At 64.8% G+C, this 56,343-nt stretch carries 52 protein-coding genes and 1 tRNA gene (1 of these 53 only partly in view); 25 read left to right on the plus strand and 28 right to left on the minus strand.

All coding sequences use genetic code 11. The annotated features are described in order from the left end of the window. Positions 1–325: 325 nt before the first annotated feature. From AAC645_RS01560 to glmU, 3 genes are all read right to left on the minus strand, one after another. Entirely contained in the window at positions 326–955 is a 630-nt protein-coding gene (locus AAC645_RS01560; protein ID WP_340313332.1) for a sugar transferase, read from the minus strand. A 424-nt stretch (positions 956–1,379) separates the two neighbouring features. Continuing rightward, on the minus strand, positions 1,380–3,206 hold the full coding sequence (glmS, locus tag AAC645_RS01565; protein ID WP_340313334.1) for a glutamine--fructose-6-phosphate transaminase (isomerizing): 1,827 nt from the start codon (positions 3,204–3,206) through the stop codon (positions 1,380–1,382). A 386-nt stretch (positions 3,207–3,592) separates the two neighbouring features. Next, positions 3,593–4,948: a bifunctional UDP-N-acetylglucosamine diphosphorylase/glucosamine-1-phosphate N-acetyltransferase GlmU gene (glmU, locus tag AAC645_RS01570; RefSeq protein WP_340313336.1), complete on the minus strand. Its 1,356-nt coding sequence runs from the start codon at positions 4,946–4,948 to the stop codon at positions 3,593–3,595. Between the two features lie 59 nt (positions 4,949–5,007). Here glmU and AAC645_RS01575 point away from each other — a divergent pair, with 59 nt between their 5' ends. After that, the gene (locus AAC645_RS01575) at positions 5,008–6,393 is read left to right on the plus strand and encodes an HAD-IA family hydrolase (protein WP_340313338.1); all 1,386 of its coding nucleotides are present in this window, start codon (positions 5,008–5,010) and stop codon (positions 6,391–6,393) included. 31 nt (positions 6,394–6,424) lie between these two features. On the opposite strand, the gene AAC645_RS01580 is transcribed toward AAC645_RS01575, so the two are convergent. Further along, positions 6,425–7,822, minus strand: a complete 1,398-nt coding sequence (locus AAC645_RS01580) for a cytochrome P450 (protein WP_422785777.1) — start codon at positions 7,820–7,822, stop codon at positions 6,425–6,427. Continuing rightward, a complete protein-coding gene (locus tag AAC645_RS01585; protein WP_340313339.1) occupies positions 7,812–8,942 on the minus strand; it encodes a hypothetical protein in 1,131 nt (376 codons plus the stop codon). The genes AAC645_RS01580 and AAC645_RS01585 overlap by 11 nt, the downstream gene beginning before the upstream one ends. Before the next feature lie 20 nt (positions 8,943–8,962). Between AAC645_RS01585 and AAC645_RS01590 the strand changes: the two genes are divergently transcribed. From AAC645_RS01590 to AAC645_RS01600, 3 genes are all read left to right on the plus strand, one after another. Further along, positions 8,963–9,247: a hypothetical protein gene (locus AAC645_RS01590; protein ID WP_340313341.1), complete on the plus strand. Its 285-nt coding sequence runs from the start codon at positions 8,963–8,965 to the stop codon at positions 9,245–9,247. 71 nt (positions 9,248–9,318) lie between these two features. Then, positions 9,319–10,053: a hypothetical protein gene (locus AAC645_RS01595; RefSeq protein ID WP_340313342.1), complete on the plus strand. Its 735-nt coding sequence runs from the start codon at positions 9,319–9,321 to the stop codon at positions 10,051–10,053. Positions 10,054–10,204: 151 nt separating this feature from the next. Then, a complete protein-coding gene (locus AAC645_RS01600) occupies positions 10,205–11,923 on the plus strand; it encodes an amidohydrolase (RefSeq protein ID WP_340313344.1) in 1,719 nt (572 codons plus the stop codon). A 27-nt stretch (positions 11,924–11,950) separates the two neighbouring features. Here the strand turns inward: AAC645_RS01600 and gyrA are convergent, their stop codons facing one another. The 3 genes from gyrA to yaaA all read right to left on the minus strand — a co-directional run bounded on the left by gyrA (position 11,951) and on the right by yaaA (position 15,849). Beyond that, positions 11,951–14,701, minus strand: a complete 2,751-nt coding sequence (gene gyrA / locus AAC645_RS01605; RefSeq protein WP_340313346.1) for a DNA gyrase subunit A — start codon at positions 14,699–14,701, stop codon at positions 11,951–11,953. Positions 14,702–14,842: 141 nt separating this feature from the next. Continuing rightward, entirely contained in the window at positions 14,843–15,010 is a 168-nt protein-coding gene (locus AAC645_RS01610; RefSeq protein ID WP_340313347.1) for a hypothetical protein, read from the minus strand. Between the two features lie 62 nt (positions 15,011–15,072). Then, positions 15,073–15,849 carry a peroxide stress protein YaaA gene (yaaA, locus tag AAC645_RS01615; RefSeq protein ID WP_340313679.1) on the minus strand — a complete coding sequence of 259 codons (777 nt, stop codon included), beginning with the start codon at positions 15,847–15,849 and terminating at the stop codon, positions 15,073–15,075. 198 nt (positions 15,850–16,047) lie between these two features. Here yaaA and AAC645_RS01620 point away from each other — a divergent pair, with 198 nt between their 5' ends. Beyond that, positions 16,048–17,313, plus strand: a complete 1,266-nt coding sequence (locus tag AAC645_RS01620) for a tetratricopeptide repeat protein (protein WP_340313348.1) — start codon at positions 16,048–16,050, stop codon at positions 17,311–17,313. 49 nt (positions 17,314–17,362) lie between these two features. Here AAC645_RS01620 and AAC645_RS01625 read toward each other — a convergent pair whose 3' ends face one another. Further along, entirely contained in the window at positions 17,363–17,839 is a 477-nt protein-coding gene (locus tag AAC645_RS01625) for an Lrp/AsnC family transcriptional regulator (protein WP_340313350.1), read from the minus strand. 171 nt (positions 17,840–18,010) lie between these two features. On the opposite strand from AAC645_RS01625, the gene AAC645_RS01630 reads away from it, so the two are divergent. The 3 genes from AAC645_RS01630 (at position 18,011) to AAC645_RS01640 (ending at position 21,003) form a co-directional block, all read left to right on the plus strand. Next, positions 18,011–19,849 carry a sensor histidine kinase gene (locus tag AAC645_RS01630; protein WP_340313352.1) on the plus strand — a complete coding sequence of 613 codons (1,839 nt, stop codon included), beginning with the start codon at positions 18,011–18,013 and terminating at the stop codon, positions 19,847–19,849. Positions 19,850–19,919: 70 nt separating this feature from the next. Further along, positions 19,920–19,996 (plus strand) — tRNA-Ile (locus AAC645_RS01635). A 227-nt stretch (positions 19,997–20,223) separates the two neighbouring features. Continuing rightward, positions 20,224–21,003 carry an SDR family oxidoreductase gene (locus AAC645_RS01640; RefSeq protein ID WP_340313354.1) on the plus strand — a complete coding sequence of 260 codons (780 nt, stop codon included), beginning with the start codon at positions 20,224–20,226 and terminating at the stop codon, positions 21,001–21,003. Between the two features lie 252 nt (positions 21,004–21,255). On the opposite strand, the gene AAC645_RS01645 is transcribed toward AAC645_RS01640, so the two are convergent. Then, complete coding sequence (locus AAC645_RS01645; RefSeq protein ID WP_422785778.1) at positions 21,256–21,999, minus strand: glutaredoxin family protein; 744 nt, start codon at positions 21,997–21,999, stop codon at positions 21,256–21,258. 70 nt (positions 22,000–22,069) lie between these two features. Between AAC645_RS01645 and AAC645_RS01650 the strand changes: the two genes are divergently transcribed. The 3 genes from AAC645_RS01650 to AAC645_RS01660 all read left to right on the plus strand — a co-directional run bounded on the left by AAC645_RS01650 (position 22,070) and on the right by AAC645_RS01660 (position 24,343). Further along, a complete protein-coding gene (locus tag AAC645_RS01650) occupies positions 22,070–22,474 on the plus strand; it encodes a MerR family transcriptional regulator (RefSeq protein ID WP_340313356.1) in 405 nt (134 codons plus the stop codon). Positions 22,475–22,628: 154 nt separating this feature from the next. Then, positions 22,629–23,618, plus strand: a complete 990-nt coding sequence (locus AAC645_RS01655) for an L-histidine N(alpha)-methyltransferase (RefSeq protein ID WP_340313358.1) — start codon at positions 22,629–22,631, stop codon at positions 23,616–23,618. Between the two features lie 47 nt (positions 23,619–23,665). Beyond that, positions 23,666–24,343, plus strand: coding sequence for a ribonuclease HII (locus AAC645_RS01660; RefSeq protein WP_340313360.1), 678 nt, complete (start codon positions 23,666–23,668; stop codon positions 24,341–24,343). Here AAC645_RS01660 and AAC645_RS01665 read toward each other — a convergent pair. After that, positions 24,306–24,638 (minus strand): hypothetical protein, encoded by a 333-nt coding sequence (locus AAC645_RS01665; RefSeq protein WP_340313362.1) that lies wholly within the window; start codon positions 24,636–24,638, stop codon positions 24,306–24,308. The genes AAC645_RS01660 and AAC645_RS01665 overlap by 38 nt on opposite strands. 248 nt (positions 24,639–24,886) lie before the next feature. Here AAC645_RS01665 and AAC645_RS01670 point away from each other — a divergent pair, with 248 nt between their 5' ends. After that, positions 24,887–26,026 (plus strand): site-specific DNA-methyltransferase, encoded by a 1,140-nt coding sequence (locus AAC645_RS01670; protein ID WP_340313363.1) that lies wholly within the window; start codon positions 24,887–24,889, stop codon positions 26,024–26,026. Between the two features lie 140 nt (positions 26,027–26,166). Beyond that, entirely contained in the window at positions 26,167–27,282 is a 1,116-nt protein-coding gene (gene folP, locus AAC645_RS01675; RefSeq protein WP_340313364.1) for a dihydropteroate synthase, read from the plus strand. Positions 27,283–27,327: 45 nt separating this feature from the next. On the opposite strand, the gene AAC645_RS01680 is transcribed toward folP, so the two are convergent. Continuing rightward, positions 27,328–28,038, minus strand: a complete 711-nt coding sequence (locus AAC645_RS01680; RefSeq protein WP_340313366.1) for an alpha/beta fold hydrolase — start codon at positions 28,036–28,038, stop codon at positions 27,328–27,330. A gap of 170 nt (positions 28,039–28,208) precedes the next feature. On the opposite strand from AAC645_RS01680, the gene AAC645_RS01685 reads away from it, so the two are divergent. Together AAC645_RS01685 and AAC645_RS01690 are read left to right on the plus strand one after the other, a co-directional pair. Then, positions 28,209–28,988 carry an SDR family oxidoreductase gene (locus tag AAC645_RS01685; RefSeq protein WP_340313368.1) on the plus strand — a complete coding sequence of 260 codons (780 nt, stop codon included), beginning with the start codon at positions 28,209–28,211 and terminating at the stop codon, positions 28,986–28,988. A 53-nt stretch (positions 28,989–29,041) separates the two neighbouring features. Then, positions 29,042–29,698, plus strand: coding sequence for a glutathione S-transferase family protein (locus tag AAC645_RS01690; RefSeq protein ID WP_340313369.1), 657 nt, complete (start codon positions 29,042–29,044; stop codon positions 29,696–29,698). Between the two features lie 12 nt (positions 29,699–29,710). Here AAC645_RS01690 and AAC645_RS01695 read toward each other — a convergent pair whose 3' ends face one another. From AAC645_RS01695 to AAC645_RS01705, 3 genes are all read right to left on the minus strand, one after another. Beyond that, complete coding sequence (locus AAC645_RS01695) at positions 29,711–30,376, minus strand: hypothetical protein (protein WP_340313370.1); 666 nt, start codon at positions 30,374–30,376, stop codon at positions 29,711–29,713. A 177-nt stretch (positions 30,377–30,553) separates the two neighbouring features. Further along, positions 30,554–32,542, minus strand: coding sequence for a DNA topoisomerase IV subunit B (parE, locus tag AAC645_RS01700; RefSeq protein ID WP_340313371.1), 1,989 nt, complete (start codon positions 32,540–32,542; stop codon positions 30,554–30,556). A 277-nt stretch (positions 32,543–32,819) separates the two neighbouring features. After that, a complete protein-coding gene (locus tag AAC645_RS01705) occupies positions 32,820–33,476 on the minus strand; it encodes a GcrA family cell cycle regulator (protein WP_340313372.1) in 657 nt (218 codons plus the stop codon). A 79-nt stretch (positions 33,477–33,555) separates the two neighbouring features. Here AAC645_RS01705 and AAC645_RS01710 point away from each other — a divergent pair, with 79 nt between their 5' ends. Then, positions 33,556–34,383 carry an ABC transporter permease gene (locus tag AAC645_RS01710; protein ID WP_422785779.1) on the plus strand — a complete coding sequence of 276 codons (828 nt, stop codon included), beginning with the start codon at positions 33,556–33,558 and terminating at the stop codon, positions 34,381–34,383. Positions 34,384–34,677: 294 nt separating this feature from the next. Here the strand turns inward: AAC645_RS01710 and AAC645_RS01715 are convergent, their stop codons facing one another. Together AAC645_RS01715 and AAC645_RS01720 are read right to left on the minus strand one after the other, a co-directional pair. Then, entirely contained in the window at positions 34,678–34,968 is a 291-nt protein-coding gene (locus tag AAC645_RS01715) for a hypothetical protein (RefSeq protein ID WP_340313374.1), read from the minus strand. 130 nt (positions 34,969–35,098) lie between these two features. Continuing rightward, on the minus strand, positions 35,099–36,097 hold the full coding sequence (locus AAC645_RS01720; protein ID WP_340313375.1) for a 2-hydroxyacid dehydrogenase: 999 nt from the start codon (positions 36,095–36,097) through the stop codon (positions 35,099–35,101). A 110-nt stretch (positions 36,098–36,207) separates the two neighbouring features. Between AAC645_RS01720 and AAC645_RS01725 the strand changes: the two genes are divergently transcribed. The 3 genes from AAC645_RS01725 to AAC645_RS01735 all read left to right on the plus strand — a co-directional run bounded on the left by AAC645_RS01725 (position 36,208) and on the right by AAC645_RS01735 (position 38,128). Further along, on the plus strand, positions 36,208–36,684 hold the full coding sequence (locus AAC645_RS01725; protein ID WP_340313377.1) for an SH3 domain-containing protein: 477 nt from the start codon (positions 36,208–36,210) through the stop codon (positions 36,682–36,684). 177 nt (positions 36,685–36,861) lie between these two features. After that, entirely contained in the window at positions 36,862–37,332 is a 471-nt protein-coding gene (locus AAC645_RS01730; protein ID WP_340313379.1) for a VOC family protein, read from the plus strand. Between the two features lie 13 nt (positions 37,333–37,345). Next, entirely contained in the window at positions 37,346–38,128 is a 783-nt protein-coding gene (locus AAC645_RS01735; protein WP_340313380.1) for a VOC family protein, read from the plus strand. A gap of 30 nt (positions 38,129–38,158) precedes the next feature. On the opposite strand, the gene AAC645_RS01740 is transcribed toward AAC645_RS01735, so the two are convergent. The 4 genes from AAC645_RS01740 to AAC645_RS01755 all read right to left on the minus strand — a co-directional run bounded on the left by AAC645_RS01740 (position 38,159) and on the right by AAC645_RS01755 (position 41,144). After that, positions 38,159–38,758: a TIGR02466 family protein gene (locus tag AAC645_RS01740; RefSeq protein ID WP_340313381.1), complete on the minus strand. Its 600-nt coding sequence runs from the start codon at positions 38,756–38,758 to the stop codon at positions 38,159–38,161. 164 nt (positions 38,759–38,922) lie between these two features. Then, positions 38,923–39,849, minus strand: a complete 927-nt coding sequence (locus tag AAC645_RS01745) for a S41 family peptidase (RefSeq protein WP_340313382.1) — start codon at positions 39,847–39,849, stop codon at positions 38,923–38,925. After that, positions 39,850–40,809 carry a hypothetical protein gene (locus tag AAC645_RS01750; protein ID WP_340313384.1) on the minus strand — a complete coding sequence of 320 codons (960 nt, stop codon included), beginning with the start codon at positions 40,807–40,809 and terminating at the stop codon, positions 39,850–39,852. Positions 40,810–40,823: 14 nt separating this feature from the next. Further along, positions 40,824–41,144: a hypothetical protein gene (locus AAC645_RS01755; protein ID WP_340313385.1), complete on the minus strand. Its 321-nt coding sequence runs from the start codon at positions 41,142–41,144 to the stop codon at positions 40,824–40,826. Positions 41,145–41,316: 172 nt separating this feature from the next. On the opposite strand from AAC645_RS01755, the gene AAC645_RS01760 reads away from it, so the two are divergent. Beyond that, on the plus strand, positions 41,317–41,709 hold the full coding sequence (locus tag AAC645_RS01760) for a hypothetical protein (RefSeq protein ID WP_340313387.1): 393 nt from the start codon (positions 41,317–41,319) through the stop codon (positions 41,707–41,709). A 139-nt stretch (positions 41,710–41,848) separates the two neighbouring features. Here the strand turns inward: AAC645_RS01760 and rpsI are convergent, their stop codons facing one another. From rpsI to AAC645_RS01775, 3 genes are all read right to left on the minus strand, one after another. Continuing rightward, positions 41,849–42,406, minus strand: a complete 558-nt coding sequence (gene rpsI, locus AAC645_RS01765) for a 30S ribosomal protein S9 (protein ID WP_340313388.1) — start codon at positions 42,404–42,406, stop codon at positions 41,849–41,851. Further along, the gene (rplM, locus tag AAC645_RS01770) at positions 42,406–42,885 is read right to left on the minus strand and encodes a 50S ribosomal protein L13 (protein ID WP_340313389.1); all 480 of its coding nucleotides are present in this window, start codon (positions 42,883–42,885) and stop codon (positions 42,406–42,408) included. The genes rpsI and rplM overlap by 1 nt, the downstream gene beginning before the upstream one ends. Before the next feature lie 106 nt (positions 42,886–42,991). Continuing rightward, positions 42,992–44,062: a COX15/CtaA family protein gene (locus AAC645_RS01775; protein ID WP_422785780.1), complete on the minus strand. Its 1,071-nt coding sequence runs from the start codon at positions 44,060–44,062 to the stop codon at positions 42,992–42,994. Positions 44,063–44,144: 82 nt separating this feature from the next. Here AAC645_RS01775 and AAC645_RS01780 point away from each other — a divergent pair, with 82 nt between their 5' ends. From AAC645_RS01780 to AAC645_RS01795, 4 genes are all read left to right on the plus strand, one after another. Continuing rightward, positions 44,145–46,400, plus strand: a complete 2,256-nt coding sequence (locus AAC645_RS01780) for a xanthine dehydrogenase family protein molybdopterin-binding subunit (protein ID WP_340313392.1) — start codon at positions 44,145–44,147, stop codon at positions 46,398–46,400. Continuing rightward, on the plus strand, positions 46,397–47,437 hold the full coding sequence (hemH, locus tag AAC645_RS01785; protein ID WP_340313393.1) for a ferrochelatase: 1,041 nt from the start codon (positions 46,397–46,399) through the stop codon (positions 47,435–47,437). Before AAC645_RS01780 ends, hemH begins: the two co-directional genes overlap by 4 nt. Positions 47,438–47,499: 62 nt before the next feature. Continuing rightward, the gene (gene phbB / locus AAC645_RS01790; RefSeq protein WP_340313394.1) at positions 47,500–48,222 is read left to right on the plus strand and encodes an acetoacetyl-CoA reductase; all 723 of its coding nucleotides are present in this window, start codon (positions 47,500–47,502) and stop codon (positions 48,220–48,222) included. Positions 48,223–48,233: 11 nt separating this feature from the next. Further along, positions 48,234–48,461 (plus strand): ribbon-helix-helix domain-containing protein, encoded by a 228-nt coding sequence (locus tag AAC645_RS01795; protein ID WP_340313395.1) that lies wholly within the window; start codon positions 48,234–48,236, stop codon positions 48,459–48,461. Between the two features lies 1 nt (position 48,462). Here the strand turns inward: AAC645_RS01795 and AAC645_RS01800 are convergent, their stop codons facing one another. After that, on the minus strand, positions 48,463–49,449 hold the full coding sequence (locus tag AAC645_RS01800) for a ferredoxin reductase domain-containing protein (protein WP_340313396.1): 987 nt from the start codon (positions 49,447–49,449) through the stop codon (positions 48,463–48,465). Between the two features lie 578 nt (positions 49,450–50,027). On the opposite strand from AAC645_RS01800, the gene AAC645_RS01805 reads away from it, so the two are divergent. Further along, positions 50,028–50,474: a hypothetical protein gene (locus AAC645_RS01805; RefSeq protein ID WP_340313397.1), complete on the plus strand. Its 447-nt coding sequence runs from the start codon at positions 50,028–50,030 to the stop codon at positions 50,472–50,474. A 43-nt stretch (positions 50,475–50,517) separates the two neighbouring features. On the opposite strand, the gene AAC645_RS01810 is transcribed toward AAC645_RS01805, so the two are convergent. From AAC645_RS01810 to AAC645_RS01820, 3 genes are all read right to left on the minus strand, one after another. Next, a complete protein-coding gene (locus AAC645_RS01810) occupies positions 50,518–51,072 on the minus strand; it encodes a DUF4337 family protein (protein ID WP_340313398.1) in 555 nt (184 codons plus the stop codon). A 46-nt stretch (positions 51,073–51,118) separates the two neighbouring features. Beyond that, positions 51,119–55,780: an NAD-glutamate dehydrogenase gene (locus AAC645_RS01815; protein ID WP_340313399.1), complete on the minus strand. Its 4,662-nt coding sequence runs from the start codon at positions 55,778–55,780 to the stop codon at positions 51,119–51,121. Between the two features lie 190 nt (positions 55,781–55,970). Then, on the minus strand, positions 55,971–56,343 hold the final stretch of the coding sequence (locus AAC645_RS01820) for a PAS domain-containing protein (protein ID WP_340313400.1). Its footprint extends 863 nt past the window's final position; 373 of the gene's 1,236 nt are visible here — the last part of the coding sequence; its start codon lies beyond the right edge, outside the window; its stop codon occupies positions 55,971–55,973.

Raw genomic sequence — 56,343 nt, forward strand, 5'->3', positions numbered from 1 at the left:
CATGGCCGAACTCGGAAAAGCAGGCCCCCGAAACCAGACCGACATAACCCGTGCCGATGATCGCTAAACGCATGTTCGCTCCTTGTTCATGACCTCTCCCGTCCGAAAGCACATCCATGGATCATGCCAGCCGGTGCGGGACGCGTGATGCGCCATATCACGCGGGATCGGTTCGTAGGTTTGGGGATTGCCGGATGCATGGCAGCTACGCAACATGCATGCCGATCTTACGCGGTGGATTGCGACATAACTCACGCGGAACGGGACGGCACAGTTTCGCTCCGAGCATGCCGATATCCGAGAGAAGCCACGCCGGCCAAGGTTGCTAGAAGCTGCCTCTTGCCAGCAGCACGGCCGGTACGGTCATCGCGAGGATGCGAAGGTCGAGCCCCAGGCACCTGTTGCGCGCATAGCTGACATCCAGTGCCACGCGACGGCGATAGTGGATATTGTTCCGCCCGCTGACCTGCCACAAGCCGGTAATGCCTGGTTTGACGCTGCTATATTCGGCGAAATAGCGGCCGTAACGCGGGATCTCGCCCTCGACGATCGGACGAGGGCCGACAATGCTCATTTCACCGCGCAGCACATTAATGAACTGCGGCAGTTCGTCGATGCTCGTCCGGCGCAGGAAATTGCCGATCCGGGTGATGCGCGGATCGCGGCGAAGCTTGAAATCGCGCGCCCATTCCTCGCGCGCTGCTGCATCGCTCGCCAGCAGGTGGCTGAGCCGCTGCTCGGCATCGACGACCATCGACCGGAACTTCAGGCAGGGGAAGGTGCGGCCGTCGCGGCCCAGCCGCCGATGAGCGAAGAATATGGGTCCGGGATCCACGAGGTACACGAGCGCCGCCACGACGAGCATCAGCGGTGCGAGAAAGATCAGTAGTGCCAAGGCGGTGACGACATCCAGCACGCGCACTGCCAAGGCATCGAACTGAGTCGATCTGCGCACAGTATTTCTGTCATCCGCCACGAAGCTAACCCCTTGAATCGCCCCCGATTCAATACCAGCAAGCATATCCACCCCGTTTCTGCTGCACTGCGGCAAGCTGGTCTACCTCTAATGGCATCGCCTCAATCGCCTATCAACGACTTGGCGACCAATCGACCGATACAAGAGGCTGGCCGATAAATTCATGGCTGTGTAACATTCCCCAATTTCGGCCAGTTTTTTGGCATCGGCCGATGGTCTGCTCTGGCGCAGCGATTGAGCTCACAGCCGAAACGATGTTCCATCAGTAACTATTAAGGCTAGGTTAACCGCACGGCATTTATTCCGCAACTGCGAAAAATAGTGGCGTGATTGCGCCGAACACATCGCGGATTGGCCTCTCTCGGAGCCTCTGAGCCGCTGCCGGGCCCAGCATGCGGCCTCGTTACTCGACTGTAACCGACTTCGCGAGGTTGCGGGGCTGATCCACGTCCGTGCCCTTGGCGACGGCGACGTGATAGGCGAGCAGCTGAACCGGAATGGCATAGACGATCGGTGCGATCAGCGGATGCACCTTGGGCATGGTGATCGTCGCCATACAGCCTTCGCCCGCCGCGGCGATACCGTCATAGTCGGAAATCAGCACCACCTTGCCGCCGCGCGCCTGGACCTCCTGCATGTTGGACACGGTCTTTTCGAACAGCGGGCCCGACGGCGCGATCACGATCACCGGCACATTCTCGTCGATCAGCGCGATGGGACCGTGCTTCATCTCGCCGGCGGCATAGCCTTCGGCATGGATATAGCTGATTTCCTTGAGCTTCAGCGCGCCTTCAAGCGCCAGAGGATAGTCGGTGCCGCGCCCGAGATAGAGCACGTCGCGTGCCACCGCGATCACGCCCGCCATGGACTCGATAGCCTGGTCATAAGCCAGCGCGCCGTTGATCGCGGCCGGAGCCTCGGACAGGTGGCGGACGATTTCCTTTTCCTCGCGAACGCTCAGGCGCCCCTTGGCGCGCGCGATGTTGGCCGCAAGCGCAGCGAGCACCGCCAGCTGGCAGGTGAAGGCCTTGGTCGACGCGACGCCGATCTCGGGCCCGGCATGCGTCGGCAGCAACAGATCGGCTTCGCGTGCCATGGTCGAGGTCGGCACGTTGACCACCACCGCGATCTTCTGTCCTTCCGCCCGCGCATGGCGCAAAGCCGCGAGCGTGTCGGCGGTCTCGCCCGACTGGCTGATGAAGAGGGCCAGGCCGCCGTCCTCCATGACCGGCTCGCGGTATCGGAATTCCGAAGCGACATCGAGGTCCACGGGTACGCGCGCGAATTGCTCGAACCAGTATTTCGCGACCATGCCGGCATAGAAGCTGGTACCGCAGGCGACGATCGTGACGCGCCGGATCGCGCTCAGGTCGAAGTCGGGAATAGGCAGCGAGACTTCACCCTCGAGCCGGCGGAGGTAGGATTTGAGGGTCTGCGCCACCACGATCGGCTGCTCATATATCTCCTTGAGCATGAAGTGGCGGTGATTGCCCTTGTCGATAGTGAGGTTCGAAACTCCGGAATTGACCACCGCGCGGTCGACCGGCTGGTCTGCGCGATCGTATATCTGGGTCTTCTCGCGAGTGATGACGACCCAATCGCCCTCCTCCAGATAGGAGATCTGCTGGGTGAGCGGCGCAAGCGCGAGCGCATCCGAGCCGAGATAGGTTTCGCCATTCTCGCCATAGCCGACCACCAGCGGCGATCCCAGCCGCGCGCCGATCAGCATGTCAGGATCCTGCCGGAACAGGATCGCCAGCGCGAAGGCACCGTGCAGCCGCTTCAGGTTCGTGCGCACCGCCTCGACCGGATCGACCCCGGCTTCGACATCCGCGGAGATCAGATGAGCGACGACTTCGGTGTCGGTCTGGCTCTCGAAGACCCGCCCCTTGGCGATGAGTTCGTCGCGCAGTGGCTTGAAATTCTCGATGATGCCGTTGTGAACCAGGGCAACCTCGCCGGTTGCATGAGGATGGGCGTTGTCCTGCGTCGGCGCGCCATGCGTCGCCCAGCGGGTGTGCGCGATGCCGATCAGGCCAGCGAGCGGTTCGGCGTCCATCTTGCGGGCGAGATTGTCGAGCTTGCCCTCGGCCCGGCGACGGTCGAGCCGATCATCGTGGACGGTACAGACGCCGGCCGAATCATAGCCGCGATATTCGAGCCGGCGAAGACCTTCGACGAGCCGGGCCGCCACGTCCTGCCTGCCCACTATACCGATAATGCCACACATCGACGAACGCCCCACTTACCCGCGATTTCAGCTCGCTGATGGTCAAAGCACTATTAATCGCGGCTGACAATCGAGGAGCGGTATTGGCCAGGGCAATCGGGTGAAAGGGGTGCGAGAGTCCTTTGGCGCTGGATTTGCCGCTTTCAAGTTCGTCATCCCGATGAAAATCGGGACCCAGACCCGCAACGCCCAAGAGCGTGAGCCGACCGGTCGGCATTCCTACCCCGTTTCCCGCGCATATGGGGCCCGATTTCCATCCGGATGACGCGGTGGGCTTGTCTGTCCCCTTTCACCCGATATTGCCACTTGTGTCGCGATCCGACCGGACGCGGCCTTTCCGGCGGGCTGCTGGGAGGCAGTGCATTCCGATCGGCGACGGCCGCGGATTACCTGCCCGCCTTCTTCGCCTTCATCGCCGCCCGAAAGCGCACGGCCCAGCCCGGCCGCGTCTCCTGTTTGCCGCGTGCCACACCCAGCGAGTCGGCTTCGACATCCCGGGTGATCACCGACCCCGCCGCTACGATCGCTCCGTCGCCGATGCTGACGGGGGCGACCAGCGCGCTGTTCGATCCGATGAACGCGCCTTCGCCGATGGCTGTGCGATATTTGAGGAAACCGTCATAGTTGCAGGTGATTGTGCCGGCGCCGATATTGGCCTTGGCTCCGACATCTGCATCACCGATGTAGGACAGGTGATTGGCCTTGGCGCCCGGGCCGAAACGGCCGTTCTTGACCTCGACGAAATTGCCGATCTTCGCGCCCTCGCCGATGTCGGCGCCGGGCCGCAGCCGTGCATAGGGCCCGATTTCCGCGCCGCTGCGCACCGTCGCGCCCTCGATGTGGCTGAAGCCGTGAATCGTGACGCCATTGCCGATCCGCACCTTTGGCCCAAAGAAGATATGAGGTTCCAGCACGACATCGCGGCCGATGACCGTGTCGTGGGCGAACCACACCGTTTCGGGGGCAATCAGCGTGACGCCCTCGGCCATCGCGGAAAGGCGGCGGCGGCTTTGCCATTCGCCCTCGACGGCCGCGAGTTCGGCGCGGCTATTCACCCCGGCGACCTCCCAGGCCTCGGCCTCGATCACGGCCGACGGCCGCCCGTCTGCCCCGGCGATCATGACGATGTCAGGCAGATAATATTCCTGGGCGGCATTGTCGTTGCCGACGCGGGCGAGCAGCGGCCACAGATCGGCGGCACGCACCGCCATCAGCCCGGAATTGCACAGGTCGATGGCCCGCTCCGCGGAGCTTGCGTCCTTATATTCGACCATCTTGTCGATCACGCCGTCTGACCGGGCGACAATGCGGCCATAAGCGAGCGGATCGGCCGGGCGGAAGCCGAGGACGACGCAGGCGGGCTGGTCCGCGGCGTTGAGCCGGTCGAGCATGCGCGTCATCGTCTCAGACCGCACCAGCGGCACGTCGCCGTACAGGACCAATATGTCGCCCTCGAAGCCGTTCAGCGCCGCTTCGCCCTGCTGGACGGCATGAGCGGTACCGAGTTGCGGCTCCTGCGTGACGACATCGACGCCGAGCGGCGCCACGAATGCCTCGACCTGCTCGCGCCCGGCGCCGGTCACCACGACCTTCTGTGCGGCGCCCATCTGGTCGACGGCCGCGATCAGGTGGCCGAGCATCGGCCGGCCCGCGATGGGGTGAAGCACCTTGTGGAGATCGGATTTCATGCGCGTCCCCTTGCCGGCGGCAAGGATCAGCGCGGCGAAGGAGCGCGTTTGCATCTGCGTCGTCTGCCACGAAGCGCTTGCCTTTTCCATATCGGCCGGGGATGGAACGCGCGATGACAGCCGATTTCCCTTTCGACGTGGTGGCCTTCGATCTCGACGGCACGCTCGCCGACACCGCCCCCGATCTTACCGCCGCGCTGAACCACGCGCTGTCGGTGCTCGGACGCCCGCCGGTACCCGCCGAGGACGTGCGCCACATGGTCGGCCATGGCGCTCGCGCGCTGCTCCAGAAGGGACTGGCGGCGACCGGCGAGATGACCGAGGCGCTGGTCGACGAAGGTTTCCCCATCTTCATCGACTATTATCTCGACCATATTGCCGATGGTTCGACGATTTTCCCGGGCCTCGACGCCGTGCTGGACCAGCTCGCCGCGCGGGGGGTCAAGCTCGCGGTCTGCACCAACAAGGCCGAGCTGCTGGCGCGCCGCTGCATCGATGCGCTCGGCTGGGAAAGCCGCTTCGATGCACTTGTCGGGGGTGATACCCTGCCGGTCCGCAAGCCTGATCCGGCACCGCTTTTCGAGGCGATTGCACGAGCGGGCGGGGGCAGGGCGGCCTATGTCGGCGATTCGATCACCGACACCGATACCGGCCGCAACGCGAACATTCCCACCGTTGCTGTGACCTTCGGCTTCTCGGATCGGCCGCCTCAGCAACTCGACGCGACCGCGCTGATTGATCATTTCGACGAGCTTATTCCGACGCTCCAGCGGCTGGGTCAGGACGAAAGCTGGCAGCGCTGCAATATCTGTGGCTCGACCGAGTTCGTCGCGCGACAGAAGCGCGGCTATGTCCAGTGCGCGGGCTGCGGATCGAACGAGCGCGGGCGGCTGCTGTGGATGATGCTCGAAAAGCATGATCTGTTGAAGCCGGGCCTGCGAGTTCTCCACCTTGCGCCCGAGCGCGCCTTCGCCGAGCGGCTCCATGCCCTCTATGGCGACGGCTATGAGCCGGTCGACATCGACCCCACCCAATATGATTTCGCCCCCAATATCCGGAAGATCGACCTGGTCGAAGATGCGGCGAAACTGCCGTCAGACCATTATGACCTGATTATCCATTCGCATGTGATGGAGCATATTCCCTGCAACATCACCGCGGTTCTCTATCATCTCCACCGGTCGCTGAAGGACCACGGCAAGCAGATTTGCTGCATCCCGGTTATCCGCGACGGCACGTCGGCCGAGGATCTCGGCCGATTGACCGCCGAAGACGCCATCGCGCGTTTCGGCCAGGACGACCATGTCCGCACCTTCGGCGGCAAGGATATGCAAAAGACCCTCGGCATGCTCTTCGCACTGCCCGATCGCTATGATCTTACCCGCGACATCGATGAGGCGACACTGATCCGCAACGTCATCCCGCGCATCAACTGGCGCGGCTGGTCACCCAATTCGGTGCTGGTGATCGAGAAGGATGATCTTTTGCTGAAGCCGTGACATTCATCGCGCCAGCGCATGAAGGCTTGGGTCAGCGTTCCTCGAACCACAGCTGCACGGCCTTCTTCGGCCGAAGCGTCAGCCGGCTCACCGGCTCGGGTTTCGCGATATCGGGATAGCGCAGCCGGAACGCGCGGATCAGGCTGGCGAGGATCAACATTCCCTCCTGCTGCGCGAAGCCTGCGCCGATACAGATGCGCGGTCCCTTGCCGAACGGTAGATAGGCGCGGCGGCAGGCCTCGGCCTCTTCGGGGTCATCGAAGCGATCGGGCGCGAAGTCGTGCGGGCACTTCCAGTTGTCGCGGTTGCGCTGGATCAGCCAGGGAGAAACCACGATCATCGCGCCGGTCTGGACCAGCTTGTCGCGGAATGTCGTCGGTGCGGTGACCTCGCGGACCAGGAAGCTGACCGGCGGATAGAGGCGCAGCGTCTCACGGAACAGATTCCGGATGCCGTTCATCCCTCGCAGATGTTCGAAGGCGATCGGACTCCCGCCGGTCTCACGCTCGATCTCGGCGACCAGCGCTTCCTGCAGATGCGGGCATTCGGAGAGCAGGTAGAGTGACCATGTCATCGCAGACGCGGCGGTTTCATGGCCGGCCAGGAAGATCGTCGAGACCTGCTCCATGATCTTTTCATAGGTGAAGGTTTCGCCGGTCCGCGGGTGACGAGCCTCCAACAGCGACTGGAGGATGTCGTCCCCTGCCTCACCGCCACTATGCCAGGCGTCGTAGCGCGCCCTCACGATCGGGCCAAAGACGCCGTGGATCTCTGCGGCGGCACGTTTGGCGCGCCTGCGATAGCCCAGCATCGGCAGGCCGTAGAGCCGGAGCATCGCCCCCGGCTGGATGTTCTTCTGATAGCGATGGAAGGAATGATAGATATGGTCCGCGCTCGACTGATCGAGCTTCACCGAGAAGATGGTGCGATAGATGATGTCCGCGGCGACGTGGGTCATCAGCGGATCGGCCTCGAGAGGCCGCGACCGATCGAGTGTTGCGATCTGCGCCAGCAGATCGTCGACCGCCGCCTGCATCGCGGGGAAGACGCGCTTGAGGTTCGTGTGCGCGAAGGCCGGGTTGACCATTTCGCGCTGGTCTTGCCAGTCCTGCCCGTTGGCGGAGAACACGCTGTTGCCGATCAATGGATCGAGCAGATCGTTGAGGAAACGATGTTTCGGGAAAACCTTCTCCCTGTCGTCCATCACGCGGTCGACGACTGAGAGATCGTTGGCGATGAAGAAGTCGAGCCTGGGCAGGCGGATTTCGCCCATTTTCATGGTGTAGCTGCGGTCGAACAGCGTGTGGATCCAGCTGTTCCAGCCCGTCAGGAAACGCTTGAGCAGCGATGCCTTGCTCTTGTGCGGTATGGGATAGGGGGGCGTGAACAGACCCTGTTGCCCACTATCGCGCGGGCGGTCAGTCATCATTCTCGGCCTTGAAAGCCTCGATCGACTGCTCGATAGGCCGCGCGCCCGAAGCTATCGCGATATAGTCTAGGGGGGAGATCCGCTCGAACGTCCGCAGATAATCGAAGTGGGTCTCGTATTTGTTGCGACGGCGTGCCTGGTAACTGGCCGGATCGCAATATTTGAACCAGCGCGGGCTCGTCTGGAACAGGCGCGCCTTGCGCGGCCGGGGACAGCTGATGCACGGATCGATGCCCGCTATGCAGGCACCGTCGGTTATCGACCCGATGTCCAGCCAGCGGAAATCGCCCTGGCCGACGGTATCGAGCGATCCGTGGAAGCGCTTGCTGTCCTTGCGATTGCCGATCAGCGCGATGCACGAGCCCAGCGTCACCAGGCTGAAGCGATCCGGCAGTATTCCGCCGCTGGCAGCGAGCAGCCGCGCCATGATCGGCACCGCCATGATCGACCCGTTACTGTGGGTGACGAACAATATCTCGTCCCAGTCCTCATCGAGGCTGGCGCGGATCTGATCTGCGAACTCGTCCATGCGCGCGTCGACGTCGGGCGGGAGGCGTTCGCCGGCCAGCGTGTCGTTGAAGATGATGAATCGCAGCAGCCAGAAGCCCTGGATCTTCTTCACCACGAACATCGCCACCGCCGCGCCGATCAGCGCGGCTGCAAGCAATCCCCACCGCCAGCCGAGCAGCGCGGCGAACGGCAGCCACAGCAGGATGCCGAACAGGATCGGCAGCAATATCGTCGAGACGCCAGGATAGTAGAAGGCGAATCTGACGCCGAACGGAAAGGTGCGCACGATCGGCCAGTCGAGCAGGCGGGTGAAGTTCCAGTAAGCCGCTACCGAGCGCTTGAGCAGCGCCAGCGGATTTTTCACCCAATGGGTACGAACCACGTCATCCCAGCCGAGGAAGACATAGTCCGTCTCGCTGTCCTGGCTCTCGTCACGGATCGTCCAGGCCGTCGAGTGCGGCGGCTCGCGGCGGCGCTTGCCGATGCCGACCTGCCGGCCCGTAACCCGATTATACGCTTCGGCCTGCTCGGCGAAGAGTTGGTGGTAGAAGCGTGCACCCCTGGGATCGAAACCGCTGAGATAGAAGATTTTGCGCTTGAACGCCGGCATTGCCGCTGCTTACTCGCCTGATGGCTGACAAAGAGCGTCACTATTGCATCTTCATGGACGGCTCCAAGCATAATCGGAACGCCGGCTGCCGCGCCCATGACAATGCCTATGGCATCTATGGCGGCGGCACCGAGCGCGACCGTCGCGCTGCGGATCTCGCGCTCTATCGTCACATGCGCGCCAACAGGGACTGGCTGGCGCCGGTCGTGCTGTTCTTCACGACCTTCTACGGCTGGTTCTTCTTCAACTATCATGGCCGCCCCTGGCGGGGGCAACTGATTCGCAGGATTTTTCCGCGCTATTGAGTTCGGGAGACGGAACCGCGATAATGGCCCCGGGGACGAGCCCGCTGACGCGGGCCGGGGGGATGCGGAAAATGGGCTCGGCAATAGGGGCGATCTATCGTCGCGCATATGGATTTGCGCGCGCCAATCCTGTGTTGATCGGATTGCTGTTCGCCCTGCAATTGCTGCGACGGGCGCTGATCGTTTTTGGTAGCCTGCCCGCCGGCTACAGGCAGCCATTCCTGATCGGCACGAACATCGTCGATACCGTCACGATGCTCGTCGTGATGATCTATGCGCTGCGCTGGTGGCGCTTTCGCGGCGATCGCCACCATATGATCAGGCTGAACCTTCGGGTTGTCTGGGGCGCGACGGTGATGATGGCGATCCAGCTGACGAGCAAGTTCCTGCTGACCAGCCTCGGCGATGCGCTGGCCCCGCTCTACCGCACCGGACGCATGTTGATCCCGGCCGGCGCCCTGCTGTTATGGCTGTTCATCTCGATTCCGCTGCTGCCCTGGTATGTGGCGCTGTTCACGGACGATCGGCGGATGACGTTGCGTAGATCTCTGGGGCATGCGCAGGCCGGCTGGATTCCCGCCTTCGGTCTGGTGATCGGCGCCATATTGCCGTTGCTGGCGGCGGGAATAGCGCTTCGCCTCGGGCTCAGGCTCATCGATGCCCAGTTCGCGTGGCTGTTCCGGATCGGCGAAGCCGCAATGGTGCCGGTCGTGATCGCGACCACCGCATCCGCCTTCTTCGCCGCCTATCGGCGCGTCTATCGAGAGCCGGTGATGTGGGGAACGGGCAAGCTCGGCGCCGCCTGAGCGCGAATAGTCGCGACCGCCGTGCCCCCATTGGCAAGGCCGCCGCTGGTCGATGGCGCGGCGTGGTGCCGCGGGCGGCGTGGTCCGAAATGATCACTTGTCAACGCTGTCGGTGAGGATAGCCTGAGTCCGCGCTTCTGGGGGGCTGGGCATGCGACTTTCGGTGATTTCGTTGCTGGCCGCATTGGCCGTCCCCGCCGGGGCGGCGACACGTCCCGCCGATACCGTGCTGGTCCATGGCGTCGTTCTGACCGTCAATGCCAGGGATGAGATTGCGCAGGCGCTTGCGATCAGGGATGGCCGTGTCGTGGCGGTCGGTAACGAGCGGGAGATCGACGCATTGATCGGCCCGGCTACGAAAATAATCGAGCTTGACGGCCACACGGTGACACCGGGACTCATCGACTCCCATGCCCATATCCTCGATGGTGCGATCAATCAGCTTTTCCATGTCGACCTGAGCCGCGCATCTACGATCGCCGAGCTTCTGGCCCAGGTGAAGGCGAAGGCCGACAGTGCGGAGCCCGGCGAATGGATATTAGGTGGCGGCTTCAACGAAGGCCTGCTCGCCGAGCACCGCGCGCCGACCCTGGCCGAACTGGATGTGGTGTCGGGCGGGCATCCGCTGATGTTGACGAGCACGACGGGCCATTATGTCGCCGTCAACGGCGTGGCGCTTACCATGGCGCATATCGACGACCGCACGCCCAGCCCACCCGCAGGGACGATCGACCGCGACGCTGCCGGCCATGCGACGGGGCTGCTCAAGGAAACCGCCGCGATGGCGCTCGTCCGCGACCTGGTACCGCCAACCACGCGCGAACAGGACAAGGCGGCATTGCGCGCGATCATCGCGAAGATGCACGAGGAGGGCATGACCGGCGTCAAGGATCCCTTGCTGTCACCGAAGAAGTGGGCATCCTATCTCGACCTCGCCCGCAGCGAAGGCCTGTCGATACATGCGTGCGGATTGATATTTGCCGGCGCCACGATGAAGAGCGGCGTCGAGGCGCTGGCGGCGATCCGACAGGCGCGCCGCGACGTCGCCACGCTACCGGCCGGCGACCTGGGAATATGCGGCGCGAAAATCCTGCTCGACGGTGCTGTAATGGCGCGGACATCGTGGATGCATGCCGATTTCGCGGCAGACGCGGCGCATCCCATGCCGACCGGTCATGGCTATCCGACGGTGGAGCCCGACGTCTATCGCCAGATGGTGCGGCTGTTCGTTCGCGCGGGCGTCCCGCTCGGCACGCATGTCATCGGCGATCAGGCGATCGATCTCGCCGTCGATGCCTATGCCGATGCGCTCAAGGCGTTCCCCCGGCAGGGGCTGCGGCTTAGTCTGATCCATGCGCATATTCCAAGCGGGCACGCGCTCGACCTGATGGCGGATCTCCAGCGCCGTTATGATTCCGGCATCCCCGAGGTGCAGGGCGGTTTTCTGTGGTGGCTGGGCGACGCGTTGCCCAGCGCGCTGGGGCCCGACCGTTCGGCGCACACCATGCCCTTCGCCACGTACCGCAAACGCGGGATGATCTTCGCGGGTGGCTCGGATTTCCCGGTCACACCGCTACCGGCCCGCTTCGGCCTTTGGGCATCTGTCGCGCGTCAGCCGCTCAAAGGCGTCTTTGGAGCGCAGCCCTTCGGCCTCGACGAGGCGATCGACGTCCGCACGGCGCTGCGCAGCTACACAATCTGGGCAGCCCGGCAGCTATTTATCGAACAGCAGAGCGGATCGCTCGAGGTTGGCAAATGGGCCGACATCGCCGTATGGGACCGCAATCCCTATACCGTCCCGACGGCGGCACTCGAAGACATGACCTGCCTTATGACGTTGTATAAGGGGCAGGTCGTGTTCAGCCGCTAGCGCGGCCGAGGCGCAAGAACCTGGGCGTCAGGCGTCCGGCCCCTCGCCGCCATCGGCCAGATCGTCGCCGATCTCGGCATCGTCGGGCGGTACGATCTCGGTCGTTCCATCGCCCAGATCGACCTCGGCTTCCTCTTCGCTTTCCTCGATGCGCGCAGCGCCCACGACATGCTCGTTGTCCGCGACATGGAACAGGCGGACGCCGGCCGAATTGCGCCCGATCACGCGGGTGTCGCCGACGGACATGCGGATCAGCTTGGCCTGGTCGGTGACAAGGATCAGCTGTTCGCCATGATGCGCGGGGAAGCTTGCGACCACCGGGCCGTTGCGCTCAAGATTGTCGATGCTGGTGATGCCCTGGCCGCCGCGGCCGGTGCGGCGATATTCATAGGCCGAACTGCGCTTGCCATAGCCATTGGCGCAGACGGTAAGGATGAACTCCTCGGCCTCCTCGAACTCCTTCATCCGCTCGGGCGGCAAAGTCGGCTCGGCGCCGTTGTCCTTCCAGGGTGCCGCGCGGAGATAAGCGTCGCGTTCTTCGGTGGTCGCCTCGAAGCCCCTCAGGATCGAAAGCGAGATCACCTCGTCACCGTCCTTGAGCAATATGCCGCGGACGCCGGTCGAAGTACGGCTCTGGAACTCGCGGACATCGGTGGCGGAGAAGCGGATCGCCTTGCCGCCGCGGGTCGCCATCATCACGTCGTCGGTCTCGGTCAGCAGCGCGACGCCGATCAGTCGATCGGTCGCGTCCTCGTCAAAGCGCATCGCGAACTTGCCGTTGGTCGGCACATTGGCGAACGCATCCATGGAGTTGCGGCGGATGCCGCCATGGGCGGTCGCGAACACGACGTGCAGCGCCCCCCAGCTTTCCTCGTCCTCCGGCAGCGGCAGCACCGTGGTGATCTTCTCATCCTGCGCCAGCGGCAGCAGGTTGATCATCGGCCGGCCGCGCGCCTGGGGCGCGCCCTCCGGCAGGCGCCACACCTTCTTGCGATAGACCTTGCCGTGATCGGAGAAGAACAGGACGGGCGTATGCGTGCTCGTCACGAACAGCTCGGTGACGGCGTCCTCATCCTTGGTCGCCATGCCCGAGCGGCCCTTGCCGCCGCGCTTCTGCGCGCGGAACGCCTCGAGTGGGGTGCGCTTGATATAACCGCCATGGGTGACGGTGACGACCATGTCCTCGCGCTCGATCAGGTCCTCGTCGTCGATCGTATCACCGGCAGGGGCGATCTCGGTCTTGCGAGGGGTCGCGAACTCGGTGAGGATCGCGTCGAATTCCTCGAGCATTACCTCGTAGAGCCGCGCGCGGTCGCCCAATATATGGAGCAGTTCGGCGATCGAAGACGCGAGCGTCGCCAGCTCTCCACCGATTTCGTCGCGCCCGAGCGCGGTGAGGCGGTGCAGGCGCAAGTCGAGGATGGCGCGGACCTGGATCTCGGTCAGCTGGTAGGTCGGCGACGTGCCGACCGATTCCACCGCCTCGACCAGCTTGATATAGGGTTCGATCTCCCCGCGCGGCCATTCGCGCGAGATCAGCGCGGCACGCGCTTCGGCGGGGCTTGCCGAACCGCGGATGATGCGGACGACCTCATCGAGATTGGTGACGGCGATGACGAGGCCGAGCAGGATGTGGGCGCGATCGCGCGCCTTGGCCAGTTCGAACTTCGAGCGCCGGGTGATCACCTCCTCGCGGAACTTCACGAAGGCTTCGATGATGTCGCGGAGGGTGAGCACTTCGGGACGGCCGCCGCGGATCGCGAGCATGTTCGCCGGGAAGCTGGTCTGCGCCTGGGTATGGCGCCATAGCTGGTTGAGCACGACTTCCGGCGTGGCGTCGCGCTTCAACTCGATGACGATCCGCACGCCCAGCCGACTGGATTCGTCGCGGATGTCGCTGATGCCCTCGATCCGCTTGTCCTTGGCCGCTTCCGCGATGCCTTCGACCAGGCCGTTCTTGCCGACCTGGTAAGGGATTTCGGTGAGCACGATCGAGCGCTTGTCGCCGCGGCCTTCCTCGATCACATGGCGCGAGCGCATGATGATCGAGCCCTTGCCGGTGTGGTAGGCATTGCGCGCGCCACCCTTGCCGAGGATCAGGCCGCCGGTCGGGAAGTCGGGTCCCGGCACGATCTCGTGCAGTTCCTCGATGCTGATCCCGCCATTGGCAATGTACGCCTTGCAGGCCGCGATCACCTCACCCAGGTTGTGCGGAGGAATATTGGTCGCCATGCCGACGGCGATGCCGCCGGCGCCGTTGACGAGCAGGTTGGGGAAGCGGGCCGGCAGGACCAGCGGCTCCCTGAGCGAGCCGTCATAGTTCGGGCCGAAGTCGACAGTGTCCTTCTCGATATCCTCGAGCAGCGCCATCGCCGGTTTGCTGAGCCGCGCCTCGGTATACCGCATCGACGCCGGCATATCGGGATCCATCGATCCGAAATTGCCCTGGCCATCGATCAGCATAACGCGCATCGCCCAGTCCTGCGCCATGCGGGCAAGCGCCATGTAGATCGAGCTGTCGCCATGCGGGTGATAATTGCCCATCACGTCGCCGACGATCTTGGCGGACTTGCGATATGGCCGGCCGGGGACGAACCCGCCTTCCTGGCACGCGAACAATATACGGCGGTGCACCGGCTTCAGACCGTCACGGACGTCGGGGAGCGCCCGGGCGACGATGACCGACATCGCATAGTCGAGATAGCTCGACTTCATCTCGTCGACGATCGAGATCGGAGAAATATCGCTGTTTTCGATGGGCGGCGGTACGCTGGCCAAAGTCTGTTCGTCCGTATCGTTAGAGCTATTCTGCGCCCCCGAAACGGGGCAAGCAGAAAGCTCCTAACGAAGGACGGTCGGGAAGGCTAGAGCCGATGCAGCATGGCGTTGGCCGCTGGAGGAAGCCTGCGAAAAGCCGGTTCAGGTTCGCAGCATATAATATAGCAGAACGGCCAGAAAACCGATGATGACCAGCGCCAGCCCCCAACCCAGAACGTGACGCGTCATATGCGGCGTCGCACCGGAGCGGGCCTCCTCGGTGCTTAGATGCGCCGGGCTGCCATCGTCATGATGTCGATCGCCGCTCATTGATCAGCTCCCATGAAATTGACCCGGTCAACGGGCGGAAGCCGGCCAAGTTCCTGGCAACGTTACGCAGCCAGCCGGGCACGATCGCGCACGAAGCGCCAGATATCCTCGTCGGAACCATCGGCGGCGAACGAATATCCGTCGCTGTCGAAGCCTTTCAGCCCCTCCGGATCGGTAATCCTGTGCTCGCACATCCAGCGCGCGATCATGCCGCGCGCACGCTTGGCGGCGAAGCTGTTGAACGACAGGCCGCCCGGTCCGTCCTCGCGGAAATCGATCGTGATGATCCGGACGCCCTTGGGCGGCGCCTGCTCGACGGCGTGCCAATATTCCTTGCTGGCGCAATTGACGATCACATCGGAGCGCTCGGACAGGAGATCGGCGGAGAGCGCGTCCGAGATCTTGTTGCCCCATAGCTGATAGAGCGTCTTCTTCCGCCCCGGCGCCCATCGCGTGCCCATTTCCAGGCGGTAGGGCCGGATCAGGTCGAGCGGTCGAAGCAGCCCGTAGAGCCCTGACAGGATCCGCACATGATCCTGTGCGAAATCGATCGCCGGCTGGTCCAAGCTCTTCGCCTCGAAGCCGACATAGACGTCTCCGGAGAAGGCATAGAGCGCAGGCCTCTCCTCCTGTGCGGCGAAGTCGGCATAGCGGTCGGCGTTCAGCCTCGCGAGTTTGTCCGAGATGCTCATCAGCTTGGACAGCTTCTTCGGACCGAGTTTCGCGGCGGCCAACGCCGTGGCCAGCGCCTCGTCGGCGAAACGCGGCTTCGTCGGCGTCAGATCGGGTAAGGGGCTCGTGTAATCGAGTGACTTGGCAGGGGATAGAAGGAGGATCATCATCCTGACCTAGCCTTGCCGCACGGACCGATCAACCGCCCCGGTTCAATCGTCGTTCAGCCAACGGTGCATAGACCGCGACGAGTGAAGCCGGATCGTTTCGCCTGTGCTTGTGCCCGGGCGAGGGACACATTAGTCAACCGGCGTGTTTTATGGGCGGCCGGCCCGTCATCGGCCGCCTTTTAGGAGGCCTGAAGCATGAATTCACCGTCCCGTTATGCGCTGATCGCCGCACTAGGCATGGCTCTCGCCGCGGTTGCGCCGGGTACGCCCGCATTCGCCAAGAAGGGTGAGGCAGCTGCGCCGGCACTCAAGCTCAGCGACGCCGTCCGCAAGCCGCTCTCGGAGGTGGACGCCGCGCTCAAGGCCAAGAACCCCGCGGCTGCTGAGGCCGCCCTCGCAACGGCGCGTTCGGTCGCCAGCACGCCGGACGAGAAATTTGTCGTCGCGCAATATGCGGTCAACATCGCACAGGCCAGTGGCGATCAGGCGAAGCTCGCCACTGCACTGGACGAGATGATCGCGAACGGTGAAGCGGCCAACCAGCTCGACAACGCGCAGCGCGCCAAATTTTATTGGTATCAGGGGCAATTCGCCTACCAGAACAAGAACTATGCGAAGGCTGAGGCCGCGATAACCAAAGCGATCGCTGCCGGATCCACCGAACAGGACGCTTATGCCGTCCTTGCCGACGCCCAGAGCCGAAACGGCAAGCCTACCGAAGCGATCGCTACGCTGCAGAAGGTCATGGATGCGAACGCCGCTGCCGGTAAGCCGGTGCCGTCCGAATGGTACGGCCGCGGCGCCGACATGGCTTCGCGTGCGAAGCTGCCTGGCCCGTTCGTCAAGATGACCACCGCGTGGCTGGCGGCCTATCCGGTCAAGCAGAACTGGCACGATTCGCTGTTCATCTATCGCCAGATCGCCGCGTTGTCGGGCGAACCGGATCTGGACATGCTGCGTCTGGCGCGTGCTGCTGGCGTATTGCCGCTGTCGGCGCAGTCCAACTATGTCGATTACGCACTGGCGGTGTACCTGAAGTTCCCGAACGAAGCTGTGGATGTGCTGAACGAGGGCGTGTCCGCCGGCAAGCTGAACCCGGCCACCAGCCAGAATACGCGTGAAATCCTCGCATTGTCGAAGCCGAAGCTTGCGCCCGACAAGGCATCGATCCCCGCCGCCATAGCTGGCGCAAACGGACCGAAGGCGACGTACAAGTCGGTCATGACGACGGGTGACCTGGTATATGGCTACAAGGATTTCGCCAAGGCTGCGGAGATGTACAAGCTCGCCTTGACCAAGCCCGGTGCCGATGTCGGCCAGGCCAATTTCCGCCTCGGCCTCGCGCTTGCCCAGTCGGGGGACCGGGCTGGTGCTGCAGCGGCGTTCGGGGCAGTTCAGTCCGGCCCTTATGCGCCGCTGGCGGCTTATGGGAAAGTCTGGGCGGAGCACCCCGCCGCCTGATGACGCACTCTCACCCTCGGATGCCGGCATCCGAGGGTGGCAGCGTGATCTAAAGCCCGTCCACCGGAATTCCCGGGATGTCCTTGGAAGTGCGGATCGTCAGCGAGGTCTTGACGCTCGCGACGTTCGGCGCGGTCGTCAGCTGCGATGTCAGGAATTGCTGAAACGCCTGCAGATCGTGCGCGACGATCTTTAGGATGAAGTCGATTTCGCCGTTGAGCATGTGGCATTCACGGACTTCCGCGAGTGCGGCGACATGAGCCTCGAACTGCCGCAGATCTTCTTCCGCCTGGCTGCGCAGCGAAACCAGCGCGAACACCGTTATGCCATAACCTAGCGACGCTGCGTTCAGCCGGGCGTGATAACTTTCGATGACGCCGGCCTCTTCGAGCGCCCGGACCCGGCGGAGGCATGGCGGAGCGGTCAATCCGGCCTTGCGAGCGAGATCGACGTTGGTCTTGCGGCCGTCCTCCTGCAGTTCATGCAGAATCGTCCGATCGATATGATCAAGGGATGGGGCAGCCACAGAGCAACCTTTCAAAATGATAGGGCATTCTTAGAATTAAGTTTCGAAGGAGTGCAATTAAAATAGCGCCGCGCTATTCGCCGAACGCCCCTTTTCCGGGGACGCAATGCGATTTACACTGTGCCGTCGGTTGTGGCCCGGATCATGTCCGTGGCCGAGTGGAGACGGCTTTTGCGTTTCGATGACATGTTGGCCACGTTGCTCGCCCAGCCCGCGCCGACGCCCGAGGCGCGGGCGATACTGTGGCGTCAGGTCGTAGACGTGCTCGCGCAGGGACGGGGCCATCGCGCCGACGATCCACTAGTCGATGCTCCGCGCGCTATGGACGCCTATAATTTCCTGCGCTCGGTTCGTGCGGAGATGCCGGTGGAGCTTCGGCTGGCGGCGGGGCGGGGGCTTGCCGGGCGCCGTGTGCCGCCGGATCTCGTCCTGCTGTTTGCGGAAGACTTGCCGCACATCGCCGCACCGATGCTGGGCCATGTCGTCCTCTCGACCCACCAATGGCTCGACCTTCTGCCGCGCCTCAACCCGAGCGCGCGGAACCTGCTGCGCAACCGGCGGGACCTCGGCGGCGACGTGGAGCAGGCGCTCGAGCGCTTCGGTAGCAGCGACTTCCTGATTCCGGGGCCAGTGCAGACGCCCCAGACCAGCCTCGCACCGCTTGCTGCACCGATCGAGGCATTGGTGGCAGAGTCGCAAAGCGCCGAGCCGCCGCCCGTCGCTATCGAAGCGGTTGCCGTGGCTATCGATACGACCACTGCCGATTCGGAGTTGGCCCCTCCTGAGGTTGTGGCGTCGCCGGTTCGGGCAGCGGCGCCGATGTCGAACAGCGAGAGCCAGATCCGCGAACTTCTGTCCCGTATCGAGACATTCCGGACGCGTCATCCGCAACCAAGCCCGCACGATGGCATCGCGAGCGAACCGGCGCCCACTGTCGGCACCACGGAGCCGGCCGCTTCGATCTCGGGCTTCCGCTTCGAGACTGGTGTCGACGGGGTGATCTCCTGGGTTCAGGGCGCACCGCGCGGGCCACTGATCGGGGAAACCATCGCGGTGGCTGCTCACCAGACCGATCATGGCGTCGACGGCCATGCCGCCGGCGCCTACCGCAGCCGCACGCCGTTTCGCGACGCCCGGCTGACCATCGCGGGGCAGGGGCCCGCCGCCGGCGAGTGGCGCATCTCGGCGGTGCCGTTCTTCGACCAGAAGGATGGGCGTTTCAGCGGCTATCGCGGCACGGCGCGACGGCCGCGGGCAGACGAGAGCGCGACTGCGATGGCCGGCGATTCGGCGATGCCCGACCCGAGCCGCAACGATTCGCTTCGCCAGCTGGCCCATGAACTGCGCACGCCGCTCAACGCGATCATCGGATTTTCGGAGATGATCGAGGGCCAGATGCGAGGGCCCGCCGCGGCGCCCTATCGCAGCCGCGCACAGGAAATACTCGAGCAGAGCAAGAAGCTGCTCAGCGCCGTGGAGGATCTCGATCTTGTCGCCTCCGCGCGCGCCGATGCGACAGTTGCGCCATCGGCGGTCGATGCGGCCTCCATCCTGACCCGGCTTCATGCCAATTTCGAGACGGTCGCCAGGGAGCGCGCCAGCGGTCTCGCCTTCCGTATAGACTCGACGCTGCCGCCGGTGGCGGTGGATGCCCCGACGGTCGAGCGCATGCTGTCGCGCCTGCTTGCCGCGACTATCGCGATGGCAGGCGAGGGCGAGCACATCAGCGTTGATCTGCAGCGTGATCCGCGGCGCACGACCCATTTGCTGCTGACGATCATGCGCCCTCATGCGCTCGAGGGTCGTGACGAGAAGATGCTGCTCGACCCCGGCTATAATCCGGACGGCAACTGGCCGGATGCGCCGGTGCTTGGTCTCGGCTTCGCACTCCGGCTGGTCCGCAACCTCGCCATCGCGAGCGGTGGCATGCTGGAGATCGACACCACCCGCTTCCACCTGAGCCTGCCGCTGTACCATGACGACGGGCGGGCGGAGCAGGGGGCGGTTTGAGTAGCGGCAAGGTCGTGCGAGCCGCTTGCCGCGCGCGAAAGCCTCGGCTATCGCGACGCCGCGCTGGTCGGGGCCTGTAGCTCAACTGGTTAGAGCTGGCCGCTCATAACGGCTAGGTTGCGGGTTCAAGTCCTGCCGGGCCCACCAGCGCTCTTTTCGCCTCGATATGCAGGAAGCACCGGATTTTCCGGGGTTTCGTTTTGCAAAATGTCGTGACGGCGAGTGCATAACCCGAAAAACAACTACCGGTGAGGACGTGCGGATCCTCATCAAGATCCTTGTTCGATGCCGACCCGGCCCCGTTTGCGCACCGATTGACAGCCAGGAGGCCTTGCCCGCAGGATGCCTTCGATAAAACACAGGAGGGGCACTATATGAAGATATCCGGCAACACGGTGCTGATCACCGGCGGTACGAGCGGGATCGGTTTCGAACTCGCGCGTCAACTCTCAGAACGACGCAACCGTGTCATCATCACCGGGCGCGACGAAGCGAGGCTGGAGAATGCGCGGATAACACTTCCGGGCGTGTCTGTAATCAGGAGCGACGTCTCCGATCCAGACAGCATCCAGCAGCTCCACGCCCAGGTTCTCGAGAGGTTTCCGGACCTCAACATGCTGGTCAACAATGCGGGTATTCAGCGCAAGATCGACTTGGTCGGATTCGCAGGCGGGCTCGCGGACATATCCACCGAGATCGATACCAACCTCCGCGGATCGATCCGGATGGTGATGCAATTCCTCCCGCATCTCCTCGCGCAGCCCAATGCGGCCATCGTCAACGTCACCTCTGCACTGGCCTTCGTGCCCTTCGCCATTTCGCCGATCTACGGCGCTACCAAGGCCGGCCTCCACTCCTTCACTCAGGCACTGCGCGCCCAGACGCGGCAATCGCCACTCAAGGTGTTCGAACTTGCGCCGCCGGCGGTCGACACGCCGCTGCAGAATATTTTCAACGAGGATGACCTCAAGGGAAATCCGATGATGGACGTCACCAAGCTGGTCCGCAAGGCGCTCGAGGGAATCGAAGCAGACCGCCTTGAGATCACGCCTGGCGCGAGCGGAGTGCTTCGGATGATGAGTCGGCTAGCTCCCGGCTTCATTCTCAAGCAGCTGAGCAAGCCGGTGGCCGGTCTGGAAGCGGCGCGAGGGTAATAGTTGGGCAAAACGCGCGCTCCGCTCGATCGCGCTCAAACCGCCAACTGGGGCGGCTTCACCCGAAGATGAAGGATGGCCCTGGGCCAGCAAGGGCGATCTGAGCCGGCACCTAGCTGGCGGCTCAGATCGTAACAGACGCTCAGGACGATCGGCCCGGTGAGAACGCCGGCGAGGAACGCCCTATTAAGGCGCCGAGCACCGAGCCGACGGTGCTCCGTCCGGCCGCTATGCGGGGACGGAGCCCGAACGTCACATGGCCAGCATCCAGATTGCCATGGCAACCATCATCAGGTTTTCGGTCAAAGACACGAATCCGAGCGGCACGTTAGATGCGCCGCCGACGCAGGCGCATTTGAGCTGACGCTTGTTGATGTAGACGGCCTTGATAACCGAGGCGGCTCCAACCGTGCCGATGAAGAGCGCCACCGGTATGGAAATCCATCTCAGTGCGCCGGCGATCATCAGTACGCCTGCGAGCGCTTCCGCAAACGGATAGACATACCCATAGCGCACCCAGCGCCTGGCGAGCAGGTCGTAGTTCAGGAACATGGTAGAGAACCGCTCGACATCCTGGAGCTTCAGGATCGCCAGCACGCACATGCTGAACGCGATGAACCACTCGGCGGCCCGGATGCTGAGCGGGGCACCTAGGGTCGCTACGCTCGTCGCCATCGCCATCAACGCGGTCATCGCGAACACGGCGAGGACAGGGCGGTAACTGGTGGCGTCCGGATCAGCGACATGTTGGCCGAAATGGCGGCGCAGGTCGTCATAGCCGCCGATCCGCTGGCCATCGATGAATATCTGCGGCGTCGTCCTAACGTCGTGCTTGGCTTTGAAGGCTTCGGTCGCGGCGCGCGTTCTCAGCCGGTGGTCGTCAACCGCGAATCCATGGCGTCTGAGCAGGTCGAGCGCCTTTAAGCCGTACGGGCAGGTGTGTTCGGGCATGACCATGCGATAGAGTTCGGCAGTCCTGGAATCCGGGATCATCATGTCGGCGGCTCCTTGGCGTGTCGGTTGCACCATACTATATAGGGTCCGTACCATGGTACGGAGTCAACCTATGCCGGACATGACCATCGCCAAGCTCGCCGAGGAGGGAGGCGTCGGCGTCGAAACCGTTCGTTATTACCAGCGCCGCGGGCTCATGTTCGAGCCGGAACGGCCTGGCAGGGCAGGCGTGGCGATAGGTATCCGGCGCTATGGCCCTGAAGACGTGCGACGGCTCCGCTTCATCAAAACCGCGCAGGCCGCAGGGTTCACTCTGCGGGAAATCGGCGAGTTGCTGGCGCTGGACGCCACTGACGACCGATTGCGTGTGCGGGCGCTGGCGCAGGCGCGGGTCGCTGCCCTCGACGCAAAGATCGCGGAACTGCAAGCGGTGCGCAAGTCGCTCGGTCGTCTCGCCGACGAGTGCGCCTCGGGATCAGGGGGCCCGTGCCCCATCCTGACGGCATTCGAGAATTGATGCCATTTCGATCAGCGCTCGCCCTATGCGCATGTCCATAAGTAGAATTCACAGCACAACGAACTGTCTCATACCGTAGCCATCTGTTACGGATCCGGTCGGGGGCTGGGAAAATGGCAGGGCGTGTTGCGCTCTCCAGGTGCGGAGACGTTGCTTGACCGATCATCCTGCGGCTGACGCGCCGCGGCGGACGGAGATCGCCGCTTTTCACGATCATGGCCTGCCGCCGGCCGACTTCCGGACTCTTTTCCTCGCCGGGCTGGAGCGCGAAGAGAAAAGCGTTGCCGACCAGATGCTGCTCGACCGGCGCTCTCCTGCATTTCGGCGCATCACCACCTTGCCCGAATATTATCTCGTTCGCGCCGAACTGGAGATCCTGCAGGCCAACGCTGCGGCGATCGCGCAGGCGACGGGACCGGGTGCGCAAATGATCGACCTTGGCCGCGGCTTCGGTGCGCAGGCGGCGCTGCTGCTCGCAATGCTCGACAGTCCGTGGGGCTATGTCGCGGTCGATCACGAGCACGCCGCCCTGCTCGAGGATGCCCGCCGTATCCAGGCGCGATATCCAAAACTCTGGGTCGAAGCAGTGTGCGCCGATATGCGCCAGGCGTTCGATCTGCCGCCAAATGCGGGTGGGGGGCGCCGCCTGGCTTATTTGCCGGGCAGCGCGATCGGCGACTGCGCGCCTACCGACGCCTTGGCGTTGCTGTCGCTCTGGGCGCGCGAATTGCGTCAGGGCGCACTGATGCTGGTCGGGGTGGATCTGCGCAAGAGCGTGCTGATTCTCGAATCGGCCTATGACGATTCCCATGGCCTCAACGCGGAATGGCTGTTCGATCTGCTAAGGCGCGCCAACCGTGAGTTGGACGCCAACTTCGACATTCGGCTGTTTGAGCATCGCGTCGACTTCGACGCAGCCCAGGGTCGCGTGCGCGCGGCGTTGCAGAGCGTCGCCGCGCAGGATGTCCGCATCGATGGCCGCCTGGTCCATTTTGCAGAGGGCGAGAGGCTCGATGTCGCGCAGAGCTGGAAATATTCGGTCGAGGATTTCCAGGCGCTCGCCCGCGGCGGCGGGCTCCGGCCGGTTGATGTCTGGCTCGATGCGAAATCGCTGTTCAGCATCCACCTGCTTGCGGTGGGCTGAGGCGCCGGTCCCTTGATGGGCTCCGCGTTTTGGATGATGGAATGGCGATGGCGGGCCCCAGTTTCAAACTCGAAAAAGCGCATCCACTGCCCCTCGCCGGGGTCGATGAGGCGGGGCGTGGGCCGCTGGCCGGGCCGGTGGTTGCCGCAGCGGTGATTCTGGACCGGCGTCGGGTGCCCAGGGGCATCGACGACTCCAAGAAGCTCAGCGCCACAGCGCGCGCCGATCTGTGCCTCAAGATTCGTGGCGTAGCCCATGTCGGCGTCGGCATCGCGACGGTCGAGGAGATCGATGAGATCAACATATTATGGGCGACGATGCTGGCGATGGAGCGGGCGGTCGCGGCGCTTGGGCTGGAGCCGGCGATGGTTCTGGTCGACGGCAATCGCTGCCCGCGCTGGAACCGACCCTCGCAGTGGGTGATTGGCGGCGACGCGCTGTGCTTGTCGATCGCGGCGGCTTCGATCATCGCGAAGGAGGAGCGCGACCGGATGATGGCGGACTATGACGCGCATCATCCCGGCTATGGCTGGGCGCAGAACAAGGGCTATGGCACGCCCTCGCATCTGGACGCGCTGTCGCGCCTGGGGCCGTCGCCGCTCCATCGCCGGAGCTTCGCACCGATTGCGCAATATTCGCTGTTCTCCGGGCCTGCTTCATTCGTCGCTGACTCCGATGAGGACGGGCTCAAATCCCCCCGGTATAGTCCAGACAGCCTCGTCTGAAGCCCCAGCTGTCGTTCGGGCAGTCGGCCGGTGAGCGCACCGCCTGCAATACCGCCCAACGATAGCCGAGGTCGCGCTCGGAGCAGTCGTCGCAGCCGGCTGTCGTGCCTTCGCCATATGTCGCGCCGCTGTCGCCGGCCCCTTCGTGCTGGCCGATCAGGGTCGGCGGGGCGAGCGGTCCATAGCTGTTCGGCCGGAGGCCATGAACGGCGCTCTCGCCGGCGATCAGGCCGCCGCATATCGCGGCCATCGCGCACAGCGCAGGCGGAGAGAGGCGGTGCAGCAAGCGGTCCATGGCGATAAAACGAAGGCTGTCGGGCGCCGTTCCGCCGCCGTCGCGAGAAACTCGCCATAGTGAGTCCTCAGCGCCACACCACTAGGGGTTGAGCCTCCCCAGCATGCTGAGACTCAATATGAAGTGCCGGACTCCTTTCGTTCGTCCCGCTTGCGTAATATGTCAGCTTCGCCTCCCAAACTATTGTTCTTGACCGCAGAGTCCCGATGACTCACCCTTTCGGCAGGTCCGAAGGGGGTTGGTTGTTTATGGGTGTTCTCGAGAAGATTCCGACTGCGCGGCGTGCGCGTCGGGAGGCAAAGGTCGAAGTCCGGCTGCCGCTCAACGAGATCATCCAGGGTGACTGCATCGCTGCCATGGCGGCGCTGCCCGATCGCTGCGTCGACATGATCTTCGCCGATCCGCCCTATAATCTCCAACTCGGCGGCGATCTCCACCGCCCCGATGGCAGCCAGGTCGACGCCGTCGACGACGATTGGGACAAGTTCGATAGCCTCGCGGTCTATGACCGCTTCACCCGCGACTGGCTGCGCGAGGCGCGGCGCATCCTGAAGGACGACGGCACGATCTGGGTGATCGGGAGCTATCACAATATCTTCCGGGTCGGCACGGCCCTGCAGGACGAAGGCTTCTGGATCCTGAACGATATCGTCTGGCGCAAGGCGAACCCGATGCCCAATTTCAAGGGCACCCGCTTCACCAACGCGCATGAGACGCTGATCTGGTGCTCGAAGGCGGAGAAAGCGAAATACACCTTCAACTATCGCACCATGAAGGCGCTCAACGACGATATCCAGATGCGTTCGGATTGGACCTTGCCGATCTGTTCGGGCGGTGAGCGCCTGAAGGATGACGATGGCCACAAGGCGCACCCGACCCAGAAGCCAGAGTCGCTGCTCTACCGGGTGATGCTGGCCTGCACCGAACCGGGCGATCTGGTGCTCGACCCCTTCTTCGGCACCGGCACCACCGGCGCGGTCGCCCGACGGCTCCGCCGCCGCTGGATCGGCATCGAGCGCGAGGATAAATATATAAAGGTCGCCTCCGAGAGGATCGCCGCGACCCTGCCGCTCGACGAGAGCGCCATGATGTCCATCCCGGAAAAGAAGGCGGTTCCGCGCATCGCGTTCGGCCTGCTGGTGGAGAGCGGGTTGATCGCGCCGGGATCGACGCTGACCGACACCAAGCGCCGCTGGAGCGCGATGGTGCGCGCCGACGGTGTGCTGGCGAGCAGCTGCGGCGCAACCGGGTCGATCCACGGCCTGGGGGCGCAGCTGCAGGGGGCGCCCTCGTGCAACGGCTGGAGCTTCTGGCATATCGAGACCGCGGCAGGGCTGGAGCCGATCGACGCCGTCCGCCAGCGTCATCTTGCGAGCATGGGCGGGTAGGAACATAGACCGACGTCATGCTGAACTTGCTTCAGCATCCACTCTGTCGCAGGACAGCGCTCCAGAGCTTAAGGGTGGATCCTGAAACTAGTTCAGGATGACTGCCTTTCAGGTGGCCGCTGGGGGGCTGGAATGACCCGATGACAATCCCCCGCTACGCCCGACTATACTTCCTACCGACCGCATTCGTCGCCAGCCCCTTTGGCCATGACGGTGTGGTGGCGCGTCTCGCCGGTGGCCTGGTCTGGTTCTCCGCCTATGAGGTGATCGCCGTCGAAGGCGGCGAGCGGGTCACGACGCGACTGGTTCCGGTCGGTGCCATCGACGAGTTCCTCGCCGGCCTCGCCGACGATCAGGCCGACGCCGCACGGCTGACGATCAGCCGCATCACGGCGCCGCGGCCCGCCCTCCAGCTCGGCGCGCGCACGCTGCGCTTCGATCAGCCGCAGGTCATGCTGATCCTCAACATGACGCCCGACAGTTTCTCCGACGGCGGCGCCCACGCCGACGATCCCGAAGCCGCGGCCGCTGCTGCGCTGGCGATGGTCGAGGCAGGGGCTGCGATCGTCGATGTCGGTGCGGAGTCGACTCGGCCCGGCGCGAAGCCGGTATGGGAAGGCGACGAGATAGCGCGCGCGCAGCCGGTCGTCCGTCGCTTGGCGCAAGCGGGCGCCATCGTCTCCATCGATACGCGCAAGGCGGCGGTGATGGCGGCCGCGCTTGGCGAGGGGGCCGCAATCGTCAACGACGTCTCCGCGCTCTGTTACGATCCCCAGGCGGCTCCGCTCCTTGCCTCGCACGAGTGCCCGGTGGTGCTGATGCACCATCAAGGCGATCCGGCGACGATGCAGCAGCACCCGCATTATGACGACGTGCTGATCGAGGTCTATGACTGGCTGGCTGAACGCATCGCCTTCGCCGAGGCGGCGGGGATCGCACGCAGCCGGATCATCGTCGATCCGGGCATCGGCTTCGGCAAGACGCTGCGCCACAATCTCCAGTTGCTGAACGGTCTCGCACTATTTCACGGCCTCGGCTGTCCGCTCCTGCTCGGCGCCAGCCGCAAGCGCATCGTCGGAGCGCTCTCCAACGAAGCCCCGGTGGACCAGCGCCTCGGCGGCTCGGTTGCATTGGCGCTTCATGGTGCGCAGATGGGGGTGCAGCTGTTGCGGGTCCACGACGTACCAGAGACGCTGCAGGCGGTGCGGGTCTGGCGGGGGCTGCGCGACGAGGCGCTGACGCCAAGGATCGGCTGAGGCGATCCTGTCGGGATTGTGCGGCCATGTCTCCGCGTGATCGGGTTACGAAGCGAATAGCCGCGCTATGCGATCGATATGGCCTGCCAGCAGGTTGGGCGACGACAGAAAAGGAGAATGATCTCCCGGGATCGTCACGACCGGGTCGCACGGCAAGCGTTGCTGCATCCTTCGTTGCACGGCTAGCGGAACGATACCGTCATCCTCGCATTCGATATAAGCGCGCGGGATCCGACCATATCGCTCGGTTGTGATCTGCAGCGGCGCAGTGACGACAGCTTCGGGTTGCGGCCGAAGCCGGGCGACGGCCCCAGCCGCGAGATCGGGCGGCGTCGTCCCGTAGAACAGGCTGATAGTGGCGGCGACGGGATCGGTGGCCTCGCTCATGGTGGTTGCCGCTATTTCAATGACTTCGGGGCAGGCCGTAACGATGGTTTCGCCGGCTTCGATCATGATGGCGCTGACGTAGATGATACCTCGGACGCGATCAGCAACCTGCTCCGCTCCCTGCGACACCGCAGTGCCGCCCATGCTGTGGCCCACCAGCACCACCGGGCATTCCGATGATCGCACAGCGGAAGCCACCGCCTCCGCCCAGTCGTAAGGCTTGACGTCCTCTGCCGGCGTCGGGTCGGCGCCCGAGCCGGGAAGGTCTATTGCCTCGACCGTGTGGCCCGAACCGACAAGAAGGGGTGCGAGCATATCCCAACACCATGCGCCGTGCATCGCGCCATGAACGAGTATGATATGCGCCATCCCGACCTCTCCCATCTTTGTATGTCGCCATACGATGCTATGGATGGCTTCGAACTGGATCGGGTGCAACTAGCCACAAGCCCACTGTTCGCGGCTCGTGCCCCTATCATCTCCGAAGGGGGAGTCGCCTTGGTAATAGATCGCATGGGACTCTGATTACGAGAAGCTGCATGCAACGACTGACAAATAAGATCTGCGTCGTCACCGGTGCTTCCCGTGGCATCGGGCGGGCAATCGCTGCCTGCTTTCATGATGAGGGCGCCAGCGTCATCGTCACCGATCTCGACGAAACCGCCGGCGCGGCGACCGCTGCCGAGATTGGGTGTCGCTTTGAAAAGCTCGACGTGCGGGAAGAAGCCGATTGGCTTCGGCTGGCCAGCATCGTTCCGATAGCGGACGTCGTGGTCAACAACGCCGGCGTGACGGGATTCGAGAAGGGCATGGTGGCTCATGATCCCGAACATGCGAGCCTTGCGGATTGGCGGGAGGTCCACCGGGTCAATCTCGATGGGACTTTCCTCGGCTGTCGCTATGCGATCGGCGCGATGAAGGGGGCGGGCACAGGTTCGATCATCAACATTTCCTCGCGCTCCGGGCTGGTCGGCATTCCTCTCGCGGGTGCCTATGCGTCTTCCAAGGCGGCCGTACGCAACCACAGCAAAACGGTTGCGCTCTACTGCGCGCAGCAGGGCTGGAAGATTCGCTGTAACTCCATCCACCCTGCCGCCATATTGACGCCGATGTGGGAGCCGATGCTGGGCACCGGCCCGGATCGCGAGGCGAGGATGCAAGCACTGGTCGCCGACACGCCGCTGAAGCGGTTCGGGATGCCGGATGAGGTCGCCGCGATTGCTCTCATGCTGGCATCCGACGAAGCAACCTACATGACAGGGACAGAGGTCAACATCGACGGCGGACTGCTGGCCGGCTCTGCCGCTTCTCCCGGCTGACGCTATATGCTCGAGCGCGGATCACGTTTCCGTATTCAACCATCCGGAGCCATATGATGACCATCACCATCACCGCCTTCGAACGGTCGCCGGATCGCGGCAAGGGACTGGCACGCGATATGCGTGTTCGCTGGGCGCTCGAGGAAGTGGGCCAACCCTATCACGTTCGTCTCCTTTCCTTTGCGGAGATGAAGGAGCCCGCGCATCGGGCACTTCACCCTTTCGGGCAAATTCCGACCTATGAAGAAGGCGATCTCGTCCTGTTCGAGTCGGGGGCCATCATATTCCACATCGCGGAGCGCCATGCGGGTCTGCTGCCGGCCGATGCGAATGCCCGGGCGCGTGCGATCGCGTGGATGTTCGCCGCGCTCAACACCGTCGAGCCGCCGATCCTCGATCTCCAGATTGCCATGCTCCTGGAGCGCGACAAAAGCTGGTTCGAGCAACGCCTGCCGGATGTCCAGGACCGCATCCGTGTCCGGCTGGGCGAGCTTTCTGATCGCCTCGGCAATGCCGACTGGCTCGATGGGGTGTTCAGTGTCGGCGATCTCCTGATGGTGTCGGTGCTGCTCAGGTTGAAGGGTTCGGGTCTGTTGGACGAATATCCAAAGCTCTCCGCCTATGTCGCCAGTGGCGAAGCGCGGCCCGCATATAAGCGTGCTTTCGCGGCGCAATTGGCGGTTTTCACCGGCATGGCACCGACCGGCTGACACGCTTGAATCTCAGGACCGAAGCGCCATGTCGCAGGTCGATTGCGCCGCGCTGATATCGTTCAGGCGGCTGCTCAGTTGCGGGCCGTCGGCGAAGAGCGACATTGCGGCTTTGTTGAGCGCCTGGTTGGCCGAGACGATCTTGCCGCACAGCTCTTCCGGTAGGTGGGACAGCGGAAGCTGGGCCAGCGCCCGGCCGTCATCGTTGCAGTTCCGGCTGGCCGTCGCGGCGGCGTCGGCTGCACCGCGGTCTCCGTCGCGGACCAGATCGATCACCTGTGCGGTCGTCGCGCGGCACCGGCTGGTCGCATTCATCACGTCGTCAAAGGTCGGGGCTGGCCGGGCATTTTCGACTTGATACGCTTGCTCGACCGTCGAGCGCGGCTTGGCGTCCGAAGGACCGTCGTTGCTTGACGATGCGAACCATGGGCGGGGCGCCGGCTGGTCCCGCTGCGGGTCGGGATCACTCCGCGCCGGCGGTTTCGCGGCAAGTTTCGAACTGACCGACAGGGCAGCGCCCAGCAGCAATCCGCTCAGCAGCATCAAAGCCGTCACGGTTTCGGCGCGCGACGGTAGAAATCCGTGACCATGCGCTTCCTGATGCATCAGGAAATGGGAAATCAAGCCGAGCAGGATCATCACGCCGCTCAGCAACATCAAAAAGGCCGCTAGGCTCATTTTCGCCTCTCCGCACTTCCCGTTTCTCGGGATATTGTACGCGTCCAAGCAAATTACTAGCACATGATGAAGGTTGCACTTGGCCACCCCTCGATCATATTCACCCAATTAGGGAGTTATTCGTTACTAAATCGTCAAGCCTGACAAGCCGATCCGAAAGTGCGGCAAGCGTCGGGATCAGGCGTCGATCACCTCGTCATCCACTGCCGCCGCGTTCGCCTGGATGAAGGCGAAGCGGTGCTCGGGGTTCTTGCCCATGAGCCGATCGACCAGGTCGCGGACGCTCGCCCGTTCCTCGAACTCCTTGGGCAGGGTGACGCGCAGCATCGTGCGGGTCTTCGGGTCCATCGTCGTTTCGCGCAGCTGCATCGGGTTCATCTCGCCGAGCCCCTTGAAGCGCGCGACGTCGACTTTCTTGCCCTTGAACTCCTTCGCCTCGATGTTCGCGCGGTCGGCGTCGTCCATCGCATAGAGGCTCTTGGCGCCCACGGTCAGCCGGTACAGCGGCGGCTGGGCGAGATAGAGATGCCCCTCGCGGACGAGGTCGGGCATTTCCTGGAAGAAGAAGGTCATCAGCAGCGTCGCGATATGCGCGCCATCGACATCGGCGTCGGTCATGATCACGACCCGCTCGTAGCGCAGCAGGTCGACGTTGCAGCGCTCGCGCGTGCCGCAGCCCAGCGCCTGGATCAGGTCGGCGATCTCCTGGTTGGCGCCGATCTTCGCGCTGTTGGCCGATGCGACGTTGAGGATCTTGCCGCGGATCGGCAGGATCGCCTGGGTCTTGCGGTCGCGCGCCTGCTTGGCGGAGCCGCCTGCGCTGTCGCCCTCGACGATGAAGATTTCGGTACCCTCTGGCGCATCATTGGCGCAGTCGGTCAGCTTGCCGGGCAGGCGCAGCTTGCGGCCGCTGGTGGCGGTTTTGCGCTTGACGTCGCGCTCGGCTTTCCGACGAAGCCGGTCGTCCATACGGTCAAGGACGAAGGACAGCAGCGCCTTGCCGCGCTCCATATTGTCGGCCAGGAAGTGGTCGAAATGGTCGCGCACCGCATTCTCGACGAGGCGGGCGGCGTCGGGCGAGGTCAGCCGGTCCTTGGTCTGGCTCTGAAACTGCGGATCACGGATGAACACCGACAGCATCTGCTCGGACCCGGTGACGACATCGTCGGCGGAGAGATCCTTGGCGCGCTTGTTGCCGACCAGGTCGGCGAAGGTGCGCACGCCCTTCACCAGTGCGGCACGCAAACCGGCCTCGTGGGTGCCGCCATCGGGCGTCGGGATAGTGTTGCAATAATAGCTGTAGGAGCCTTCCGACCATAAAGGCCAGGCGACCGCCCACTCGACCAGCCCGTTATTCTCGCCGGGGAAGGTCTGCTTGCCGGTGAAGAACTGGCTGGTGGCGCATTCGCGATCGCCGATCTGCTCGCGCAGATGGTCCGACAGGCCGCCCGGAAACTGGAAGGTCGCCTCGGCCGGCGTGTCGTCGCCGATCAGTGACGGATCGCAGCGCCAGCGGATCTCGACGCCGGCATAGAGATAGGCCTTCGAACGAGCGAGCCGCATCAGCCGGCCGGGCTTGAACATCGCGCTCGTGCCGAAGATCTCGGGGTCGGGCGTGAACGAGACGCTGGTGCCGCGCCGGTTGGGTGCCGCGCCGAGCTTTTCGAGCGGGGTTACCGCATGCCCCTGCGAAAAGCGCTGGCGGAAAAGCTCCTTGTTGCGGGCGACTTCGACCACCGTGTCGGTCGACAGGGCGTTGACTACCGAGACGCCGACCCCGTGCAGGCCGCCCGACGTGGCATAGGCCTTGCCGTCGAACTTGCCACCCGAGTGGAGCGTGGTGAGGATCACCTCCAGCGCCGACTTTCCGGGGAATTTGGGATGCGGATCGACCGGGATACCACGGCCATTGTCGATGACGGTCAGCCGGTTGCCGGGCTGCAGCGATACCTCGATCCGATTGGCGTGGCCGGCGACAGCCTCGTCCATCGCGTTGTCGAGCACTTCGGCAGCAAGATGGTGCAGCGCGCGCTCGTCGGTGCCGCCGATGTACATGCCCGGCCGCCGGCGCACCGGTTCCAGCCCCTCGAGCACCTCGATCGTCGAGGCGTCATAGGTACCGGAGCTCGTGGACGGAGCGGAGGCGAAGAGATCGTCGTCGGACATTGGCGGCGACTATAGGGCCGGGGTGCCGGGAAAGGGAAGGCGGCTTCTTCTCGCCCCCTCGCTTACGAGGAGGGCCATCGCATTTGCGACAGTCCGGAGAGAAGAGGGTGCTCTCCTACAGAACATCGTCATCCCGGACCTGATCCGGGATCCCGCTGCCTTTCGCGTGATGCGTAAACTGCCGCGCGAGGAAGAGAAAAGCGGGATCCCGGATCAAGTCCGGGATGACGAAAAGCCATATGCGATAGCCCAGCCCTGAAGGGAGGGGATCCCAGATTCAGCGTACGCGCGGTCCGCCGAAGGGCAGCGGCGGCGGCGGGCGGCGGTCGCGGCGGGGCAACTGCGCCTGGTAGGCGATCGAGCAATGCTCGAGGCAATAGGGGAAGCCGGGATTGATGACCTGGCCGCAAAAGTGGAAATCGGGCTCGCCGGGATGGCCGAGCGGCCACTTGCAGATCTTGTCGTTCAGATCCAGCAGGCTGGTCTTGTCCGCCATGTCGGCCGAGGGCTTGGCCGGCACGAGGCGGCGCGGCGGGGCCGGCTGGATCGGCGCGGTCTGCTCGCCCGGGGTCTGGCGCTGGAAGCCGCCGGGGCCAATCGAGCGAACCATCACCTGCGGCGCCGCAGGACGCTCGGGCGTCGGAGCCGGCGCGGCGGGAGCCGCCGCAACGGGCGCGGGCGCGGGGCGTGGTGCGGGCGCTGCCACGATCTTCTCGGGCGGGGGCGCAACCGGGGCCGGCGTCGCCGGCGCGCCGCTTGCGGGTGCCTCGCCGCCCTTGACGGGCGAAGGCCGTGCTTCGAGGCCAAGGCGGTGCGCCTTGCCGATCACGGCGTTGCGGCTGACGCCGCCCAGTTCATCGGCGATCTGGCTGGCGGTCATCCCTTGACCCCAGAGGCGCTTCAGCTGATCGATCCGTTCGTCGGTCCAGGACATGTTCTACCTCGGTCTTGCCCGCACCTGGGCGACCCCAGGCTCTTGCGGGCGGGGCGGTCAGCCGATAGGCGAAATGCCCATGAGCGACCAGCCCAAAAAAATCATGATCCTTCCGCCAGGCGAGCCGGTTATCCCGTTCTTCAACTGGGGGGGAATGCGCGCCCTCTATGTGAAGGAGGTAAGGCGGTTCTTCAAGGTCCACCTGCAGACTATTTGGGCACCCGCCTTCACCACCTTGCTTTATCTGGTGATTTTTACCGTCTCACTGGGTCGTGGCGGTCGCGAAGTGATGGGCTATCCCTTCGCGACCTTCGTCGCGCCCGGCCTGATCGTGATGGGCATGATGAACGCGGCCTTCGCCAATGCCAGCTTCGCGCTGCTGGTCGGGAAGATGCAGGGCACCATCATCGATTATCTGATGCCGCCGCTCTCGACCGGCGAAATGCTGGCCGCGCTGATCGGCGCATCCGTCACCCGCGCGCTCCTGGTCGGCGCTGCCTTGTGGGTCGCGATGCTGTTCTGGCCAGGCGTCGACGTGGTGCCGGCGCACCCGCTGATGGCGATATGGTTCGGATTGATGGGGGCGACGCTGCTCAGCCTGGTCGGAGTGCTGACATCGATATGGGCCGATAAGTTCGATCATGCCGCCGCGGTCCAGAACTTCGTCGTCGGGCCGCTGTCGCTGCTGTCCGGAACCTTCTACTCGATCGACAGCCTCCACCCCGGCTTTCAGGCGGTCAGCCACGCCAACCCGTTTTTCTATGTGATCTCGGGCTTCCGCTACGGGTTCCTCGGCACGACGGACTCGCCGATCATGGTCGGCGCGCTCGGCCTGCTGGCGCTCAACGCGCTGCTCGCGTGGATCAACTATGCCGTTCTCGACCGGGGTTGGAAGATCAAGAGCTGAGAGGCGGCCTCGCAGGGCAGTCGGGTGAATGGCCGATACACTCTTCTGGCCTGGGGTTTGTCGGTCAAAAGCGCGTCATCCCGACGAAAGTCGGGATCCATAACCGCAACGAAGACGGATAGAACCACGCGGTTCGGTCCTTTTTCTTCCAATCCAGCGTGTATGGGTCCCGACTTTCGTCGGGATGACGAGCCAGGATAGGTTTTCGACGTTCACCCATTGCCTTGGACGGCCTCGGCCGCCCAGAAAGGGCCGCTCCGTCCGGAGCGGCCCTCTTCGTTTCTGGATCGAATGTTATTTGTAGTGGCGGCGGCCGTGCTTATCGACCCAATATTTGCGGCCATAGCTATCGCGATAATAGCGGTGCTTCTTGTCGAGCGAGTTGATGACTGCACCGCCGGCGCCGCCGATCAGCGCGCCTTCACCGACCGAAAGCCCAGGAATGACGGCACCGGCGACAGCACCACCGGCAGCGCCGATGCCGGCGCCGCGGAGAATGTGGCCCGCGCTCTGCGCGAATGCCGGCGCGGTGGTACCTGCTACGGACAGGGCGACCGCCGCTGCGATGAACTTGTTCGTCTTCATGACATCTTCCCTTCAGTAATGCTGCGTCAGAGAACGTGGCCTTGTGCACAATGTTCCGGCGTTCATCTGGCGTAGTTTTTGTACTGGGACGGGACTGAACAGGGCCTGACGCGACCGTTCATCTTGGCGATTAGAGCCAGCCTTCGAGTACCTGGTCGCGTGGGCGATCGCCGTCCATCCATTGTCTGATATTCGCGATGACGCGCTCGCCGGTCGCCGCTCGGCCCTCGAAGGTGGCGGAGCCCATGTGCGGCAGCAGTACGACATTATCGAGCGCGAGCAGTCTCGTGTCGATCGCCGGCTCGTGTGCGAACACGTCGAGGCCCGCCCCTGCTATCTCTCCGCGCTCGAGCCGCTGGATCAGCGCCTCCTCGTCGACGATCGGCCCTCGCGCGGTGTTGATCAGGTACAGATGCTGCGGCAGCAGAGCCACGCGGCGGGCGTCGAGGAGATTCTCGGTTTCGGGCGTGTGCGGGCAGTGGATCGAGACTATGTCGCTGTCGACCAGCAGCTTGTCGAGATCGGGCTCGTAGCGCGCCGCCAGCTGTTGTTCCACGACCTCGGGGAGGCGGTGGCGGTTATGGTAGCTGATGGTCAGGTCGAAGGCGCGTGCACGGCGCGCCACCGCCTGGCCGATCCGCCCCATGCCGATGATGCCGAGCCGCTTGCCATTGATCCGGTGGCCGAGCATGGCTGCGGGGCTCCAGCCGGTCCACTTGCCCGAGCGGACCAGCTTCTCGCCCTCGGCCAGCCGCCGCGGCACCGACAGGATCAGCGCCATCGTCATGTCGGCGGTGTCCTCGGTCAGGACGCCAGGCGTGTTGGTGACGATGATGTTCGCCGCCCGTGCCGCGCGCAGATCGATATGGTCGACGCCGTTGCCGAAGTTGGCGATCAGCCTGAGCCGGCCGTGGCCGGCGGCGATCACCGCCGCATCGACATGGTCGGTGATCGTCGGCACCAGCACGTCGCAGCGTGCGGCAGCAGCAGCGAGCGCCCTGGCGCCCAATGGCAGATCGTCTTCGCTCAGTTCGACGTCGAACAATTCGGTCATCCGCGCTTCGACCTGCGAAGGCAGGCGGCGCGTGACGAGCAGCTTGGGACGGCGGGGGCGTTCAGGCTCGGCCATAGCCTGTCGCTAATCCTGCCTGCGACATAGCGCAAGCGGAGCGTCTCGACTCTTGAACCGCGACCGCGGGGCTCTACTATCGCGTTCGGGTTCGTGAACGGGGAATTGCATTGAACAAACTGGGCTGGACGATGCTCGGCGTGCTGGCTGTCGCGGGCGCAGCCGAGGGGCAGGAACGCACGACACCCTATTGGGCCTCGATCGCGACCGGCGATGCGCTGATGCGGACCGGTCCCGAGCGAACCTATCCCGCCACCTGGCGGTATCGCCGCCGCGACCTGCCGGTGAAAGTGCTCCAGGTCTATGGCAACTGGCGCCGGATCCGGGAACAGGATGGCACCGAGGGCTGGATGCTCGCGACACTGCTGAGCGCCCAGCGGACCGCGGTCGTGACTGGTAACGGTCCCGCCCAGATGTTCGCGGAACCGAGCAGCAGCGCACGTCTCAACTGGCGCGCCGAGCCCGGCGTGGTCGGCAAGATCAGCAAATGCGAGGGCGGCTGGTGCCTGTTCGATGCCGGCGGCAAGACCGGCTACATCGGAGTCGACCATATCTGGGGCGTCGATGCCGGTGAAATCGTCGAGTGACGACAGGGCCAGTGCGTCGCGGAGAAGCTTGGCTTTCAGCGTTTTGGAGGCCGAATATAACGGAAGGACCGTCACCAGCCTTCGGCGTGACACAATCACCGGACATCGCAAAAAACTGTCGCCCATGATGGCGTAGGGATAGAATGGGTGGGCCACCTGGAGCGCCGAGGAAAAGCCATGTCGCGCATAACGCCCTGTTTGTGGTTCAAGGATCAGGCCGAGGAAGCTGCCCGCTTCTATGTATCCATCCTGCCCGACTCGCGAATCGATGCCGTTCACAAGAGCCCCGTCGACACACCGGGGGGCGCCGAGGGCTCGGTGATGCTCGTGGAGTTCACCCTCGCCGGACAGAGGTTCCAAAGCCTGAACGGCGGCATGGATGCCAACTATGGCCTGGCAGTATCGATGTCCTTCGCCGCGCGCGGGCAGGCTGAGCTCGACCGGGTGTGGGACGCCTTGCTCGATGGCGGCAAGCCGCAGCAATGCGGCTGGCTGTCGGATCGTTATGGCCTGCACTGGCAGATCGTCCCCGACGTTTTTGGAGAGCTGATGTCCGATCCCGCCAAGGCCAAGGCGGTGATGAGCGAGGTGCTTCGCATGGTGAAGCTGGACATCGCCACGATCGAGCGCGCCGCGGCCAAGGCCTGAAGGGAGACATCGGATGCCTGACAAGTTCTTCTGGTACGAGCTGCTGACGAGCGACCGGCCGGCGGCGGAAGCCTTCTATTCCAGGGTCGTCGGCTGGACGCTCCAGCCCTTTGGCGATCCGGCCGATCCCTACACGATCGTCGAGGCCGACGGGCGTGGAGTCGGCGGCCTGATGACGATTCCGGCCGAGGCGGCGGCGCATGGCCTCCAGCCTTGCTGGGTCGGCTATGTCCATGTCACCGATATCGATGCGGCGCTTCAGCGCGTTAGAGCGGCCGGAGGGTCGGTGCATCGCGAGCCCGAGATGATCCCGAGCGTCGGCCGCTTCGCGATCGTCGCCGATCCGCAGGGCGCGATCTTCAACTTCCTCCAGCCGGAGGGGTCAGACATGCCGCCGGTGCCGATGGGAACGGTCGGCGGGGTCGACTGGCACGAATTGCACAGCAGCGACTGGGCAGCGGGCTTCGCCTTCTACGAGTCGCTGTTCGGCTGGTCGAAGACGGACGCCATGGATATGGGCTCGATGGGCACATATCAGATGATCGCGCAGGAGCCGGCGGCCGACGGAACTGCCTCTGCCGTCACCAGCGGCGCGATGTTCAACGATCCCGGCGCTGCCAGGCCCTATTGGCTGTTCTATTTCCATGTCGATGCGATCGACGCGGCCATCGCGCGCATTACGGAGAATGGCGGAAAGATACTGCAGGGTCCCCATGAGGTCCCCGGCGGGATGTGGATCGTCAATGCCCAGGATCCACAGGGCGCGCTATTCGCGCTGGTGGCGCCGGAACGCTGAGCATGGCTCCCGAGTAAGCTGCGGCCTTGCTCAACTATAGTTGAAGCTGACGCTGATCCGCTCGCCCTTGCCGTCGCCGGCCGGCACTTCATGCCGCAGCCAACTCTCCCATAGCAGCACCATGCCGGGCCGGGGCTCGGCATAGACGAAGCTGCGGCTGTCTTCCGGCGCGTCGGCTGTGCGCGGCGGCGCGGCCATCATCAGCGGCAGGCGCGGATCCTCCAGCTTCAGCCCGCCCGATCCGGGCGGCACGCTGACATAGAATGTGCCGGACACGACGCTGTGCGGATGGATATGCCCGGAATGGCTGCCGCCGGGCTTCAGCAGGTTGACCCACAGGCTGTCGAGCTTGAGGCGTCGGGCCAGATCGAGGTGCGACGCCTCGGCAAAGCTGCGGACATGGCCGTTGAGAAGCTTGACCAGGTCGGCGAACACCGGATCGCGCGACGGCAGGTCGGCGAGCGAGGCATAGGAGGTGTAGCCGCGATAGCCATGCGCCTTCGACCACGCTCTGCCGGCTCGGTCGTCCTCGGCGAGCGTTCGCACCGAATGGTCTAGCTCGGCGAGCAGGTCGGGTTTGTCGATCATCGCCTCGTAAAGGCGCGTCACGAAAAGGGTGCGGATCGTCATGCCCTCGCATGAGCATGGCGAGGAGGGGAGTTCAAGCGCGTAGACCTTGATCGGGCTGAATCAGCCTAAACCGTGAATCAAGGCCTAGACCGTTGACGAGAGCTTGATTCACGCTTCTGCGGAAGCGCGAAGCGCTTCCACCTCAAACGATCAGGCTCTAACCCTCAGCTCGTGCGCCCTGCGCCCCTTATCAGTGCGACCGCCTTGGCCAAGGCAAAATCGTGCGGAGTCTTGTTCGTCGGCACCTGGTATCGGGGCGTGACGCCACGGCCTTCCAGCCGCGTGCCGCTCGCGGTGCGGATATCATATTCGGCGACCGTCAACTGGCCGCCGCCGGGCAGGCGATAATCGACCCCGCCAGTGACCGCGCCTGCGCTATGCTCGCCGACCACATAGGCATGCCGCCTTTCGTCGAGGAAGAAGGCGAGGATTTCCGCGGCGCTGGCGGTGCGCGGACCGACGATTACGGCAAGCGGTCCCAAATAGGCCTGCGATCCCGCACTGCGCGTTTTTTCCTCGATGACGGTCTTGCCGGCAAGGCGGATCAGCACCTCGCGTCGTGGGGTGAACAGACCGGCGACCCTGTCGAGGACATCGTCGCGCCCGCCCCCATTGTCCCGCAGATCGAGGATCACGCCGCTGAGGCTGGGCGTGCCAGCGATAGCGTGGGCAATCCAGTGGTCGTCGCCCGGATCGAACTGGTCGAAGGCAAGCAGCAATATGCCGCCCGGCATCCGGACCAGACGCCGGCCAGGTGGCAGATCGCGATATTCGGCAGGTTCGTTCGTAGCTGCGATGTCGGACGGCGGTGTCGCATAGACATGGCTGTCGTCGAGCTGGTCGAGCATCCTGTTTATGACGGCGTAGAGTTGCTTCTCGTCGCGCGCGGCCAGTGCTTTCGGGTAATATTGCTCGCGCATCGCTTCCCAGTCGTTGCCGCCCATCGAGCGATCCCAGTAACGATCCGCGACCAGCGTCCAGGCACGGTCGAAGACACGCGCGTTGAATAGCTGTTCGCGATCGGCAGAGGACGCCGCCGAAGCGCCGACGGCGATGCAGAGCATCAGCGAAAACATTGCCAGCCAGCGCATTCAGCTTGCTCCGTCGAACGCGCAGCGCAGCGTCAGCCGATGCGCGACAGTGTCGAAGAGTGCTGCGCTGCAGCGGTCCATCCGATCGCGGCCGATCATCACTACCGGCCAGGCGGCCTGCTGCTCCGTTTTCTTCTTGATGACGATGTCGCCCGGCTCCGCCGGATCGGCCGGGAAATCGAACCGGCCGGCAAAGTCCGCTATCCGCACCGGCAGTTTGCCGAAGCGGAAGCCTGCCAGCTCGACAGGCCGAGGGAAGCTCAGCAGGGCAGTAGGGCGTGCCACGCCGAAAGCGGCCACGGTCGGGCCGCCAGTCGAGTCCAGCCGGCCGCCATGGGCCCGTGCCAGGATCGCACCTGCCGATGCGGTTGCGACGCTGTCCGGCCGCTCGAGCGAGAACTGGACGAACATCGGGCTGCGTCCGACCGAGATAGTCGCCTGCGGTCCATGTTCGCTGTCATCGTCGATCAGGAAGTCGGCGCTGCGGCCAGGGTCGGCAGTGCCGGCGCGGACGAAACGGATCGTCGCATAGGGCAGCAGCCCCATGCCGATCTCGCCGTCGACACCGGTGCAGCAGTCGCGGCCATGCGAGGCCACCTGCACGATCATCTTCCTGTCGTTGATGGTGACAGGAACGGCAGCCTGGATTCCCTTGAGCGTCTCGCGCCCGACCTGGGCCTCGAAACCCGGCTCGAAGGCGAAGTGGCGATCGGGCGGATCGGCGCGCAGCCGTTCGGCCGCGTCGGGATTGAGTTCGATCAGCCTTTTCTGTTCGAGCCCGACGCGCAATCGCAGTTTCACCCGGCCGACGTTCAGCGCGATCACCGGCTCCGCCATATCCAGCAGCAGCTCGCCGGTAGGCGGGGGCGGAATATTCCGCTTGCGCGCGCCTGCGCTCCCGGGGGGGGCGGCAAGCGCCAGCGCGAGGAGAATGCTCGCCCGCGCTCGCCTGGCGCTCATCGCCGCCGTCCGGATCAGTTGTGGCGATAGCTGCGATAGCGTGGCGCCGCAGAGGTCTGGGCAGAGCCGTGGTTGCGCGACGAGTAATAGCTGCGGCTGCGGTAGGTCCGGTGGTGGCCCTTATCGATCAGCGTATTGTACAGCGCGCCGCCCGCGCCGCCGACCAGCAGGCCTTCGCCCACCGACAGGCCGGGGATCAGCGCACCGGCAACGGCACCGCCGGCCGCACCGATTCCGGCGCCGCGCAGGATATGCGGTGCGCTCTGGGCCGAGGCGGGCATCGCCGTCCCGACGGTGAGCAAGGCTGCGCCCCCAAGTGCAAGCAATTTGTTCATGACAATAACTCCTCCATAGTTATCTATTGCAACGGGTGAGAAACGACCCGGTTCCGGCGTTCATCGGAGAGCAAGGAAATTGCTGACCAAGGGAATCTGATCGCGCTCCCGTCTGGTCATTGTCGGTTCAGTTGCTGAACCTTATATTGCCAGCATCAATGGAGAATGTGCCATGCGCGCTACACTGTGCCTGATAAGCGGTATATTGATGGCGGCATCGATCCCGGCCCAGGCGGCCAAGGTCGATGCCGAAGCCCGGTTGGCCAAGGCTTTGGACGGACGGGTAGCAGGAAAGCCGGTCAACTGCATCCCACTGCACCGGGTCGATTCCAGCCAGATCTTCGAGAGGACGGCGATCCTCTATAAGATCGGTAATACCTGGTATGTGAACCGCCCCGAGTCCGGTGCGGACTTCCTCGATCGCAACGACGTGCTGCTGACGGATACCCACAGCACCGACCTGTGCAGCGTGGATATCGTGCGGCTGCTTGATTCGGGCTCGCATTTTCCGACCGGGACGCTCGGTCTCGGTCAGTTCGTGCCCTACACCAAGCCGAAGGGCTGAGGCTTTGCTGTCGTCGATTGCCTGAAACGAAAACGGGCCGCCATCGCTGGCGGCCCGTATCGTTTCGAGCAGTGCCCGGAGCGGCGTTTTTGCACCGCGATCTCCGAGCCGCTGGGCATAGCCCAGCTTGATATCGCTCTTAGCGCTTCGAGAACTGGAAGCTGCGGCGTGCCTTGGCGCGGCCGTACTTCTTGCGCTCGACAGCGCGGCTGTCGCGGGTCAGGAAGCCGGCGGCCTTGACGGGCGCGCGCAGGACGGGTTCATACTTGGTCAGCGCCTGGCTGATGCCATGCTTGACCGCGCCCGCCTGGCCCGAAAGGCCACCGCCCTTGACGGTGCAGATCACGTCATACTGGCCCTGACGCTCGGCGACACCGAACGGCTGGTTGATGACGAGACGCAGCGTCGGACGCGCGAAATAGACTTCCTGGTCGCGGCCGTTGACGGTGATCTTGCCGGTGCCCGGCTTTATCCACACGCGGGCCACGGCGTCCTTGCGGCGGCCGGTGGCGTATGCACGACCCTGCGCGTCGATGATCTGCTCGCGCAGCGGCATCGTAGAGACGATCGGCGTCGGGGCGGCGGGGCCCTCGTCGGTGGTGTAGGCCGGGGCAGCTTCGCCGGTGGCGGCGACGGGCTCTACAGCCGCGCCGGTCAGCGAGGCGAGATCGGAAAGGGACTGGCGATTATCGGACATTATGCGCCCACCTTGTTCTTGCGGTTCATCGACCCGATGTCGAGGACTTCGGGGTTCTGGGCTTCATGCGGATGCTCGGCGCCCTTGAAGATGCGCAGGTTGCGCATCTGCTGGCGGCCCAGCGGGCCGCGCGGGATCATGCGTTCGATCGCCTTCTCGAGCACGCGCTCGGGGAAGCGGCCTTCGAGGATCTTGTCCGCATGGGCTTCCTTGATGCCGCCGGCATAGCCGGTGTGCCGGTAATAAACCTTCTGGCTCAGCTTCTTGCCGGTGAAGCGGACCTTCTCGGCGTTGATGATGATGACATTGTCACCACAATCGATGAACGGAGTGTAGCTCGGCTTGTGCTTGCCACGCAGGATGTTGGCGATGATCGAAGCGGCGCGGCCGACGACGAGCCCTTCCGCATCAACGATGTGCCACTTCTTTTCCACCGTATGCGGTGTCGCCACCTTGGTGGTCTTCATCAGCGCCTTCATGGGCTTGGACCTTCTTGTTTCACAAACGAATGACGCCGCCCATCGCGGAGCGGCGTTGACGGCGCGCTAATGCGCAGGAACGTCGAAAGAGTCAAGAAAAATGGGCTTATTTTAATGAGGTATCATGATACCTTCTCGGCGGCAGGGCGTGCGCAGCCCACAGCACCGAGCCCAGCAGCAGCACCGCGACGGCCTGGTGCGCGACCGCCACATGCAGATCTACTCCGGTCAGCAGTGTCGCGATACCCAGCCCGATCTGGAGCAGGATGAAGGTCGCAACGGCATAAACCGGACCCTTCGCGCCGGCGCTTCGTGCGGCGCCGGCCACGGCCAGAGCGGCAAGGGCGGCGACCAGGGCCCACCAGCGATGGGCGAACTGCACCACGATCGGATTGTCATGGAGATTGGCGAAACCGAGCGCCGGGTTCCATCCCCCCGCGGGAAACCAGTCCTCGCCCATCTTCGGCCAGCTCGCAAAGGCATAGCCGGCGCGCAGTCCGGCCACGAACGCCCCCAGCATGATCTGCACGGCCAGGATCAGCAGCGCCGCGAGGGCGAGGCCAGAGAGCCGGGCCGGCCGGGCGCTGCCATCGCGGGCGAGGCGACGGAGGTCGAGCGCGGTCCATAGCAGCGCCGAGAAGATCAGCAGCGCGGCGAGCAGATGGGTGGCGAGGCGGATATGGCTGACCTCGGTCCGTGTCGACAGGCCCGAATAGACCATCCACCAGCCGATCAGGCCCTGCAGCCCGCCGAGCGCGAAGATCGCGATCATCCGCCAGCCATAGCGGGCGGGGATCGCGCGCTTCCACCATGCGGCCAGCATGACGCCGGCCAGCACGGCGCCGATGCCGCGTGCGAGCAGCCGGTGGAGATATTCCCAGAAGTAGATCGACTTGAAGCCCGCCAGCGTCATGTGGAGGTTGAAGGCGGCATATTGCGGGATCGTCTTGTAATTATCGAACTCGGCCTGCCACTCGGCGTCGTTCAGCGGCGGGACGATGCCGCGGATCGGCTTCCACTCGGTGATCGACAGGCCTGACTCGGTCAGCCGGGTGATCCCGCCGACCACCACGATGGCGAACACAAGCGCCGCGACGAGCAGCAGCCAGTTGGCGAGCGCAGCAGGGCGGGGGGATGGAGCGGCGGGTCGGGACAGCAACGACATGCGCGCGCTCATGCGCCACCGATGCGCCTTCTTCAACGCCATTCAAGCGGAAGTCGCTCTGGCTTCCTCTTGCGCGGCTCCCTATCATGCCATCATGCACGAACGCGTCGATCGGGAGAGAGAGCCGGGTAAGGCTGGCGGCATCACCAGGCGCAAGCTGCTGGTCGGCGGCGGGGCGGCGGCGGGTCTGCTGGTCGGCTGGGCGGTGTGGCCGCGTCATTATGCTCCCAATCTGGTCGCGGCGCCGGGCGAAAGCATCTTCAATGCTTTCCTCAAGATCGGTGCGGACGGGCGGGTCATCGTAGCCGTGCCGCAGGCGGAGATGGGGCAGGGCGTCTACACCGCGATGCCACAAATCCTGGCGGATGAACTGGGCGCCGACTGGCGCACCGTCGGCGTGGAGCCGGCGCCAATCAACCCGCTCTACGCCAACAGCATGCCGATCGACGCGGAGGTCGAGCATCGCCTGCCCGCATGGATGCAGGGGATTGGCCACTGGGCGGCGCGCGAGGTCGCGATGCGGAACAACCTGACGCTCACCGGGGCCTCTTCCTCGATCCGCAACTTCGAAACCCGGCTGCGCGAGGCGGGAGCGGCGGCACGCAGCCTCTTGTGCATGGCAGCCGCGGAACGCTGGGGCATCGACTGGAAAGCCTGCAACACCGAAGGAGGCTTCGTCGTGCGCGGGAGCGACCGGCTTCGCTTCGGCGAACTGGCCCAGGCAGCCTCTCGTCTCGTTCCGCCCAACCCGGTGACGCTCAGGACTGTGGCCGAGCGGACCTTGGTCGGTCAGTCGGTGCCTCGGCTGGATCTGCCGGCGAAGGTCGACGGATCGGCGCAGTTCGGCGCGGACGTCCGCTTGCCCGGCATGGTCTATGCGTCGATCGCGCATGGCCCCTATGGCGGCGCGCGTCCCGTCAAGATGACGACGGCCGATGCCGAGGCGACGCCGGGGGTGATGGCCGTGGTCACCAATCCGGGCTGGGTCGCCGTCGTCGGCACCAACTGGTGGGCCGCGGATCGCGGCCTGCAGGCGCTCGCCGTGGAGTTCGAAACATCGGGACCGCGCCCGGACGACCGCACCGTAGAGCGTGCACTGGCGGCGGCTCTCGATGGCGAAGACGTCAAGCGCTTCAGCGAGCGCGGCGATCCCGATGCGGCGTTGAGCGGGCCAAGCGTGATCAGTGCGAATTATTCGGCGCCGATGCTGGCGCACGCTCCGATGGAGACGCTGACCGCCACTGCGCGCTTCCAGGAGGACGAGCTCGAGATCTGGGCGCCGTTGCAGGCTGTGCCGTTGACTCGCACCGCGGTTGCGTCAGCCGTCGGCCTGGCCGAGCACCGCGTCATCATCTACCCCACGCTCATCGGGGGCGGATTTGGCCGCAAGACCGAGGTCGACGCCGCTGTCGAGGCGGCAATCCTGGCGCGCAAGATCGGCAAGCCGGTCCAGCTGGTCTGGCCACGCCGCGAGGATATCCAGCACAGCCGCTTCCGCCCGCCCGCCCTCGCGCGGATGAAGGCGCGCGTAGGTCCGGGTGGTTCGATCGCGGCCTGGTCCGCGAAAATCGCTGCGCCATCGACGGCGTCGGAGATGTTCGATCGGATTCTGGGCAAACCGGCGAAGGCCAGCTACGGGCCCGAGCGCGGCGCGATCGAAGGAGCGGTACCGCCCTATGCGATATCCGCGCTCGCCGTCGACCACGCGGCGGTCGCGACCGGGGTGCCGACCGGCGCGTGGCGGTCGGTCGCCAACAGCTATACCGCGTTCTTCACCGAGAGCTTCATCGACGAACTGGCGCTGAGCGCCGGGCTCGATCCTCTTTCCTTCCGGATGCAGGCGCTGAGCCAGCAGCCCCGGCTTGCGCGCTGCCTTCAGATGGCCGCTTCGATCGGGGCCTGGCAGGGGGGCGAGCCCGGCATCGGCCAAGGGCTGGCGGTGCACAGCTGTTTCGACAGCCATGTCGCGATTCTCGCCGAGGCCCGGGTCGAGGGCGACCGGATCAGGGTATCGACTATTACGGCGGTTGCCGATCTCGGCCGGGTCATCCATCCCGATATCGTCCGGCAACAGATCGAGGGCGGCGTCGTCTGGGGCCTCGCCAATGGCCTCGGCACGGCAATCTCTCTGCGGAATGGCATGGTGACCGCGCAGAATTTCGACGGCCTTGGCCTGCCCTCTCTCGCGGATACGCCGGAGATACGCGTGAAGATCATCGCCTCGGATCTGCCGCCCGGCGGTGCCGGTGAGATTGCGGTGCCGCCGGTTGCGCCGGCCATAGCCAACGCGGTCTTCGCCGCCACCGGCAAGCGTTTGCGTCATCTGCCGCTGAGGCTATCCGACGCATGAACCGATATCCCGACGGGCATCCCCGGGTGCCGACGCCGCAGATCGGCGTATTGCTCGTCAACCTGGGCACACCCGATGCCCCGACACCAGCGGCGGTGCGGCGCTATCTGGCCGAGTTCCTGTCGGACCCGCGCGTCGTCGAGATCCCGTCGCTGCTCTGGCAGCCGATCCTGCGCGGCATCATCCTGAACATCAGACCGCGCAGGTCGGCGCATGCCTATAGCCAGGTCTGGACCGAAGCCGGCTCGCCGCTGGCTGTGATCACCGTTCGGCAGGCATCGGCATTGAGCGAAAAATTCGGCGACAGGGTGATCGTCGATCACGCGATGCGCTACGGACAGCCGGCGATTGCCGAGAGGCTCGCCGCGCTGAAGGCGCAGGGCTGCGAACGGATATTGCTGGCGCCGCTCTATCCGCAATATTGCGGCGCTACGACCGCCAGCGTCACCGATGCCGCGTTTGCCGCCATCGCGGCGATGCGCTGGCAACCGGCCTTGCGCATCCTGCCCCCCTATCATGACCATCCGGCCTATATCGATGCGCTTGCCGCGTCGGTGCGCGACAGCCTGGCAAGCCTGGACTTCACGCCCGAAGCGATCGTCGCGAGCTTCCACGGCATGCCGCGACGGACACTCGAGCTCGGCGATCCCTATCACTGCCACTGCCACAAAACCGCCAGACTGCTGGGCGAGGCTTTGGGACGCGATCTGGTGATCTCCTTCCAGTCGCGCTTTGGACGGGCACGCTGGCTGGAGCCTTCGACCGAGGCGACCTTCGCCCGGTTGGGAGCGGAAGGCATCCGGCGGATCGCCGTCGTTGCCCCCGGCTTCGCAGCCGATTGCCTCGAGACGCTGGAAGAGCTCACGATACGAGGGAGCGAGCAATTCCGCTCCGCTGGAGGGGAGCGCTTCGCCTACCTGCCTTGCCTCAACGACAGCGCAGCCGGCATCGCCATGCTGGAACGGCTCATCGGGGGCGAACTGGAGGGCTGGTTGACGGCGGAAACAAAGGCTTTGGCTACCGACAAATACCTATAATTCGCGGTTTCGTTTCGCACCGTGAGGTTCTAGCATCGGCTCGAATCTAAGGGAGAGACGTGATGGCGCGTGTGGCAATCGTTACCGGCGGAACCCGTGGAATTGGCGAGGCGATCAGCCTCAAGCTGAGAGACGCCGGAATCTCCGTCGCCGCCAACTACGCCGGCAATGACGAACGCGCCAAGGCGTTCACGGCGGCGAGCGGCATCAGGAGCTACAAATGGGACGTCGCCGATCATCAGGCCTGCCTCGACGGGGTGCAACAAGTCGAGGCTGAACTCGGCCCCGTCGATATCCTCGTCAACAATGCCGGCATCACGCGCGACGGCATCATCCTGAAGATGAGCTATGACGATTGGAAAGCGGTCATCGACACCAATCTCGGCGGCTGCTTCAATATGGCGAAGGCGACCTTCCCCGGCATGCGCGCGCGCGGCTGGGGCCGTATCGTCAATGTCGGTTCGGTGAACGGCCAGGCGGGTCAATATGGCCAGGTGAACTATGCCGCTGCCAAGTCGGGTATCCATGGGTTCACCAAGGCGCTGGCACAGGAAGGCGCCAAGGCCGGGGTGACGGTCAACGCGATCGCGCCCGGCTATATCGACACCGATATGGTCGCCGCAGTCCCGCAGGAAGTGCTCGCCAAGATCATCGCCAAGGTGCCGGTCGGCCGCCTCGGCCATGCGGAGGAGATTGCCCGCGGTGTACTCTTCCTGTGTGCGGAGGATGCGGGTTTCGTCACCGGCTCGACGATGTCGCTCAACGGCGGGCAGCACATGTATTGAGGCCTTCGGGGGTGGCAGGTCCCGTCAAGCGTTCGGTCAACATAGCCGGGCATGCCACCTCCATCACGCTGGAGCCGATCTTCTGGGAAGCGCTCGTCCGTGCTGCGGCCGACGAAGCCCTGCCGCTGAACGCACTGGTGGCCCGGATCGATGCGGAGCGGGTTGCCGACGAGGATCTGCCAAATCTCGCCAGTGCGATCCGGGTATGGCTCTTCCGCAGGGCGGCCGCGATCGATTGAATCAGTAGAGCAAGCGCCGGTACAGCCCAGCCTCGGCCAGCACTTCGAGCACCTCGCCCCCGAGAAGTCTGGTCAGCGCGGCATGAACGTCATCGCCCATAGATCTGCTCCCGCAGACATAGATCGCGCTGCCCGCCAGCGCCCAGTCGAGCAAAGGCGCTTTTGCGTCCTCCAGTTGGTCGGTGACGAGCCGCGGTTCCTCGCCATCACCCGGAAAGACGAGATCGCAGCGCCCGAGGTGGCCGCTCGACACCCAGTCGGAGATCTCGACCGCCATCACCTGGTCATCGGCGCTGTTGCGATCCCCGAAGATCAGCCAATTGCGCGTGCCCGGCGGCCGGGATTTGATGTGCGCCCGCAAACCCGCGAGCCCGGTGGCGTTTCCGATCAGGATCAGCGGCACGGCGTCGGGAGGGGGCAAGAAGTCCGGCTCCTCGCGCAGGAGGAGCGCAACCTGCTGGCCGGTCTGGAGATCCTCGCACAGCCAGCGCGACCGGCGGCCCTCGTTGGGGCTGCTGCCCGGGCAAAGCCGGACCACCAAGTCGACCGCGTTCTCCGCGGGAAGCGATCCGACCATATAGTCGCCTGCCGGCGCCGCGGCGGAAGCAGGCTGCTCGAGAACCTCCGCGGCGGGTCCGCAATAAATGCGTGCGATGGCGCCAGCGCGCCATGCGGGCAACACGCCTTCGGGCACCAGCCGTAGCCGGAACAGCGGTCCGCCAGCCGAACCGGAATTGGCCAGATTGCGCTCGATCAAGCGCCATGGCGCGTAGAGGGGATGATCCGGGCGAGACACTGCGGGCGCGGGCGCGGTTATGGGCAGGACAGCCGCTGGGCGCGGTGATGGTGTTTGTGGTGCGCGTCGGGGCTCGGCGGGTTCGAATCCGCCCCTCCCGCGTGTACGCGGTACCAATATCGCCAGCACGATCACGAACAGGAGTATCGCAATGCCCGCCAGGGCGAGCATGATGTAGTTGAAGCCGCTCACCGGTACACCTGCCGGTGCCGTTCAAATGGCATCGACTGCATGGTGCATGTGGGGAAAGGAAATGCGGGGCCATCTCCCCTTGCAGTCATGCACATCGGCCGCTGCCTCCCATCAGCCGCAGGCGAGGGGCAATGGCCGAGGATCATGGCCGACCTCCCCCGCGATGGTCGGCAAATCATCCGAGGCGTCCCCTGCGCTCCCACAATAGGCGCGTAATACGCGGTGTGACAATGACTTAAGCTGATCAGGCGCGACCACCGCATCGGAGTGTGTCGAAAACGCTGTATGTCTCGGATCAGCCGGCTTTGTTACGGATGCGATCGGCATGTCCATTGAGGGGCCGGAATGATGTTCGTTGTCTATGCTGCGCAGCTGGTCCAGCCGCTGGCCTCGACCGCCGCAACCCTTCGCGCCTAGTTTGCCCGTAACGATTTCCGGCCCTCCCTGCAGCCGGTCGATCGTTGACGACTATGCGGCGAAGGCGCACCCTGATTCTATCAATATGGATGCGCGCTGCCGCTGCAGGGCGCAAGATTCCGTTGCTTTGCTGACCGTCCACCAATCGATGGAGTAAGCACATGCGCACCTTGCCTTTGATGTTCGCCGCCCTCGCCTTGACGGCAGCCGTCCCCGCCATGGCCGCCGCCGACGAGAATGCTCCGTCCTTCCAGAACGGAAGCGTTTGGGACTTCGGCCAGATCAAGACCCTGGACGGTCATTTCGACGACTATATGAGCTGGCTCTCGACGAAGTGGAAGCCGCAGCAGGAGGCGCTCAAGAAAGCCGGCTATATCCTGTCGTACAAGGTGCTGCTCGTCACCGATCCGCGCAAGGACGAGCCCGACATCATCCTCGCCACCGAATATGCCAACATGGCCGCGTTCGACCGATCGACCGCCGAGGTTTATGCGACCATGGCCAAGGTCAACGGCCCGCTGCCCCAGGCTTCGCAACAGCAGGCGGCCCGCGGCGCCATCCGCACCATCCTTGGCGACATGATGCTGCGCGAAGCGATTTTGAAATAGTCTGAAATGGCGGCGGCTCGATCGGGGCCGCCGCCCTGTCGTCTCAGGTCAGGAACGAGACGAGCCGGTCGGGATGGATCGGCAGGCCGTCATATCCGGCGATGAGGAACAACAGCCCGAAGCCGGCTGCCGTCCAGCTGATGCCGAGTACCGCCATGCTCTCCACCAGGGCGGCGATGGCCGCTACCGCCACCGCGATCGAAAGGAAGCCGTCGGACAGATCGAACTGATCGTCGCGATATCCCAGTCGGTCGTAGTCGGCCTGCGCTTCGATCGCCTGGCGCTTGAGCGTCGCTGACTCGTCATCATGGCGCGTCGCGGATGCTGCAGCATCGAGCGCGCCCTGCTGGGCTTTTTGGGCGGGGAACTGGCCAAGCAGCTCGGCGGCGATCCGCTGGTCGTGCGCCTTGATCCGGGTCGCCTGATATTCGTCCCAGCGATCGATCTTGTCCGCCTGTGCCGCCTGCATGGCCTGGACGATATTGTCGTCCTTGATCTTGCCGACCGCCATCGCGACCGACAGCAGCACCACAGTGATCGCCACCAGCCGATTGAGGCGGCGATCATTGCCTTCCGCCAACTCTGTCGCATCGCTCATAGGCCGTCCTTCTTACCCGTGCGGCGGCGAAACGGAAGAGCGACGTTCACCGCATCAGCAGGGTCCGCGCCTGAGCAGCGATCTGGGCGAGCATTGCGGCGGTCGGTGCGGCGGCCGAGCGAGCCCGGGCCACCGTCTGGCGGAACTGCTCCGCGCGTGCCTGATGCGCCTCCAGCCATTTGCTCACGGCAGCGGCCGGGCCGTTCCTGCCGCGGCGGGCCAGGAAATCGAGGCGGATCTGGCCGAACTCGCGGGTAAGCCCGGCGACCAGCAGGCGCTCCCAGGCGTCGGCGCTGCGGAAGCGCGCGGCGGCCGCCTTCGCCCAGTCGAGCCCGAGCGCCTCGCCCAGCACGACATAGGCGCGGGTGACGTCCACCTCGTCCGCCGAAAGCTCGCTCGCCAGCGCGGCCGTGCCGATCGCGCCGTCGAGTTCGGCGAGCCGGACGACGGCCTCGACCAGCGCCGGATCGACCGCATCGGCGGTGATCCGCTGGCGCAGCATGTCGGACTGCTGGCGCGCTTCGGTCTTGATCAGCTCGCCGCGCGCCTTGTCCAGCCTGGTGAGGCCGGGGCGGAGCATTGCCACCATCGTGCCGATGTCGGTGTCCGGCGCGATGCTGCGGAGCAGATCGGCAACGTGCGACCGCCCGATCTCGGCGAGGCTGTCGAGCAGGGTGAGCCGCGCCTGCTCGCCGATGACGGCGCGCTCGATCCGCTCGAACAGCGGCTCGAGATCAAGCAACGTGTCGACGGTGAAATAGGCCGCTGCAACCTGAGCCAGCGAGCAGCCTTCCTCCTCCGCCATCTCGAACGGTGCGACGATGCCGAGCCGGTTGATGACACGGTTCGACATCTTGGTGGCGATGATCTGCGGACGCAGCCGGTGGGCATCGATCGCATCCGCGTAATCCTTGCGCATCGCTGAAGGGAAGGCGGCGTGCAGCAGCGGTGTCAGCATCGGATCCGCGTTCCGGTCGCTGCTCTCGATCGCATCCTGCAGGGCGAGCTTTCCGTGCGATAGCACCACCGCCAGTTCCGGCCGCGTGAGGCCATGATGGTCCTGCGCACGCCGCAGCAGCATGTCGTTGCTGTCGAAGCCGTCCACGCTGCGATTGATCCGGCCGGTGGCCTCCAGGATCTCGACGACCCGAAGCTGGGACGGCAGCGCGTCGGCGCCGCCGCGTTCGGCAAGCGACAGCGCCAGCGTCTGGAGGCGGTTGTCCTCCAATACGATCTGGGCGACGTCGGCGGTCATCCGCTGCAGCAGATCGTTGCGCTGGTCGAAGTCGAGCCGGGCTTCGAGCATCTCGCGATTGAGCGCGATCTTGATGTTGACCTCGTTGTCGGAACAGTCGACGCCGGCCGAATTGTCGATGAAGTCGGTGTTGATTCGCCCGCCCTTGAGGCCGAAGGCGATGCGGCCGGCCTGGGTCACGCCGAGGTTGGCGCCCTCGCCAATCACCTTGGCCCGTACGTCTTCGCCATCGACCCGGTGCGCCTCGTTCGCGCGATCGCCGACCTCGGCATTGGTCTCGGACTTCGTCTTCACATAGGTGCCGATGCCGCCGAACCATAGCAGGTCGACCGGGCTCTTCAGGATCGCCGCGATCAGGGCGGACGGATCGAGCAGGTCGTCGCTGATGTCGAGCGCGGCCTTCATCTGCGCCGAGATCGGGATTTCCTTCTGGTCGCGCGGGAATATGCCGCCGCCCTTGGAAATCAGCCTGGCGTTATAGTCGGCCCAGCTCGATCGCGGCAGCGCGAACAGGCGCGCGCGCTCGGCATGGCTCTTCGCGGGATCCGGATCGGGATCGAGGAAGATATGGCGATGGTCGAATGCGGCGATCAGCTTGAGCGTCTTCGACAGCAACATGCCATTGCCGAACACATCGCCCGACATGTCGCCGCACCCGACGACGCGGATGACGTCGTTCTGCACGTCGATGCCCATCTCTGCGAAGTGCCGCTGCACCGAAACCCAGGCGCCGCGCGCGGTGATGCCCATCGCCTTGTGGTCGTAGCCGTGGCTGCCGCCGCTGGCGAACGCGTCGCCGAGCCAGAAGCCGCGTTCGATCGCGATAGCGTTGGCAACGTCGGAGAAACTGGCCGTGCCCTTGTCGGCGGCGACCACGAAATAGGGATCGTCGCCATCGCGAATGACGACCTTGGCCGGGTGCACCACCTTGTCCTCGACGATATTGTCGGTGACCGACAGCAGCGCTCGAATGAAGATCCGGTAGCTCTCGGTGCCCTCCGCAAGCCAGGCGTCGCGGTCGCCGGCCGGCGGGAGCTGCTTGGGATAGAAGCCGCCCTTGGCGCCGGTCGGCACGATCACGGCATTCTTGACGATCTGCGCCTTCATCAGCCCGAGCACTTCGGTGCGGAAGTCGTCGCGCCGATCGGACCAGCGCAGGCCGCCGCGGGCGATCGGACCGCCGCGCAGGTGGATGCCCTCGACCCGCGGCGAATAGACCCAGATCTCGCGCCACGGCAACGGCGCGGGCAGGCCCGGTACGCCGCTGGAGTCGATCTTGAAGGCAAGCGCCTCTGTGGCCGCCGGCGAGAAAGCGTTGGTGCGCAGCGTCGCGCGGACGACCGCGCGGTATCGGCGCAGCATGCGGTCGTCGTCGATTGCGCTGACCTTCTTGAGGCCGGCTTCGATCTCGCCATTGACGCGGTCCGCCTCGCCCTTGTCGCGGCGCGACGGGTGATGGAGGGCACGGAAATAGGCGATGATGCTCCGCGCCACGTCGGGCGCCTTCTTGAGCGACTCGACAGCCGTGCCGAGGCCGTAGGCGAAGCCGGTCTGCCGCAAATAGCGGAACCAGGCGCGGAACAGCACCGCTTCGTCCGGGGAGAGGCCCACCGTGACGATCAGCTCATTGAAGAGGTCGTTTTCAGCCCGCCCTTCTAGCGTTGCGGCGATCGCCGCTTCGGCGACGGTGCTGCGGTCGAGCACCGCGGAAGCCGTCGCGGCGTCGGCGAGATCCACGCGGAACTCGTGGACGAAATCGGTTCGGCCGCCGTCGAGCGCCGTGGGGATTTCCTCGAGAACCCGGAAGCCGAAATTCTCCAGCACCGGCACCGCCTCGGAGAGGGCGATCAGCCCTCCGCGTCGATAGATCTTGAGCCGCAGCCGGTTTTCGGGGTCCTTGTCGCTGCGGTAGAGGCGGCAGTTGCGCGCGTCGCCATCGGCCAGCGCCGCCAGCCGCAGGATATCGCTGGCGGCTTCGGCGGGGCTCGAATGGGTGCGGTAGCCGCTCGGAAAGGCCGCGGCATAGTCGATCGCAAGCCGCACCGCGCGGCTGCGCGGCTCGATTTCGGCCAGCCGCGCCTCGACCGCCGGTTCCCAACCGCGCAGCATCTCGGTCAGTCGCGCGTCGAGCGGCGCGCTGTCCGGATCCTCGGCCCCAGGCGGCAGATCGAGCATGTAGCGGATCTGAGCGATATCGCCTTCGCCCAGGTGCAGCGACCAGTTCGACAGAGTCGCGCCCGACGCTTCGGTCAGCATCTCGCCGATTGCGACGCGGCGCGCCGTCGTCAGAAGTTCGCGCGGCAGCCAGACGATTGCAATGAGATGTTCGCCGAGGGTGGAGCGCGCTATCTCGAGGCGCGGGCGGGGCCGGTCGATCAGCGACATCGCGGTCAGCGCAACCCGTTCGAGCGCCTCGGCGGGCAAGGTGAGCATCAGGTCGGCTGACAGTTCCGACAAAGCGTGGTGGAGCGATTTGCCGGCATGACCCCTGGGATCGAAGCCGAGCCGCTCCTCAATCGCGGCCACGCGGGTCCGCAGCAGCGGGATCTCGGCCGTCGGCGCGCGCAGCGCGGCACTGGTCCACAAGGCGGCGTGGATCGAGAGCGCGACCACCTCCTTGCCCCGGCGCACCGGCACGACGACGAGGTCGAGCGGCGAGCGGCGGTGGACGGTGGAGCGGCAGTCGCTCTTGAGCAGCAACGGCGCAGCGCCGCCCTGCTCGAACCAGGCGATGGCCGCCTTCGCCGTCTGGTCGCGCCAGAGCCCGCGGTCGGACACGCGCAATATGCCCAGCTTGTCGCGCGGCTCGCCCTTCACTGGCGCGACGTGATGGCCCAGCAGCGTGAGGTTGCCGTCCAGCATCCAGCGCAACAGCGCCGCGCCTTCGCCATCGGGCAACCGTTCGGCATCGTCGCGCATCGCGACCTGCAGTTGCGGCCAGTCGCGCACGGCGGCGCGGACATCGGCCAGCACGGCGGCGATGGCCTGGGCAAGTTCCTGCCGCTCGCGCGCGTCGACCCGCTCGGCCTCGAGATAGATCAGCGATTCGCGGCGCTCGCCGGTCGATCCCTGCGGAAGCACCGCCGACAGATTGCCGTCCTCGTCGCGGCGGACCGCGGCGACCGGGTGAAGCAGCCGGCGTATCTCGATCCCATGGGCGGCGAGGGTGGCGGATACCGAGTCGACGAGGAACGGCATATCGTCATTGACCACCGCGATCCGCATGAGCCGGTGCCCGTCGGCATGGCCGGCGATGCTCTGGATGGCGATGACCGGATGGCCGGGCTGCCGCCGCAACGCGGTCTGGGCGAGATAGGCCGCCGCCTGGGCGAGTTGCTCATCGTCGAGATCCGCGAGTTCGCCGGGCAGGGCGCCCGCGGTCAGCGCCTTCTGGAAGGTATCGGTGAAATCATTCTTGTCCGGTGCCGTGCGCACCGTGGTCTTGCTGTCCATGAAGCACCGCTCCTGCTTCCCCTGTCCCGGCTCGGGCCGGGCTGCTCGGATGGGGATGACGGCTCGATATGGACCCGTGGCATGGCGGCCACAAGCAGTCGGCATCGTTCGTCCGACATTCGCAATGGACGTGCGGATAGTCGCCCGCGCCGGTCATTCCTGACCGTGACGGCGTCCGAGGCCAACTTTGTCAGGCGATGAAGCGCTGCAGCGCCTTGTCCACAAGGCCGCGCTCGATGATCGGGCGCGAAACGATCGCCACCTTTCCGTCGGCTTCACGCCGGGCGACGAGCAGCATGATGTCGCCCTCGACATCGCCGAGGTCGACGATCGCGCGGGGCAGGGCGCTGCCCAGCATCATCCTTGCGGACTGGACCCGATCGACCTTCAGGGCAGGGCGGCGCTCGCCGCGCTCGGCGGCGACTACAGCCTTGATCCCGCCGGCGAGGCCGGCCAGCCATTGCTCTACCTGGCCGGCGGCAAGGCACAGCCGGCGGGCGTGGGTGAGCACCGCGGCGAACTCGGTGAGTCGCTTGCGGTCATAATCGCGGCCGAACACCAGC

It is taken from the genome of Rhizorhabdus argentea, from assembly GCF_037861105.1.
GTDB lineage: Bacteria > Pseudomonadota > Alphaproteobacteria > Sphingomonadales > Sphingomonadaceae > Rhizorhabdus > Rhizorhabdus argentea.

Excerpts from the sequence above, each read along its gene's own strand:
- glmS (WP_340313334.1), bottom strand. The coding sequence starts at position 3,206 with ATGTGTGGCATTATCGGTATAGTGGGCAGGCAGGACGTGGCGGCCCGG.
- glmU (WP_340313336.1), bottom strand. The coding sequence starts at position 4,948 with ATGCAAACGCGCTCCTTCGCCGCGCTGATCCTTGCCGCCGGCAAGGGG.
- AAC645_RS01575 (WP_340313338.1), top strand. The coding sequence starts at position 5,008 with ATGACAGCCGATTTCCCTTTCGACGTGGTGGCCTTCGATCTCGACGGC.
- AAC645_RS01580 (WP_422785777.1), bottom strand. The coding sequence starts at position 7,822 with ATGATGACTGACCGCCCGCGCGATAGTGGGCAACAGGGTCTGTTCACG.
- AAC645_RS01585 (WP_340313339.1), bottom strand. The coding sequence starts at position 8,942 with ATGCCGGCGTTCAAGCGCAAAATCTTCTATCTCAGCGGTTTCGATCCC.
- AAC645_RS01590 (WP_340313341.1), top strand. The coding sequence starts at position 8,963 with ATGGCTGACAAAGAGCGTCACTATTGCATCTTCATGGACGGCTCCAAG.
- AAC645_RS01595 (WP_340313342.1), top strand. The coding sequence starts at position 9,319 with ATGGGCTCGGCAATAGGGGCGATCTATCGTCGCGCATATGGATTTGCG.
- AAC645_RS01600 (WP_340313344.1), top strand. The coding sequence starts at position 10,205 with ATGCGACTTTCGGTGATTTCGTTGCTGGCCGCATTGGCCGTCCCCGCC.
- AAC645_RS01610 (WP_340313347.1), bottom strand. The coding sequence starts at position 15,010 with ATGAGCGGCGATCGACATCATGACGATGGCAGCCCGGCGCATCTAAGC.
- yaaA (WP_340313679.1), bottom strand. The coding sequence starts at position 15,849 with ATGATCCTCCTTCTATCCCCTGCCAAGTCACTCGATTACACGAGCCCC.
- AAC645_RS01620 (WP_340313348.1), top strand. The coding sequence starts at position 16,048 with ATGAATTCACCGTCCCGTTATGCGCTGATCGCCGCACTAGGCATGGCT.
- AAC645_RS01640 (WP_340313354.1), top strand. The coding sequence starts at position 20,224 with ATGAAGATATCCGGCAACACGGTGCTGATCACCGGCGGTACGAGCGGG.
- AAC645_RS01645 (WP_422785778.1), bottom strand. The coding sequence starts at position 21,999 with ATGATGATCCCGGATTCCAGGACTGCCGAACTCTATCGCATGGTCATG.
- AAC645_RS01650 (WP_340313356.1), top strand. The coding sequence starts at position 22,070 with ATGCCGGACATGACCATCGCCAAGCTCGCCGAGGAGGGAGGCGTCGGC.
- AAC645_RS01660 (WP_340313360.1), top strand. The coding sequence starts at position 23,666 with ATGGCGGGCCCCAGTTTCAAACTCGAAAAAGCGCATCCACTGCCCCTC.
- AAC645_RS01665 (WP_340313362.1), bottom strand. The coding sequence starts at position 24,638 with ATGGACCGCTTGCTGCACCGCCTCTCTCCGCCTGCGCTGTGCGCGATG.
- AAC645_RS01670 (WP_340313363.1), top strand. The coding sequence starts at position 24,887 with ATGGGTGTTCTCGAGAAGATTCCGACTGCGCGGCGTGCGCGTCGGGAG.
- folP (WP_340313364.1), top strand. The coding sequence starts at position 26,167 with ATGACAATCCCCCGCTACGCCCGACTATACTTCCTACCGACCGCATTC.
- AAC645_RS01680 (WP_340313366.1), bottom strand. The coding sequence starts at position 28,038 with ATGGCGCATATCATACTCGTTCATGGCGCGATGCACGGCGCATGGTGT.
- AAC645_RS01685 (WP_340313368.1), top strand. The coding sequence starts at position 28,209 with ATGCAACGACTGACAAATAAGATCTGCGTCGTCACCGGTGCTTCCCGT.
- AAC645_RS01690 (WP_340313369.1), top strand. The coding sequence starts at position 29,042 with ATGATGACCATCACCATCACCGCCTTCGAACGGTCGCCGGATCGCGGC.
- AAC645_RS01695 (WP_340313370.1), bottom strand. The coding sequence starts at position 30,376 with ATGAGCCTAGCGGCCTTTTTGATGTTGCTGAGCGGCGTGATGATCCTG.
- parE (WP_340313371.1), bottom strand. The coding sequence starts at position 32,542 with ATGTCCGACGACGATCTCTTCGCCTCCGCTCCGTCCACGAGCTCCGGT.
- AAC645_RS01705 (WP_340313372.1), bottom strand. The coding sequence starts at position 33,476 with ATGTCCTGGACCGACGAACGGATCGATCAGCTGAAGCGCCTCTGGGGT.
- AAC645_RS01710 (WP_422785779.1), top strand. The coding sequence starts at position 33,556 with ATGAGCGACCAGCCCAAAAAAATCATGATCCTTCCGCCAGGCGAGCCG.
- AAC645_RS01715 (WP_340313374.1), bottom strand. The coding sequence starts at position 34,968 with ATGAAGACGAACAAGTTCATCGCAGCGGCGGTCGCCCTGTCCGTAGCA.
- AAC645_RS01720 (WP_340313375.1), bottom strand. The coding sequence starts at position 36,097 with ATGGCCGAGCCTGAACGCCCCCGCCGTCCCAAGCTGCTCGTCACGCGC.
- AAC645_RS01730 (WP_340313379.1), top strand. The coding sequence starts at position 36,862 with ATGTCGCGCATAACGCCCTGTTTGTGGTTCAAGGATCAGGCCGAGGAA.
- AAC645_RS01735 (WP_340313380.1), top strand. The coding sequence starts at position 37,346 with ATGCCTGACAAGTTCTTCTGGTACGAGCTGCTGACGAGCGACCGGCCG.
- AAC645_RS01740 (WP_340313381.1), bottom strand. The coding sequence starts at position 38,758 with ATGACGATCCGCACCCTTTTCGTGACGCGCCTTTACGAGGCGATGATC.
- AAC645_RS01745 (WP_340313382.1), bottom strand. The coding sequence starts at position 39,849 with ATGCGCTGGCTGGCAATGTTTTCGCTGATGCTCTGCATCGCCGTCGGC.
- AAC645_RS01750 (WP_340313384.1), bottom strand. The coding sequence starts at position 40,809 with ATGAGCGCCAGGCGAGCGCGGGCGAGCATTCTCCTCGCGCTGGCGCTT.
- AAC645_RS01755 (WP_340313385.1), bottom strand. The coding sequence starts at position 41,144 with ATGAACAAATTGCTTGCACTTGGGGGCGCAGCCTTGCTCACCGTCGGG.
- AAC645_RS01760 (WP_340313387.1), top strand. The coding sequence starts at position 41,317 with ATGCGCGCTACACTGTGCCTGATAAGCGGTATATTGATGGCGGCATCG.
- rpsI (WP_340313388.1), bottom strand. The coding sequence starts at position 42,406 with ATGTCCGATAATCGCCAGTCCCTTTCCGATCTCGCCTCGCTGACCGGC.
- rplM (WP_340313389.1), bottom strand. The coding sequence starts at position 42,885 with ATGAAGGCGCTGATGAAGACCACCAAGGTGGCGACACCGCATACGGTG.
- AAC645_RS01775 (WP_422785780.1), bottom strand. The coding sequence starts at position 44,062 with ATGAGCGCGCGCATGTCGTTGCTGTCCCGACCCGCCGCTCCATCCCCC.
- AAC645_RS01780 (WP_340313392.1), top strand. The coding sequence starts at position 44,145 with ATGCACGAACGCGTCGATCGGGAGAGAGAGCCGGGTAAGGCTGGCGGC.
- hemH (WP_340313393.1), top strand. The coding sequence starts at position 46,397 with ATGAACCGATATCCCGACGGGCATCCCCGGGTGCCGACGCCGCAGATC.
- phbB (WP_340313394.1), top strand. The coding sequence starts at position 47,500 with ATGGCGCGTGTGGCAATCGTTACCGGCGGAACCCGTGGAATTGGCGAG.
- AAC645_RS01805 (WP_340313397.1), top strand. The coding sequence starts at position 50,028 with ATGCGCACCTTGCCTTTGATGTTCGCCGCCCTCGCCTTGACGGCAGCC.
- AAC645_RS01810 (WP_340313398.1), bottom strand. The coding sequence starts at position 51,072 with ATGAGCGATGCGACAGAGTTGGCGGAAGGCAATGATCGCCGCCTCAAT.
- AAC645_RS01815 (WP_340313399.1), bottom strand. The coding sequence starts at position 55,780 with ATGGACAGCAAGACCACGGTGCGCACGGCACCGGACAAGAATGATTTC.